At 60.2% G+C, this 55,094-nt stretch carries 50 protein-coding genes; 23 read left to right on the top strand and 27 right to left on the bottom strand.

Features of this window, described 5'->3' with window-relative positions:
• Window positions 1–158 precede the first annotated feature (158 nt).
• From rpoH to ftsY, 4 genes are all read right to left on the bottom strand, one after another.
• Window positions 159–1,013, bottom strand: coding sequence for an RNA polymerase sigma factor RpoH (gene rpoH, locus AC3WWR_RS22000; RefSeq protein ID WP_008065085.1), 855 nt, complete (start codon window positions 1,011–1,013; stop codon window positions 159–161).
• Between the two features lie 112 nt (window positions 1,014–1,125).
• A complete protein-coding gene (ftsX, locus tag AC3WWR_RS21995) occupies window positions 1,126–2,148 on the bottom strand; it encodes a permease-like cell division protein FtsX (RefSeq protein ID WP_020797361.1) in 1,023 nt (340 codons plus the stop codon).
• Window positions 2,145–2,816, bottom strand: a complete 672-nt coding sequence (gene ftsE / locus AC3WWR_RS21990; RefSeq protein ID WP_008065082.1) for a cell division ATP-binding protein FtsE — start codon at window positions 2,814–2,816, stop codon at window positions 2,145–2,147. Before ftsE ends, ftsX begins: the two co-directional genes overlap by 4 nt.
• Window positions 2,813–4,327 carry a signal recognition particle-docking protein FtsY gene (ftsY, locus tag AC3WWR_RS21985; protein ID WP_151143678.1) on the bottom strand — a complete coding sequence of 505 codons (1,515 nt, stop codon included), beginning with the start codon at window positions 4,325–4,327 and terminating at the stop codon, window positions 2,813–2,815. The genes ftsE and ftsY overlap by 4 nt, the downstream gene beginning before the upstream one ends.
• Before the next feature lie 343 nt (window positions 4,328–4,670).
• On the opposite strand from ftsY, the gene AC3WWR_RS21980 reads away from it, so the two are divergent.
• From AC3WWR_RS21980 to AC3WWR_RS21950, 7 genes are all read left to right on the top strand, one after another.
• Entirely contained in the window at window positions 4,671–6,026 is a 1,356-nt protein-coding gene (locus AC3WWR_RS21980; protein ID WP_020797359.1) for a M16 family metallopeptidase, read from the top strand.
• Window positions 6,019–7,509: a M16 family metallopeptidase gene (locus AC3WWR_RS21975; RefSeq protein ID WP_020797358.1), complete on the top strand. Its 1,491-nt coding sequence runs from the start codon at window positions 6,019–6,021 to the stop codon at window positions 7,507–7,509. The genes AC3WWR_RS21980 and AC3WWR_RS21975 overlap by 8 nt, the downstream gene beginning before the upstream one ends.
• Window positions 7,509–8,111: a 16S rRNA (guanine(966)-N(2))-methyltransferase RsmD gene (rsmD, locus tag AC3WWR_RS21970; RefSeq protein ID WP_020797357.1), complete on the top strand. Its 603-nt coding sequence runs from the start codon at window positions 7,509–7,511 to the stop codon at window positions 8,109–8,111. The genes AC3WWR_RS21975 and rsmD overlap by 1 nt, the downstream gene beginning before the upstream one ends.
• A gap of 125 nt (window positions 8,112–8,236) precedes the next feature.
• Window positions 8,237–9,583: a M16 family metallopeptidase gene (locus AC3WWR_RS21965; RefSeq protein ID WP_432668702.1), complete on the top strand. Its 1,347-nt coding sequence runs from the start codon at window positions 8,237–8,239 to the stop codon at window positions 9,581–9,583.
• Window positions 9,576–11,036: a M16 family metallopeptidase gene (locus tag AC3WWR_RS21960; RefSeq protein ID WP_151143684.1), complete on the top strand. Its 1,461-nt coding sequence runs from the start codon at window positions 9,576–9,578 to the stop codon at window positions 11,034–11,036. The genes AC3WWR_RS21965 and AC3WWR_RS21960 overlap by 8 nt, the downstream gene beginning before the upstream one ends.
• Window positions 11,037–11,134: 98 nt before the next feature.
• On the top strand, window positions 11,135–12,130 hold the full coding sequence (locus AC3WWR_RS21955) for a hydrolase (protein ID WP_083350197.1): 996 nt from the start codon (window positions 11,135–11,137) through the stop codon (window positions 12,128–12,130).
• A gap of 3 nt (window positions 12,131–12,133) precedes the next feature.
• Entirely contained in the window at window positions 12,134–12,961 is an 828-nt protein-coding gene (locus AC3WWR_RS21950; RefSeq protein ID WP_432668703.1) for an AraC family transcriptional regulator, read from the top strand.
• A gap of 75 nt (window positions 12,962–13,036) precedes the next feature.
• Here the strand turns inward: AC3WWR_RS21950 and AC3WWR_RS21945 are convergent, their stop codons facing one another.
• Together AC3WWR_RS21945 and AC3WWR_RS21940 are read right to left on the bottom strand one after the other, a co-directional pair.
• Window positions 13,037–13,891, bottom strand: a complete 855-nt coding sequence (locus AC3WWR_RS21945) for a sulfurtransferase (protein WP_020797352.1) — start codon at window positions 13,889–13,891, stop codon at window positions 13,037–13,039.
• A gap of 48 nt (window positions 13,892–13,939) precedes the next feature.
• Window positions 13,940–14,608, bottom strand: coding sequence for a TetR/AcrR family transcriptional regulator (locus AC3WWR_RS21940; RefSeq protein ID WP_020797351.1), 669 nt, complete (start codon window positions 14,606–14,608; stop codon window positions 13,940–13,942).
• A 146-nt stretch (window positions 14,609–14,754) separates the two neighbouring features.
• Between AC3WWR_RS21940 and AC3WWR_RS21935 the strand changes: the two genes are divergently transcribed.
• The 5 genes from AC3WWR_RS21935 (at window position 14,755) to AC3WWR_RS21915 (ending at window position 19,502) form a co-directional block, all read left to right on the top strand.
• Complete coding sequence (locus AC3WWR_RS21935; protein WP_151143688.1) at window positions 14,755–16,185, top strand: coniferyl aldehyde dehydrogenase; 1,431 nt, start codon at window positions 14,755–14,757, stop codon at window positions 16,183–16,185.
• A 28-nt stretch (window positions 16,186–16,213) separates the two neighbouring features.
• Window positions 16,214–16,759, top strand: a complete 546-nt coding sequence (locus AC3WWR_RS21930; protein ID WP_020797349.1) for a hypothetical protein — start codon at window positions 16,214–16,216, stop codon at window positions 16,757–16,759.
• 128 nt (window positions 16,760–16,887) lie between these two features.
• Window positions 16,888–18,483, top strand: coding sequence for a GMC family oxidoreductase (locus AC3WWR_RS21925; RefSeq protein WP_033043047.1), 1,596 nt, complete (start codon window positions 16,888–16,890; stop codon window positions 18,481–18,483).
• A gap of 115 nt (window positions 18,484–18,598) precedes the next feature.
• Window positions 18,599–19,078, top strand: coding sequence for a pantetheine-phosphate adenylyltransferase (gene coaD / locus AC3WWR_RS21920; RefSeq protein ID WP_008065062.1), 480 nt, complete (start codon window positions 18,599–18,601; stop codon window positions 19,076–19,078).
• A 172-nt stretch (window positions 19,079–19,250) separates the two neighbouring features.
• A complete protein-coding gene (locus AC3WWR_RS21915; RefSeq protein WP_003195146.1) occupies window positions 19,251–19,502 on the top strand; it encodes a YfhL family 4Fe-4S dicluster ferredoxin in 252 nt (83 codons plus the stop codon).
• Window positions 19,503–19,580: 78 nt separating this feature from the next.
• On the opposite strand, the gene mutM is transcribed toward AC3WWR_RS21915, so the two are convergent.
• Both mutM and AC3WWR_RS21905 read right to left on the bottom strand, forming a co-directional pair.
• Window positions 19,581–20,393: a bifunctional DNA-formamidopyrimidine glycosylase/DNA-(apurinic or apyrimidinic site) lyase gene (gene mutM, locus AC3WWR_RS21910; protein WP_020797347.1), complete on the bottom strand. Its 813-nt coding sequence runs from the start codon at window positions 20,391–20,393 to the stop codon at window positions 19,581–19,583.
• A 42-nt stretch (window positions 20,394–20,435) separates the two neighbouring features.
• Window positions 20,436–21,251, bottom strand: a complete 816-nt coding sequence (locus tag AC3WWR_RS21905) for an HDOD domain-containing protein (RefSeq protein WP_177326139.1) — start codon at window positions 21,249–21,251, stop codon at window positions 20,436–20,438.
• Between the two features lie 231 nt (window positions 21,252–21,482).
• Here AC3WWR_RS21905 and AC3WWR_RS21900 point away from each other — a divergent pair, with 231 nt between their 5' ends.
• The 3 genes from AC3WWR_RS21900 to ilvD all read left to right on the top strand — a co-directional run bounded on the left by AC3WWR_RS21900 (window position 21,483) and on the right by ilvD (window position 25,555).
• Window positions 21,483–22,679 carry a class I SAM-dependent rRNA methyltransferase gene (locus tag AC3WWR_RS21900; RefSeq protein WP_008065056.1) on the top strand — a complete coding sequence of 399 codons (1,197 nt, stop codon included), beginning with the start codon at window positions 21,483–21,485 and terminating at the stop codon, window positions 22,677–22,679.
• Between the two features lie 202 nt (window positions 22,680–22,881).
• The gene (locus AC3WWR_RS21895) at window positions 22,882–23,340 is read left to right on the top strand and encodes an REP-associated tyrosine transposase (protein ID WP_432668706.1); all 459 of its coding nucleotides are present in this window, start codon (window positions 22,882–22,884) and stop codon (window positions 23,338–23,340) included.
• Window positions 23,341–23,713: 373 nt separating this feature from the next.
• Complete coding sequence (gene ilvD, locus AC3WWR_RS21890) at window positions 23,714–25,555, top strand: dihydroxy-acid dehydratase (RefSeq protein WP_020797344.1); 1,842 nt, start codon at window positions 23,714–23,716, stop codon at window positions 25,553–25,555.
• A 588-nt stretch (window positions 25,556–26,143) separates the two neighbouring features.
• Here ilvD and AC3WWR_RS21885 read toward each other — a convergent pair.
• The 3 genes from AC3WWR_RS21885 to AC3WWR_RS21875 form a co-directional block, all read right to left on the bottom strand.
• Window positions 26,144–26,761, bottom strand: coding sequence for a hypothetical protein (locus AC3WWR_RS21885; protein ID WP_432668708.1), 618 nt, complete (start codon window positions 26,759–26,761; stop codon window positions 26,144–26,146).
• Window positions 26,758–28,197: a PAAR domain-containing protein gene (locus AC3WWR_RS21880; RefSeq protein WP_225441862.1), complete on the bottom strand. Its 1,440-nt coding sequence runs from the start codon at window positions 28,195–28,197 to the stop codon at window positions 26,758–26,760. Before AC3WWR_RS21880 ends, AC3WWR_RS21885 begins: the two co-directional genes overlap by 4 nt.
• Before the next feature lie 303 nt (window positions 28,198–28,500).
• The gene (locus tag AC3WWR_RS21875; RefSeq protein ID WP_020797343.1) at window positions 28,501–28,788 is read right to left on the bottom strand and encodes a DUF6124 family protein; all 288 of its coding nucleotides are present in this window, start codon (window positions 28,786–28,788) and stop codon (window positions 28,501–28,503) included.
• A 116-nt stretch (window positions 28,789–28,904) separates the two neighbouring features.
• Between AC3WWR_RS21875 and AC3WWR_RS21870 the strand changes: the two genes are divergently transcribed.
• Window positions 28,905–29,093: a hypothetical protein gene (locus AC3WWR_RS21870; protein ID WP_131658032.1), complete on the top strand. Its 189-nt coding sequence runs from the start codon at window positions 28,905–28,907 to the stop codon at window positions 29,091–29,093.
• Window positions 29,094–29,327: 234 nt separating this feature from the next.
• On the opposite strand, the gene AC3WWR_RS21865 is transcribed toward AC3WWR_RS21870, so the two are convergent.
• Window positions 29,328–30,383, bottom strand: coding sequence for an HAD family hydrolase (locus AC3WWR_RS21865; RefSeq protein ID WP_033043518.1), 1,056 nt, complete (start codon window positions 30,381–30,383; stop codon window positions 29,328–29,330).
• Window positions 30,384–30,623: 240 nt separating this feature from the next.
• Between AC3WWR_RS21865 and AC3WWR_RS21860 the strand changes: the two genes are divergently transcribed.
• A complete protein-coding gene (locus AC3WWR_RS21860; protein ID WP_033043519.1) occupies window positions 30,624–32,015 on the top strand; it encodes an L-cystine transporter in 1,392 nt (463 codons plus the stop codon).
• A 122-nt stretch (window positions 32,016–32,137) separates the two neighbouring features.
• Here the strand turns inward: AC3WWR_RS21860 and AC3WWR_RS21855 are convergent, their stop codons facing one another.
• A complete protein-coding gene (locus AC3WWR_RS21855; protein WP_151143696.1) occupies window positions 32,138–32,650 on the bottom strand; it encodes a dihydrofolate reductase in 513 nt (170 codons plus the stop codon).
• A gap of 85 nt (window positions 32,651–32,735) precedes the next feature.
• Between AC3WWR_RS21855 and AC3WWR_RS21850 the strand changes: the two genes are divergently transcribed.
• Window positions 32,736–34,106, top strand: coding sequence for a DUF2868 domain-containing protein (locus tag AC3WWR_RS21850; protein ID WP_033043522.1), 1,371 nt, complete (start codon window positions 32,736–32,738; stop codon window positions 34,104–34,106).
• The gene (locus AC3WWR_RS21845) at window positions 34,099–35,475 is read left to right on the top strand and encodes a GTPase/DUF3482 domain-containing protein (RefSeq protein WP_020797338.1); all 1,377 of its coding nucleotides are present in this window, start codon (window positions 34,099–34,101) and stop codon (window positions 35,473–35,475) included. The genes AC3WWR_RS21850 and AC3WWR_RS21845 overlap by 8 nt, the downstream gene beginning before the upstream one ends.
• Window positions 35,476–35,484: 9 nt before the next feature.
• On the opposite strand, the gene AC3WWR_RS21840 is transcribed toward AC3WWR_RS21845, so the two are convergent.
• The 7 genes from AC3WWR_RS21840 to AC3WWR_RS21810 form a co-directional block, all read right to left on the bottom strand.
• A complete protein-coding gene (locus tag AC3WWR_RS21840) occupies window positions 35,485–36,015 on the bottom strand; it encodes a hypothetical protein (protein WP_168759088.1) in 531 nt (176 codons plus the stop codon).
• A 107-nt stretch (window positions 36,016–36,122) separates the two neighbouring features.
• Window positions 36,123–36,686 carry a phosphonate degradation HD-domain oxygenase gene (locus AC3WWR_RS21835; protein ID WP_020797336.1) on the bottom strand — a complete coding sequence of 188 codons (564 nt, stop codon included), beginning with the start codon at window positions 36,684–36,686 and terminating at the stop codon, window positions 36,123–36,125.
• Between the two features lie 162 nt (window positions 36,687–36,848).
• Window positions 36,849–37,874, bottom strand: coding sequence for a putative 2-aminoethylphosphonate ABC transporter substrate-binding protein (locus AC3WWR_RS21830; RefSeq protein WP_020797335.1), 1,026 nt, complete (start codon window positions 37,872–37,874; stop codon window positions 36,849–36,851).
• A gap of 33 nt (window positions 37,875–37,907) precedes the next feature.
• Entirely contained in the window at window positions 37,908–39,632 is a 1,725-nt protein-coding gene (locus AC3WWR_RS21825) for a putative 2-aminoethylphosphonate ABC transporter permease subunit (protein WP_033043523.1), read from the bottom strand.
• Window positions 39,632–40,708: a putative 2-aminoethylphosphonate ABC transporter ATP-binding protein gene (locus AC3WWR_RS21820; protein ID WP_020797333.1), complete on the bottom strand. Its 1,077-nt coding sequence runs from the start codon at window positions 40,706–40,708 to the stop codon at window positions 39,632–39,634. The genes AC3WWR_RS21825 and AC3WWR_RS21820 overlap by 1 nt, the downstream gene beginning before the upstream one ends.
• Before the next feature lie 207 nt (window positions 40,709–40,915).
• Window positions 40,916–41,779, bottom strand: a complete 864-nt coding sequence (locus AC3WWR_RS21815) for a LysR family transcriptional regulator (RefSeq protein WP_020797332.1) — start codon at window positions 41,777–41,779, stop codon at window positions 40,916–40,918.
• Between the two features lie 16 nt (window positions 41,780–41,795).
• Window positions 41,796–44,057 carry a heavy metal translocating P-type ATPase gene (locus tag AC3WWR_RS21810; RefSeq protein WP_492599054.1) on the bottom strand — a complete coding sequence of 754 codons (2,262 nt, stop codon included), beginning with the start codon at window positions 44,055–44,057 and terminating at the stop codon, window positions 41,796–41,798.
• 85 nt (window positions 44,058–44,142) lie between these two features.
• Between AC3WWR_RS21810 and cadR the strand changes: the two genes are divergently transcribed.
• The gene (gene cadR / locus AC3WWR_RS21805) at window positions 44,143–44,592 is read left to right on the top strand and encodes a Cd(II)/Pb(II)-responsive transcriptional regulator (RefSeq protein ID WP_020797330.1); all 450 of its coding nucleotides are present in this window, start codon (window positions 44,143–44,145) and stop codon (window positions 44,590–44,592) included.
• A gap of 124 nt (window positions 44,593–44,716) precedes the next feature.
• Here cadR and AC3WWR_RS21800 read toward each other — a convergent pair whose 3' ends face one another.
• From AC3WWR_RS21800 to AC3WWR_RS21790, 3 genes are all read right to left on the bottom strand, one after another.
• Window positions 44,717–45,688 (bottom strand): thymidylate synthase, encoded by a 972-nt coding sequence (locus AC3WWR_RS21800; protein WP_020797329.1) that lies wholly within the window; start codon window positions 45,686–45,688, stop codon window positions 44,717–44,719.
• Between the two features lie 48 nt (window positions 45,689–45,736).
• Window positions 45,737–46,543, bottom strand: a complete 807-nt coding sequence (gene lgt / locus AC3WWR_RS21795) for a prolipoprotein diacylglyceryl transferase (protein WP_033041945.1) — start codon at window positions 46,541–46,543, stop codon at window positions 45,737–45,739.
• Between the two features lie 90 nt (window positions 46,544–46,633).
• Window positions 46,634–47,416 (bottom strand): sulfite exporter TauE/SafE family protein, encoded by a 783-nt coding sequence (locus AC3WWR_RS21790; RefSeq protein WP_020797327.1) that lies wholly within the window; start codon window positions 47,414–47,416, stop codon window positions 46,634–46,636.
• 131 nt (window positions 47,417–47,547) lie between these two features.
• On the opposite strand from AC3WWR_RS21790, the gene AC3WWR_RS21785 reads away from it, so the two are divergent.
• A complete protein-coding gene (locus AC3WWR_RS21785) occupies window positions 47,548–48,294 on the top strand; it encodes an NRDE family protein (protein ID WP_033041946.1) in 747 nt (248 codons plus the stop codon).
• A 104-nt stretch (window positions 48,295–48,398) separates the two neighbouring features.
• Here AC3WWR_RS21785 and ptsP read toward each other — a convergent pair whose 3' ends face one another.
• Both ptsP and AC3WWR_RS21775 read right to left on the bottom strand, forming a co-directional pair.
• The gene (gene ptsP / locus AC3WWR_RS21780; protein WP_020797325.1) at window positions 48,399–50,678 is read right to left on the bottom strand and encodes a phosphoenolpyruvate--protein phosphotransferase; all 2,280 of its coding nucleotides are present in this window, start codon (window positions 50,676–50,678) and stop codon (window positions 48,399–48,401) included.
• A 22-nt stretch (window positions 50,679–50,700) separates the two neighbouring features.
• Window positions 50,701–51,180 (bottom strand): RNA pyrophosphohydrolase, encoded by a 480-nt coding sequence (locus AC3WWR_RS21775; RefSeq protein WP_007897732.1) that lies wholly within the window; start codon window positions 51,178–51,180, stop codon window positions 50,701–50,703.
• Between the two features lie 143 nt (window positions 51,181–51,323).
• Between AC3WWR_RS21775 and AC3WWR_RS21770 the strand changes: the two genes are divergently transcribed.
• Window positions 51,324–51,980, top strand: a complete 657-nt coding sequence (locus tag AC3WWR_RS21770) for a histidinol-phosphatase (RefSeq protein WP_033041947.1) — start codon at window positions 51,324–51,326, stop codon at window positions 51,978–51,980.
• Between the two features lie 104 nt (window positions 51,981–52,084).
• Here the strand turns inward: AC3WWR_RS21770 and AC3WWR_RS21765 are convergent, their stop codons facing one another.
• Together AC3WWR_RS21765 and ilvA are read right to left on the bottom strand one after the other, a co-directional pair.
• A complete protein-coding gene (locus AC3WWR_RS21765) occupies window positions 52,085–52,510 on the bottom strand; it encodes a DUF2269 domain-containing protein (protein WP_020797323.1) in 426 nt (141 codons plus the stop codon).
• A gap of 40 nt (window positions 52,511–52,550) precedes the next feature.
• Window positions 52,551–54,065, bottom strand: coding sequence for a threonine ammonia-lyase, biosynthetic (gene ilvA, locus AC3WWR_RS21760; protein WP_020797322.1), 1,515 nt, complete (start codon window positions 54,063–54,065; stop codon window positions 52,551–52,553).
• Between the two features lie 269 nt (window positions 54,066–54,334).
• On the opposite strand from ilvA, the gene rpiA reads away from it, so the two are divergent.
• The gene (gene rpiA, locus AC3WWR_RS21755) at window positions 54,335–55,009 is read left to right on the top strand and encodes a ribose-5-phosphate isomerase RpiA (RefSeq protein ID WP_020797320.1); all 675 of its coding nucleotides are present in this window, start codon (window positions 54,335–54,337) and stop codon (window positions 55,007–55,009) included.
• The last annotated feature ends 85 nt before the right edge of the window (window positions 55,010–55,094 follow it).

Here is a 55,094-nt window from a genome sequence, read left to right as displayed (position 1 = left end):
CCCCCCCCCCCCCCCCCCCCCTCCCCCCCCCCCCCCCCCCCCCCCCCCCCCCCCCCCCCGCTCCCACATTGGTTTGGCAGTGCGGTAGATTCATTGGCAGCACCAACAAAAACGCCCCGATCAATGACCGGGGCGTTTTTTATTGCCTTTCGCGCGGGTTACGCGGCGATGGACAGTTTGAGCTTGTTCATCGCGCTCTTCTCGAGCTGGCGAATACGCTCGGCCGACACGTTGTACTTCTGTGCCAGGTCGTGCAGCGTGGACTTTTCTTCTGCCAGCCAGCGCTGGTAGAGGATGTCGCGGCTGCGGTCGTCCAGCACTTCCAGCGCTTCGTGCAGGTTGTGGTTGGAATTGTCGCTCCAGTCGGCATCTTCCAGCTGACGGGCCGGGTCGTACCGGTGGTCTTCCAGATAGTTGGCCGGTGACTGGAAGGCACTGTCGTCATCGGCTTCGGCCGCCGGGTCGAAGGCCATGTCGTGACCGGTCAGGCGACTTTCCATCTCGCGCACTTCCCGCGGCTCCACCCCGAGGCTTTCCGCCACACGGTGGACTTCCTCGTTGTTCAGCCACGCCAGGCGTTTTTTCTGGCTGCGCAGGTTGAAGAACAGCTTGCGCTGGGCCTTGGTGGTCGCGACTTTCACGATCCGCCAGTTACGCAGGATGAATTCGTGGATCTCCGCCTTGATCCAGTGCACGGCAAAGGACACCAGGCGCACGCCCATTTCCGGGTTGAAGCGCTTCACGGCCTTCATCAGGCCGACGTTACCTTCCTGGATCAGGTCAGCCTGGGCCAGGCCGTAGCCGGAATAGCTACGGGCGATATGTACGACAAAACGCAGGTGGGCGAGCACCATCTGCCGAGCCGCCTCAAGATCCTGCTCATAATAGAGACTCTCGGCCAGTTCACGCTCCTGCTCCGGCGTCAGCAATGGAATGCTGTTGACGGTGTGCACATAGGCCTCCAGGTTCGCACCCGGGACCAGAGCATATGCAGGCTGCAAAGAATTGGTCATACGAAAAAACCTCCCACTTACATACTCGTGCCATTGGCACTGCGAAAATTGACCGGAAACCGAAAGACAAGTTCCCTTAAAAACTGCAAGGTCAATACGCGCAAAAAAGATTCTACTTCGGCGCCAGCTCCCTGAGATGACGTGCGACTGCAATCCATGCACCGATATAACCCAACAGCACCGCGCCAAGCAAGAGAGACAGACCGTCGGCAACCGGTACGCCGGCCAGTGCGAAATCACTGCCGTACAACCCGGCCAAGCCGACCACCGCATCGTTCAGCCAGTTCAGGCCGAACGCCAATACGCCCCAGGAAAGAATCCCCGCACCGAAACCATACAGCGCCCCCATGTAGAGAAAGGGTCTGCGCACATAGCTGTCAGTGCCGCCTACGAGTTTAATCACTTCTATCTCTGTGCGGCGGTTTTCAATATGAAGACGAATGGTATTGCCTATCACCAAAAGTAATGCAGAAACCAGAAGCACGGTCAGACCGAAGACAAATCGGTCGCCCAGCTTGAGGATGGCTGCCAGACGCTCGACCCAGACTAGATCAAGCTGCGCCTGTTGTACCTTCGGCAGTTCGGAAAGTTTTTGTCTTAATGCTTCAAGAGCTGGCTTGTCGACTTCTGTCGGCGTTACCAATACCACGCCAGGCAGCGGGTTTTCTGGCAGTTCCTTGAGCGCCTCGCCCAGTCCCGACTGCTGCTGGAACTCTTCCAGCGCCTGGTCCCGACCAACGTATTCGGCATCGGCCACCCCAGGGATACCCTTGATCTGTTCGCGCAGCGCCTCGCCATCCGTCGCGCTGGCCTCGAGTTGCAGGTACAGGGAGATCTGCGCCGCGCGTTGCCAGGAACCACCAAGGCGCTCAACGTTACTTAGCAAAAGTGACAGGCCCATGGGCAAACTCAAGGCAACCGCCATCACCATGCAGGTGAAAAAGCTGCCGATGGGCTGCTTGCCCAGGCGACGCAAGCTGTCGAGCAGGCTGGCGCGATGACTTTCGATCCAGGCGCGCAACAGCGTGGCGAAATCCGGGCCATCATCGTCGTCGTGTTTTTTCTTCTGCGGTTGCGGGTCGGCGGCCTTGGGGGCCACGCGCTCGGAAACCTTTGGACTGCGAGTAGCGCTCATTCGCCGGCCTCCCCATCGCCGATCAATCGGCCGCGTTGCAGCGTCAGCATGCGATGGCGCATGCGCGCAATCAGGGCCAGGTCGTGGCTGGCGATCAGCACGCTGGTGCCCAGGCGGTTGATGTCTTCGAACACACCCATGATTTCCGCCGCCAGACGCGGGTCGAGGTTGCCGGTCGGTTCGTCCGCCAGCAGCAGGGCCGGGCGATGGACGATCGCACGGGCGATGCCGACGCGCTGTTGCTGACCGGTGGACAAGTCACCGGGATACAGGTCGGTCTTGTCCGACAGCGCCACGCGTTCCAGGGCCGAGTCCACGCGCTTGGCGATTTCGGCCTTGGACAAACCGAGGATCTGCAACGGCAGCGCGACGTTATTGAACACCGTGCGATCGAATAGCAGTTGGTGGTTCTGGAACACCACACCGATCTGCCGACGCAGGAATGGAATCTGTGCGTTGCTGATGGTGCTCAGGTCTTGCCCAGCCAGCAGCAGCTTGCCGCTGGTCGGACGCTCCATGGCCAGCAACAGTCGCAGCAAGGTGCTCTTGCCGGCACCGGAATGGCCCGTTACAAACAAAAATTCGCCCCGACGGACTCGAAAGCTCAGCTCATGCAAGCCGACGTGACCGTTCGGGTAGCGTTTACCGACCTGTTCGAAACGAATCATGAACGCTCCCGTTCGGCAAACAGTGCCTGGACAAAGGGTTCAGCTTCAAAAGTGCGCAAATCGTCGATGCCCTCACCGACGCCGATGTAGCGGATCGGCAGGCCAAACTGCTTGGCCAGGGCGAAAATCACCCCGCCCTTGGCGGTCCCGTCGAGCTTGGTCAGCGCCAGGCCGGTCAGTTCGACGGTCTGGTTGAATTGCTTGGCCTGGTTGATGGCGTTCTGCCCCGTGCCGGCATCGAGCACCAGCAACACCTCGTGCGGCGCGTCGGCATCGAGCTTGCCGATCACCCGGCGAACCTTTTTCAGCTCTTCCATCAGGTTGTCTTTGGTGTGCAGGCGACCGGCGGTGTCGGCGATCAGCACATCGATGCCACGGGCCTTGGCGGCCTGGACGGCGTCGAAGATCACCGAAGCCGAATCGGCCCCGGTGTGCTGGGCGATGACTGGAATCTTGTTGCGCTCGCCCCAGACCTGCAATTGCTCGACCGCGGCAGCGCGGAAGGTGTCGCCGGCGGCCAGCATGACTTTCTTGCCTTCCAGCTGCAGTTTTTTCGCCAGCTTGCCGATCGTGGTGGTCTTACCGGCGCCGTTGACGCCCACCACCAGGATCACGAAAGGCTTGTTCTGCGAGGTGATTTTCAGCGGTTGCTCGACGGGCTTGAGCATGGCCGCCAGCTCGGCTTGCAGGGATTTGTACAGCGCATCGGCATCGGCCAGTTCCTTGCGCGCGACCTTCTGGGTCAGGCGCTGGATGATCACTGACGTAGCCTCGACACCAACGTCGGCGGTCAGCAGGCGGGTTTCGAGGTCATCGAGCAGTTCGTCATCGATGGCTTTCCTGCCCAGGAACAGGCTGGCCATGCCTTCGCCGATGCTGGCACTGGTCTTGGACAGGCCTTGCTTGAGGCGGGCGAAGAAACCGGCTTTGGTTTCTTCGGTGCGTACCGGCTCGACTGGAACTTCGATAGGGGCAGCGACAACAGGAGCAATAACAGGTGCAGGTGCAGGTGCAGGTGCAGGTGCAGGTGCAGGCTCTGGCGCCTGGACAATCGGTGCAACCGGCGGGACAAATGCAGCGACCGCGGGTGGCGGTGCAGCCTCGACGACGGGCGCAACGACCGGCTCGACCACGGGTGCCTGAACCGGCTCAGGCGCAGAAACCGCCTGCGCCGGAATCGGTGGTGTCACGTGCGGCGCCAAGTCATCTTCGACCAGCGCCACCGGCTCTTCCGCCACTGGCAAGGTCAACCAGGGCTCGGTGACCGGGGTCAGCGGCAATTCGGCGACGACTTCAGTCGCTGTTTCGACAAGCGGTTGCAGCACCGGCTCGGCGATCGGCGACACAACCGGCGCAGGTTCGGCGTTTATTACCGGCGCGGGCGTTGGCTCAGGTAGTGGTTGTGGCTGTTCGACGACGGGTTCCTGCGGCTTTTTGCGCAGCCATCCGAACAGGCTTTTCTTTTCACCAGCCGCAGCTGGGGTCTTCTTGTCGTCGTTGGAACCAAACATGGAGGACGGCTATCTCACGGTAGCGACGCGCCAACGGGCGCCCCGGCAAATGAATATTCGATGCAGAACAGACTGCGATTGACCCAGCTTGTTCATGCGCAACATTTTGTCGAGGTGCAAAAGGCACCCTGCAAAAACGATTTCACTAAGGACTGATGGCGGAAAATCGGCGAAAAAGCAGAGTTTAGTTGATAAACCACAGCTTACTGCCGCAAACCCAAACAACCTGATCAAACGTAAAGGCCTGATAGGCGTGGCCGCCAGTAAAACGGATCAGTATCCTAGCACCCTCTCGCCCGCTGAAGCTAAGAACAAGCGGGCAGCCCCAAAGGTTTAAAAACGAATGAATGCCCTAGCCCGCCGCGCTGCAGGCCTGCTGCTCAGCACACTTTGCCTGCCCCTTTCGGCCCTTGCGGCCGACCCGCAACCGACCCACGAATTCACCCTCGACAACGGCTTGAAGGTCGTCGTGCGCGAAGACCATCGCGCCCCGGTGGTGGTTTCCCAAGTCTGGTACAAGGTTGGCTCCAGCTACGAGACGCCCGGCCAGACCGGCCTGTCCCATGCCCTGGAACACATGATGTTCAAGGGCAGCGAAAAAGTCGGCCCTGGCGAAGCGTCGCTGATCCTGCGCGACCTCGGCGCCGAAGAAAACGCCTTCACCAGCGACGATTTCACGGCCTATTACCAGGTCCTGGCCCGCGACCGCCTGGGCGTGGCCTTCGAACTGGAGGCCGATCGCATGGCCAGCCTGCGCCTGCCGCCCGACGAGTTCGCTCGCGAGATCGAAGTCATCAAGGAAGAGCGACGCCTGCGCACAGACGACAAACCCATGTCCAAGGCTTACGAGCGCTTCAAGGCCATGGCATACCCGGCCAGCGGCTATCACACGCCGACCATTGGCTGGATGGCAGACCTGGACCGCATGAAAGTCGAAGAGCTGCGTCACTGGTACCAATCCTGGTACGTGCCCAACAACGCCACGCTGGTGGTGGTCGGCGACGTGACGCCGGACGAGGTCAAGACCCTGGCCCAGCGCTACTTCGGTCCGATCGCCCGGCGTGAGGTGCCGTCGGCGAAGATTCCGCTGGAACTGGCCGAGCCCGGTGAACGCAAGATCACCCTGCATGTGAAGACCCAATTGCCCAGCCTGATGCTGGCCTTCAACGTGCCAAGCATCGCCACCACTGACGACAAGCGCCTGGTCAACGCCCTGCGGCTGATCTCGGCCCTGCTCGACGGCGGCTACAGCGGACGCATTCCGACTCAATTGGAGCGTGGCGAAGAATTGGTGTCCGGCGGCTCGTCGAGTTACGACGCCTACACCCGCGGCGACAGCCTGTTTACCCTGTCGGCAACGCCCAATAGCCAGAAGAACAAGACCATCGCCCAGGCCGAAGCCGGCTTGTGGAAGCTGCTTGAACAACTGAAAACCACCGCGCCGACCGCCGAAGAACTGGAACGCGTAAGGGCGCAGGTCATCGCCGGGTTGGTCTACGAGCGCGACTCGATCACCAGCCAGGCCACCGCCATCGGCCAGCTGGAAACCGTCGGCCTGTCGTGGAAACTGATGGACACCGAACTCGCCGAACTGGAAAGCGTGACACCGCAAGATATCCAGGACGCCGCCAAGCTGTATTTCACCCGCGAACGTCTCAGCGTCGCCCATGTTCTGCCGGAGGAGACGACTCATGAGTGAGCCTAAAAAACCGCGCCTCGCCCTGCTTGGCTTGATCGCTGTCGCCCTGATCGGGTCGGCCGCGTTCTATTTTTCCAAGACCGACCCGTCCAATGCCAGCGAAGCGCTGGACAAGGCCAAGGCCAGCCAGAAGCTGCAGTCGTTGACCGAACTCAACGGCAAGGCCCCGAGCCACCGTAAGCTCGATGTGCAGACCTGGAACACTGCAGAAGGCGCCAAGGTGTTATTCGTCGAAGCCCGTGAGCTGCCGATGTTCGACATGCGCCTGATCTTTGCCGCCGGCAGCAGCCAGGACGGTGACGCTCCGGGCCTGGCGCTACTGACCAACGCCATGCTTAATGAAGGCGTGGCTGGCAAGGATGTCAGCGCCATTGCCCAGGGCTTCGAAGGCCTGGGGGCCGATTTCGGCAACGGTGCCTACAAAGACATGGCGGTTGCCTCGCTGCGTAGTCTCAGCGCCGCGGACAAACGTGAACCGGCCTTGAAGCTGTTCGCCGAAGTGGTCGGCAAACCGACCTTCCCCGCCGACTCGTTTACCCGCATCAAGAACCAGATGCTCGCCGGTTTCGAATACCAGAAACAGAACCCCGGCAAACTCGCCAGCCTCGAGTTGATGAACCGTTTGTACGGTAATCACCCCTACGCGCACGCCAGCGATGGCACGGCGCATACCGTTCCGGCCGTCACCCTTGCGCAACTGCGCGCGTTCCACCAGAAAGCCTATGCCGCAGGCAACGTGGTGATCGCGCTGGTCGGCGACCTGTCCCGCGCCGAAGCCGAAGCCATTGCCGCGCAGGTATCGGCCGCCCTGCCCAAAGGTCCGGCCCTGCCGAAGATCGAGCAACCCGCCGAACCCAAGGCCAGCATCGGCCATATCGAGTTCCCGTCCAAGCAAACCAACCTGATGCTCGCGCAACTGGGCATCGACCGCGACGATCCGGATTACGCGGCACTGTCCATGGGCAACCAGATCCTCGGTGGTGGCGGTTTTGGTACTCGACTGATGAGCGAAGTGCGCGAAAAGCGTGGCCTGGCGTATGGTGTGTACTCAGGTTTCAGCCCGATGCAGGCACGTGGCCCGTTCATGATCAACCTGCAGACCCGCGCCGAAATGAGCGAAGGCACCCTGAAACTGGTGCAGGATGTACTCGCCGACTACCTCAAGACCGGCCCGACCGAAAAAGAGCTCGACGACGCCAAGCGCGAACTGGCTGGCAGCTTCCCGCTGTCCACCGCCAGCAACGCCGATATCGTCGGCCAGTTGGGCGCGATTGGCTTCTATGGCTTGCCACTCAGTCATCTGGAAGACTTCATGCAGCAGTCGCAGAACCTGACCGTCGAGCAGGTCAAGACAGCAATGAACAAACACCTGAGTACGGACAAGCTGGTCATCGTCAGCGCTGGCCCAACCGTGCCGCAAAAGCCGTTGCCGGCCCCTACTGATAAACCCGCCGAGCAACCGCTCGGGGTTCCGGAGCATTAATGGCCACTTCTCGCCCGAAAAAACCTGTCCACAACGTGCATAACGGTGTGAACCAGCTGCGCATCATCGGCGGCGAATGGCGCAGCCGCAAACTGAGCTTCCCCGACGCTCCAGGCCTGCGCCCGACGCCGGACCGGGTGCGTGAAACCCTGTTCAACTGGCTCGCACCCTACGTCCCGGGCGCCAAGGTGCTCGATCCGTTCACCGGCAGCGGCGCGCTGTTTCTCGAAGCATTGTCCCGTGGCGCAGCCATGGGCCAGGCACTGGATGCCAGCAGCCTTGCGGTGTCCAGCCTCAAGGAGCACCTGGGCACGCTGCGTTGCACCACCGGCCAGGTCCAGACCGCCGATGCCCTGCGTTATCTGGAAACCCAGCCAGCGATTGCCTACGACCTGGTGTTCCTTGACCCGCCGTTCAACCAGAACTTGCTGCCCGCCGTTTGCACGCTGCTAGAAGAGCGCCAGTGGCTGGCCGAAGATGCCTGGGTGTACACCGAAAGCGAAAGCGCACCCTCGACCCTCGGCCTGCCTGAGAACTGGCGCCTGCACCGGGAGCAGAAGTCCGGACGTGTCTACTACTCGTTGTGGCAACGCAGCGCCTGAATCCCTGTGACATGACCGCCCCGCAATTACCCTGAATACGCGCTACATAGTTACCGCCAGACGACCCTCCAGATAATCCACAGTGGTTTGTGCAAATACCTGCAAACCACTGAGGATGTACACGGATGAACATCTCCCGCAGCACATGTCTGTTGCTCTTTATCGGGTGGCTGCCGCTCTTGGCTGTCGCCGCATCACCCCCTTTGACTCAAGCTTTCACCCTGGACAATGGACTTAAGGTTGTCGTGCGTGAAGATCATCGATCTGCAGCCGTCACCGCCCAACTCTGGCTGAAAGTCGGTTCAAGCTACGAAACGCCTGGCCAGTCCGGCCTGTCCCACGCCCTCGAGCACATGGTCTACAAAGGCAGCAGCAAAGCCTGCGCCGGAGAGTTTCCCGCAATACTGGAGAAACTCGGGGCCAACGAAAACGCATTTACCGGTAAGGACTACACCGTCTATTACCAGACACTTGCCCCCGGCAGGCTGGCTGTTGCGTTCGAAATCATGGCCGACCTGATGAGTACGGCCAGGTTGCGTGAGCAAGATTTCACCACGGAGCTGGACGTTATAAAGCAGGAGCGTCGCAATAGTATCGACGACCATGTTTCAGCCCTGAGCCTCGAACGCCTGGAAAGCCTCGCCTACCTGAGCAGCGCCTATCGCACCCCGGTCATAGGCTGGATGCACGACCTGCAGCGGCTGGAGGCCCTTCAACTGCAGCAGTGGTACCAGGCCTGGTACGCACCCAACAATGCGACGCTGGTGGTCGTTGGCAATGTCACGCCTGACGGGGTCAAGGCGTTGGCACAGAAATACTTCGATCACCTGGATCGACGCACGACGCCGGTTGCCGTCGTACCTGTCGAATTGTCCACACCCGGCGAAAGGTCGTTGACCCTGTACGCCCCGATATCGGCTCCGCAGCTCATCATGAGTTTCAACATTCCTGGCCTGGCCACTGCGCAAGAGCGCGGGACCGCTCATGCCCTGCGCCTGCTCGAAATCCTGTTGGCAGGTTCCAACAGTGCACGAATCAAACAGCAACTGCAGTTTGGCGAAGCGATATTTTCCGAGGTCCAGTCAGGGTACGACGCCTTCACTCGCGGCGATTCGTTGCTGACCATCAGCACTCAACTCAACCTCGACAAGGTCACGAGTCCAGACCAGGCACTTGCGCGCCTGTGGCAAACGATTGATGAACTGAAAGGCAAGGCACCGGAAAAGGCCGAACTGGATCGGGCCAAAACCATCCTGATCGCCAACACGGTTTATGCACAAGATGATCTGGAAGGCCAAGCCAGTACACTCGGCCTGCTGGAAAGCATTGGCCTCGACTGGCAGTTGGCGGATCAGGACACGGATGAGCTGAACAAGATCACTCCCCTGGATATTCAAAACGCTGCAATCACTTACCTGACACGCGAACGGATGAGCATCGCCCGGATCCTGCCGGAGAAGAACAATGGATAAGTTCACACCCTTCATGAAAGGCATATGGCTAATACTGTCTGGCGTGCTGATGAGCGGGCAGGCGCTTACGGCTGTTGCCACCACAATGACCGCACCACAAAAAGTCATGTTGCAATCACTGAATGAGCCTCAGGCCCAATCGGTTGCGCGGTCGCTACCGATCAAGGGATACAAGACCCTTTCCGGAACCAAGGTCCTGTTCATTCGCACCCCCGGCCTGCCCATGTTCGACGTGCATGTCAGCTTTGCCGCCGGCAGCGCTCACACCCCCCATCAACCTGGCCTGGCAGCCCTGACCTACAGCCTTTTGAATGAAGGCGTGGATGGCAAGGACCTCAATGCCATTCTGGAAAGCTTCGACCAACTGGGAGCCAGACTGGGCATGGGTATCACTCAGGATCGGGCCAACTTTTCCTTGCGCAGCTTGAGCGATGAAGCCCAACGTGTTCCTGCCTTGGCGCTGTTTGCCCAGATGCTTGGCAAACCTTCATTGCCGGAACAGTCCCTGCCTGTGGCGAAGTCCCAGCTACTGCACTTCCTCGACACTGAGGACCAGTCCCATGCCTACCAGGCCAATAAAGCCCTACAGGGATTGCTGTCCCCCGGACACGGTTATGTACAGTCCGTGTATGGGACCAGGGACGGTCTTGCCGCCATCACCCACAATCAGGTCCAGGACTTCCACCGCCACGGGTACGCAGCAGGCAACGCGATGATAACGCTGGTCGGCGACCTTACGGAGGACGAAGCCCAGCGCATTGGCGCACAGATTTCCAGTGCATTACCCCTGGGACCCACCGTTGCCACGATAAAAGCCCCGGACAGTCCCGCCTCTCCAGGTTTTCTGCAGCTGCAAAGGCCAACGAACCAGGCTTACGTGCGCCTTGCCCAGCCAGGCGTCCTGCGCGCCAGTCCAGACTATGTTGCATTGCAGATGGCGAGCCAGATTTTCACAAATCGGCTGATGCATGAACTTCGTGAGCTTCGTGGTCTCACTTATGACGTTCAAGCCGGGCTTTCTACCCTTCAGGCGCAAGGCATCATGACAATCGAGCTGCAGACCAGACCGGAAGTCGCCGATGGGGTAATGACAAAAATCAAGGAGATGTCTCGTGACTTCCTGATCCACGGCCCCACCCAGGAAGAACTCGATGACACCAAAACGCGACTGGCCGGCAGCGCGCCATTGAACAGCACCACCAATACACAGATCGTGGGGCAGCTGCGCGACATCGCTGTCAACGACTTACCATTGAGCCTCGACTTTTCCACTGAAAAAGCCTTGGCATTGGACCTCGCATCGGTCAAGAACGCACTTATCCGACATCTCGACAGCGAGCAATGGAGCACAGTCATCCTGGGGCCCAAGGCCGACCAGCAACCGCTACCAGCCCCTATGGAAAGTGCGGCCAATGGCATCTGTCGCGAAACCGACGAGATTGTGGCAAGTTAGATTTCCCATGACGACGCGGTCGCGGCGCAAGCCGGCCGCGTCATTGTGCGGTTTCACGAAGACCTTTAACGAGAACGGATGTGCAACCCCGCCACACGATCACTGAACCGCCCGCCTTCAGACCAGCCTTCGGCCTCGGCAATCCGCACTTGCAGACCTTGTGGGGGCCGCTGTGGCGCAAAACCACCCACCTGCAACGCGAGCGTGAACGCCTGTGGCTCGAGGATGGCGACTTCCTCGACCTTGACTGGCATGGCCCGCACACTGTCGATGCGCCTCTGGTCCTGGTGTTGCACGGACTGACCGGTTCGTCGAATTCACCTTATGTTGCCGGCATACAGAAAGCGCTGGGCGACCAGGGCTGGGCCAGTGTCGCACTGAACTGGCGCGGCTGCTCCGGCGAACCCAATCTGTTGCCGCGCAGCTATCATTCCGGCGCCAGTGAAGACCTGGCCGAAACCATCAGGCACCTGCGGGCAAAGCGTCCACTCGCACCGTTGTACGCCGTCGGTTATTCCCTGGGCGGCAATGTGCTGCTCAAGCATCTGGGCGAAACCGGCAGTGCCAGCGGCGTGCTCGGCGCGGTGGCGGTGTCGGTGCCGTTTCGCCTGGACCAGTGCGCCGACCGCATCGGCCAGGGTTTCTCCAAGGTCTATCAGGCGCATTTCATGCGCGAGATGCTGGCCTACATCAAGAACAAGCAACGCCAGTTTCAGCATGACGGGCGCGAGGAGGGTCTCGCGGCACTCGCTGCGCTGGGCTCGCTGGAAAACATGCGCACGTTCTGGGATTTCGATGGCCGGGTGACCGCGCCCCTCAATGGTTTCGCGGATGCCCAGGACTACTATCGTCGCGCATCGAGCCGCTACTTCCTCGGCGAAATCTGTACACCCACCCTGATCATTCAGGCTGCCGATGACCCCTTCGTTTTTCCCCACAGCCTGCCGCAGGCTGACGAGTTGTCAGCCTGCACGCAATTCGAATTGCAGGCCCGGGGCGGGCATGTCGGATTTGTCGATGGCACGTTCCGCCAACCAGGGTACTACCTGGAGCGGCGCATTCCGCAGTGGCTGACTACCGTGGGACGCGGCTAGGCCATGGGCAACACCCAGGGCGAGTCCATCCACTTCTGGCAAACGGCGCCGTTGGCCGGGATCGAGCTGTTGTCGGCACGCTACATCGATCACCGTTTCGCCCCCCATGTGCATGATGGCTATGTGATCGGCATGATCATGGCCGGCGCCCAGCGTTACCGCTATCGCGGTGCCGAACACCTGGCAGGCAGTGGCACACTGGTGCTGATCAACCCTGATGAACTGCACACAGGCCACAAGGGTACGGAAGACGGCTGGTTGTACCGGGCGTTTTATCCCGACAGCGAGCAGATTCTTTCACTGTTGGCCGAGCTGGAACTGCCGACCCATCACCTGCCGGCATTCGGCGCCACGCTGTATCGCGACCAGGACCTGGTCAACGGCTTTTGTCAGTTACATCGCTTGCTGGAAAGCCCCGCCACAGCCCTGCAGCAGCAGACTGCCTGGCGGGAGCTGATGCTGTCACTGCTGCAACGTCACGCAGCGGTTCCCGTTGTCGGCAAACCGGGCAAGGAGCACCGGGCAGTGACTTTGGCCAAGGAGCTGCTGCAGGCACAACTGGCGGCGCCGCCTTCACTGGAAGAACTGGCGGCGACGGTGAACTTGTCGCCTTTCCACTTCGCACGGGTGTTCCGCCGCGCCACCGGCATGCCGCCACACACATGGCTGATGCAGCAACGCATCGCTCGGGCGCGGGCGTTGCTGCAGGGTGGTTGTTTGCCGCTGGACGTCGCGACACAGCTGGGGTTTGCCGACCAGAGTCATCTGAGCCGGCAGTTCAAGCAGGTGTATGGGGTTGGACCTGGAGCGTATCGCAGCGCGCGCCTCTAAAAGATCGCAGCCTGCGGCAGCTCCTACAGTGGCCTACTCAGGTAGGAGCTGCCGCAGGCTGTGATCTTTTGATCTTTACTCGCCGATGGCAACGCCCCGCGCAGGATCATTGATCCACTCACTCCACGACCCGGCATACAACGACCCCAACGGATAACCCGCCAGGCACAGGGCGAACAGGTTATGGCACGCCGTCACACCGGAACCGCAATACGCCACCAGATCGGCCGGCGAGCGCTCGCCGAGTTTTGCGGCAAACCGCTGCTTGAGCTGATCGGCTGGCAGGAAACGCCCGTCGCTGCCCAAGTTGTCGGTGAAGGCCGCACATTGCGCACCAGGAATGTGGCCGGCAATCGGGTCGATCGGTTCAACCTCGCCCTTGAAGCGCGGCAAGGCACGGGCATCGAGCAAGGTCAGCGCGGGTTGGGCCAGGCGCTCCTGCAACTGCTCGGCACTGAGGATCAGCGCGTTGTCCGGCACTCCGGTAAATGTGCCGCGGCTACTCGACGGTGGGTCCAGGCTCAGGGGCAAGCCCGCCGCGTGCCAGGCCTTAAGCCCGCCGTCGAGGATAAACACGCCGTCACGCTTGCCCAACCAGGCCAGCAACCACCAGGCCCGCGCTGCAAAGGCACCCGGACCGTCGTCGTACAAGACCACTTCGCTGTCGGCGTTGATGCCCCACGCCTGCAGGCGTTCGATCAAGTCCGCCGGCTCGGGCAATGGATGGCGCCCGGTCACGCCCTTGACCACTTTGCCACTCAGGTCGCGCTCAAGATCGGCAAAAGACGAGCCGGCGATGTGCCCTTGTGCGTAGCTGCGCTGGCCGTAATCCGGGTCTTCGAGAGCAAAACGACAATCAAGAATCACCAACCCCGGCTGGTCCTTTTTCAGGTCCAGTGCTTGCGGGCTGATCAGTTGCGCAATGGGCATAACGGGCTCCTGTGATGGGCTGTTTTCGATCCTGCAGCATTCGTTATTTCATACTTCTTCCAATGCCTGGGCCAACGGCACGTAAAACTCTTCAAACAGCGCATCGACCGCGTCGCGAGCCTGATCCGTGACGAAACCCGCCTCCAGCACCAATACCTGGTACACGCCGCGCTTGATGGCTTGTTCGCTGAGGTGGCTGGAGTTTTCCCGCGTGGTGCACAAAAAACGCACCCAGGAGGTGAGGATGATCCAGGCATTGATCGTCAGGGACTCGATCTGCACCCGATCCATCTTCAGGATGCCGGCGGCAACAAAACCTTCGTAGATGGCGGCGCCCTGAATCACGCAGCGCTGGGAAAAGCGCCGGTAGCGGGCCGCCAGTTCCGGGTCACTGTCGAGCAAGTGCTCCAGGTCCCGGTGCAGGAACCGGTAGCGCCACATGGCTGACAACAGCTCCTTGAGGTAGAAACGCTTGTCTTCCACCGTGGCGGCGCGCCCCTGTGGCGGACGCAGGAAGCTGTCTACCAGACTCTCATACTCACCGAACAGCACGGCGATGATCGCCTGCTTGTTAGGAAAGTGGTAGTACAGGTTGCCCGGAGAAATCTCCATGTGGGCGGCGATGTGGTTGGTGCTGATGCTGCGCTCGCCCTGCTGGTTGAACAGCTCCAGGCTGTTCTGCACGATGCGCTCGCTGGTTTTTATCCTTGGGGCCATGGCTTGAGCTTAAATTCAGAGTGCGATGAGGGGCATCTTACGGCCTATCCGCGAGCGATAAAACAAAGCGGTGCCGAGGATGGTATTTGACTTTTTAGAGTATAGACTCTAGAAATGCTCTCACTACAACAAATCCGGAGCCGACCATGACTGCTGACATTTCCTACCTGCAAAATCTCCAGCAGCCCCTGCAAGAGCTTCAGACCCTGTTCGACGCACAGCGCGCGGCCTATGCTGCCAACCCGATGCCGCCCGCGGCCCAGCGCCAGCAATGGCTCAAGGCGCTACGTGATTTGCTGGACAACGAACGCCAGGCCTTGATCGATGCGATCAGCCAGGATTTCAGCAACCGCAGTGCCGATGAAACCTTGCTCGCCGAACTGATGCCCAGCCTGCACGGCATTCACCACGCCCGCCGCCACCTCAAGGGCTGGATGCGCGCGTCGCGGCGCAAGGTCGGTGTCGCGTTTCAGCCGGCTTCTGCGAAGGTGGTCTACCAGCCACTGGGCGTGGTCGGGGTCATCGTGCCGTGGAACTATCCGTTGTACCTGGCCGTCGGGCCTTTGGTCGGCGCCTTATCGGCAGGTAACCGGGTGATGCTCAAACTCAGCGAATCGACCCCGGCCACCGGTTTGCTGATCAAGGCGTTGTTCGCGCGAATCTTCCCCGAAGACCTGGTTTGCGTGGTGCTGGGCGAAGCCGATATCGGCGTGGCGTTTTCACGCCTGCCCTTCGATCACCTGCTGTTCACCGGCGCCACCAGCATTGGCAAACACGTGATGCGCGCGGCGGCGGAAAACCTGACGCCGGTCACCCTGGAACTGGGCGGCAAGTCCCCGGCCATTGTTTCCCATGACGTACCGCTCAAGGATGCCGCTGAACGCATCGCTTTCGGCAAGACCCTCAATGCCGGCCAGACCTGCGTGGCCCCGGATTACGTGCTGGTGCCGGAAGATCGTGTCGGCGCGTTCGTGGAGGCCTATCGACAGGCGGTTCGCGGTTTTTATCCGACCCTCGCCGACAACCCGGACTACACCGCGATCATCAATGACCGACAACTGGCGCGACTCAAGGGCTATGTCAGCGATGCCACCAGCAAGGGTGCTCTGCTGATTCCAGTGTTCGAGCAAGGCCAGGGCCGTCGCATGGCGCATAGCCTGCTGCTCAACGTCAACGATGAGATGACGGTGATGCAGGACGAAATCTTCGGCCCACTGTTGCCGATCGTTCCGTACAAGCATCTGGACCAGGCCTTTGCTTATATCAACCAGCGGCCTCGCCCACTGGCGCTGTACTACTTTGGCTACGACAAGCGCGAGCAAAACCGTGTGCTAAACGAGACCCATTCCGGAGGCGTCTGCCTCAACGACACCCTGCTGCACGTGGCCCAGGATGACATGCCGTTCGGCGGTATCGGTCCTTCGGGCATGGGCCATTACCACGGGCACGAAGGCTTCCTGACCTTCAGCAAGGCCAAGGGTGTGCTGGTCAAGCAGCGCTTCAACGCGGCGAAGCTGATCTATCCGCCCTATGGCAAAGCCATTCAGAAACTGATCCAGAAGCTGTTTATTCGCTAACGATAGCTACCGCCGGGTAATAACAATAATGCACCCAAGCCTGTCCGAAACACCCGCGCTGTCACGGCGCGGCCTGCTCAAATTCAGCCTCGGCGCCAGCGCCTTTCTTGCCACTGCCGGGTTGGGGGCCAGCCTCAGCGGCTGCTCATCGAGCGCGCCTGCCAGTGGCTTCACGGCACTGCGCAGTAGCGACCTGCTGTTTTTGCGCGCCCTTGTCCCAGTGATGCTCGACGGTGCAGTCACGGCCGCGAACATGCCGGAGGCTGTCGAGGGCACCCTGAAAAGCCTCGATTACAACCTCGACCACCTGTCTCCGGAAATGCTCAAGCTCACTCGACAATTGTTCGATGTGCTGGGCATGGCCGTGACCCGCGGGCCGCTGACCGGGATCTGGGGTAGCTGGGAAAACGCCAGTGCCGAGGATATCCGGCGCTTCCTCGATCGCTGGGAAAACAGCTCGTTGAGCCTGCTGCGCATGGGTCACAGTTCATTGCTGCAACTGGTGATGATGGCCTGGTATGGGCGCAAGGAGTCATGGGCGCATTGCGGGTATCCGGGGCCACCAGCGGTTTGAGACCGCGTCGACGCTTTCGCGAGCAGGCTCGCTCCCACAGAGATCGCGTACCCATGTGGGAGCGAGCCTGCTCGCGAAGGCGCCAGCTGCTTCACCACTTCATCCAACAATAAAAAGAGAACCCGAAGATGCCCGTACCCGACCCGTTCCGCGAAGGCATGGCCCGTGGCTGGAAAACCCATGATGGCTCGCAACTGACCCAGGACCTGACCCTCGAAGCGGATGTGGCGATCATCGGCAGCGGTGCCGGTGGAGGGACCACGGCCGAAATCCTCAGTGCGGCCGGCTACAAAGTGCTGCTGATCGAGGAAGGCCCACTCAAGACCAGCAGCGACTTCAAGTTGCTCGAAGACCAGGCCTACGCCAGCCTCTACCAGGAAGGCATCGGTCGCATGAGCAAGGATGGCGCAATCACCATCCTCCAGGGCCGGGCGGTGGGCGGCACCACGCTGATCAACTGGACCTCCAGCTTCCGCACGCCAGAGCCAACCCTGGAACACTGGGCCAAGGAACACAACGTGAAGGGCCACTCCCCTGCTGAAATGGCGCCCTGGTTCGAAAAAATGGAACAGCGCCTGGGCGTCGCCCCGTGGATGGTCCCGCCCAACGCGAACAACGAAGTGATCCGCAAGGGCTGCGAAAAGCTCGGTTACAACTGGCATGTGATCCCGCGCAATGTGCGCGGCTGCTGGAACCTCGGCTACTGCGGCATGGGCTGCCCGACCAACGCCAAGCAATCGATGATGGTCACGACCATTCCGGCCACCCTGGAAAACGGCGGCGAGCTGCTTTATCTGGCCCGCGCGGAAAAACTCATCATCAGTGGCGAGACCGTCACCGGACTGCACTGCGTAGCGATGGACGAGCGCTGTGTCGAGCCCACCGGACGCAGTATCAGGGTCAAGGCCAAGCATTACGTATTGGCCGGCGGCGGAATCAACAGCCCGGCGCTGCTGCTGCGCTCCGACGCGCCCGACCCGCACAAGCGGCTGGGCACACGCACCTTTCTGCATCTGGTGAACATGTCCGCCGGCTTGTTCGACGAAGTCATCAACCCGTTCTATGGCGCGCCACAGTCGATCTATTCCGACCATTTCCAATGGCAGGATGGCACCACCGGCAAGATTGGCTACAAACTGGAGGTTCCGCCGCTGCACCCGGCGCTGGCCGCCACCCTGCTGGGTGGCTTCGGCCAGGAAAATGCCCGGCACATGGCTGACCTGCCGCACACTCACGCCATGCTGGCGTTGCTGCGCGACGGATTCCACCCGGACAGTCCCGGTGGCAGCGTACAACTGCGCGGTGACGCTACACCAGTGCTCGACTACCAGATTTCACCCTACGTCTGGGACGGCTTGCGCCGGGCCTTCCACAGCATGGCCGAGATCCAGTTCGCCGGGGGCGCCAAGGCCGTGATGCCCATGCACGCCGATGCTCGCTACGTTAAAACCTTGGGCGAAGCGCGCACGCTGATCGACGGGCTCAATCTGGCGTTGTATCGCACGCGCTTGGGCAGCGCCCATGTGATGGGCGGATGCAGCATGGGCGAAGACCCGAAAAATGCGGTCACCGATAGCCTTGGCCGGCATCATCAACTGGGTAATTTGTCGATCCATGATGGTTCGCTCTTCCCCACCAGCATTGGCGCAAACCCGCAGTTGTCGGTCTATGGGCTGACGGCGCAACTGGCGACTTCCTTGGCTGAACGTTTAAAAAACCCGTGAAAAAGACGATTATTTCCATCGTCTATAGTGCTTTCTTACCCAACAGGCGACTTGGCCGACCGGTTAGGCTGCGATACCATCCGAATCCCCAACGCACTCCCGCCAGGACGACGCGATGAACCGAGTGTTGTACCCAGGTACCTTCGACCCTATTACCAAGGGCCATGGCGATCTGGTCGAACGCGCCTCGCGCCTGTTCGATCACGTGATCATTGCTGTCGCCGCCAGCCCGAAGAAAAACCCGCTGTTTCCCCTGGAACAGCGTGTGGAGCTGGCCCGCGAAGTCACCAAACATCTGCCGAACGTTGAAGTGGTCGGTTTCTCGACGCTACTGGCGCATTTTGCCAAAGAGACGAACGCCAATGTGTTCCTGCGTGGCTTGCGCGCAGTGTCGGACTTCGAATACGAATTCCAGCTGGCCAACATGAACCGCCAGCTGGCCCCGGATGTGGAAAGCCTGTTCCTTACCCCATCCGAGCGTTATTCGTTCATTTCCTCGACGCTGGTTCGTGAAATCGCAGCCTTGGGCGGTGATATCACCAAGTTCGTACACCCGATAGTGGCGGACGCCCTCACACAGCGCTTCAAGAAATAATCCTGATCCGTAGGAGCCGGCTTGCTGACAACGCGGTGCACCTGATGCACCGCCTTCGCCAGCAAGCCGGCTCCTGCAGTACGTCGTAGTTGCGTGCACCGCAGACGCCAATGCGGCACAATTAGCGCATTGATTTATTGCGCCCGGGCCTGCCGCCCCGGCTGGAGTTAGCATGTCCCTGATCATCACCGACGATTGCATCAACTGCGACGTCTGCGAACCCGAGTGCCCCAACGCCGCCATTTCCCAAGGCGAAGAAATCTATGTGATCGACCCGAACCTGTGCACTCAGTGTGTCGGCCACTACGACGAACCGCAGTGCCAGCAGGTCTGCCCGGTGGATTGCATTCCTCTGGACGAAGCCCATCCAGAGACTGAAGAGCAGTTGATGGAGAAGTACCGCAAGATTACCGGGAAGGCTTGAAAGATCGCAGCCTTCGGCAGCTCCTACAGAGATCGCATTCCCCTGTAGGAGCTGCCGAAGGCTGCGATCTTTTGCTTTTCAGGTCTGACACCGCGGGCAGAACACACTGGCGCGCTGCCCGAGTTTCACTTCCCGCAGGCCCGTGCCACAGACTTTGCAGTGCTCACCGCCGCGACCGTACACGAACAACTCCTGCTGGAAGTAGCCCGGCTGCCCGTCCCCGCCGATAAAGTCGCGCAATGTGGTGCCCCCGCGCTCGATGGCAGCCGCCAGGATGCGCTTGATCTCGATCGCCAGTTTCAAGTACCGCGCCCGGGAAATACTCTTGGCTTCGCGACGCGGGTCGATACCGGCGGCGAACAGCGCTTCGGTCGCATAGATATTGCCAACGCCGACCACCACCGCGTTGTCCATGATGAACGGCTTGACTGCCATCGATCGCCCGCGGGACTGCTGGAACAGCCGCTCGCCATCGAACAGGTCGGTCAATGGCTCCGGCCCCAGGCGAATCAGCAGCTCATGGTTGAGCGGATCGAGGCTCCACAGCATCGCACCGAACCGTCGCGGGTCGGTGTAGCGCAAGGCCAGGCCCGATTCCAGCTCGATATCCACATGCTCATGCTTGGCCGCCGGCAGGCCGGCTTCGACCAGGCGCAAATTCCCCGACATCCCCAAATGGCTGATCAAGGTACCGACCTCGGCATTGATCAAAAGGTATTTGGCGCGCCGCTCCACCAGTACGATGCGCTGGCCGGACAAGCGCACATCGAGGTCTTCGGGGATTGGCCAGCGCAGACGGCGATCGCGCACGATCACCCGACTGACACGCTGGCCTTCCAGGTGCGGCGCAATCCCGCGGCGGGTGGTTTCGACTTCTGGGAGTTCAGGCATGGTGCTCTCGGATCAGGCGCTCGGTGAGAAGAGGTTCGCCGTTCAGCGGTGAGTGCCGAGGTCGCGAATCGTTTGCTTGAGGGTTTCGAAATCGTAATCCGATAGGCCCACGTAATCGAGCACCAAATGCCCGATGCTGTTCCACTCGTGGTCTTCGGGCTGGCTGCCCAGCACCCGGTAGGACGCACAAATGTGCTCGGCCATTTTCAGGATCGCCAACAGGTTTTTCAGGGCGCTGTTGCGCGACGACTCGTCGCTGAATATCGCCAGGGCATTGTGATGATTGGCGATCGCGGCAGACACGTGATCAGGCAGGCGCCAGGATTTGGCCGTGTAGTACCCGACCACTGCATGGTTGGTGTTGAACGCCTGGTTCTCGGTGTCCACCACCCGGCATTCGGGGCCGGCGTTGGCATAGGCCTGTTCCAGCACGCTCATATAGTTTGGGAACCGCTGCAGCATCAACGGCACGCCGCAGTCGTGGAACAGTCCCAGGGCATAGGCTTCATCGCCGGCCTGGGCGCCAATGCGCTTGGCCAGGGTCAGGCAGGTCATCGCCACGTCCTGGGCAGTATCCCAGAACCGGTTCAAGGTAACGATGGTGTCATCGTTCATCTCGCCCTTGATCGACTGAGCATTGATCAAGTTGATGATCGAACGGCTGCCCAGCAGATTCACCGCGCGCTGGATCGAGGCAATCTTGTTGCTCAGGCCGTAATACGGCGAGTTGACGATTTTCAGCAGGGAGCCAGAGAGGCCCGGGTCCTGGGAAATCAGCTTCGCGATCACATCCAGATCCGGGTCGGGCATGTACTGCTCCATCTGCAGATCCACCATGATCTGCGGTTGGGCCGGCACACTGATGCCTTGCAAGGATTGCTGGATTTGTTCGGCGGTAAGCTCTTGGGACATAGGTACACACTCTGGGTCAGGCGCGGATTCTAACTTTTCTGGATTGGATCCGACACCTGGGCCAGTGCGCCGATTGCAGTTTCATCTGGTCCAGGCCTGACTCACCGCATGTCCACCCACCGCGCCGTGGGCTTGCGCAACACGGTATACTCCCGCTCTTTTTTCCGGAGCGACGTCATGTCCCTGCCTAGCCTGCGCCTCAAAGCCAACGCCGACCGTCGCCTGCGCAACGGCCACTTGTGGGTCTACAGCAACGAAATCGATGTAGCCGCTACACCTTTGCACGGTTTCAAGGCCGGCGACCAGGCGATCCTCGAAGCCGCTGGCGGCAAGCCACTGGGCATCGTCGCCATGAGCCCGAACAACCTGATCTGTGCGCGCCTGCTGTCGCGCGACATCAAGTTGCCACTCGACAAGTCACTGCTGGTGCATCGCCTGAATGTGGCCCTGTCGCTGCGCGATCGCCTGTTCGACAAGCCGTTCTATCGCCTGGTCTACGGTGATTCCGACCTGCTGCCAGGCCTGGTGGTCGACCGTTTCGGCGACATCCTGGTGGTGCAGATCGCCTCGGCGACCATGGAAGCCCATAAAGACGACGTGATCGCAGCGCTGACCCAAGTGCTCAAGCCAAGCGGCATCCTGTTCAAGAACGACTCCGCCGCCCGTGATGCCGAAGGCCTCAACCGCTATGTCGAAACCGTGTTCGGCCTGGTGCCGGAATGGGTTGCGCTGGAAGAGAACGGGGTGAAATTCGAAGCGCCGGTTATCCAGGGCCAGAAAACCGGTTGGTTCTACGACCACCGCATGAACCGCGCACGCCTGGCGCCATACGCCAAGGGCAAGCGCGTGCTCGACCTGTACAGCTACATTGGCGGCTGGGGCGTTCAAGCGGCTGCATTCGGCGCCAGTGAAGTGTTCTGCGTCGACGCCTCGGCCTTCGCCCTCGACGGTGTCGAGCGCAACGCCGCGCTGAATGGCTTCGCCGAGAAAATGACCTGCATCGAAGGCGACGTGTTCGAAGCCCTGAAAGAGCTCAAGGCCAGCGAAGAGCGCTTCGATGTGATCGTGGCCGACCCGCCTGCCTTCATCAAACGCAAGAAAGACATGAAGAACGGCGAAGGCGCCTACCGCCGCCTGAACGAACAAGCCATGCGCCTGCTCACCAAGGACGGCATCCTGTTCAGCGCCTCCTGCTCGATGCACCTGCCGGAAGACGACCTGCAGAACATCCTGCTGACCAGCGCCCGCCACCTGGATCGTAATATCCAGATGCTCGAGCGTGGCGGCCAAGGCCCGGATCATCCGGTGCACCCGGCCATCCCGGAAACCCGCTACATCAAGAGCATCACCTGCCGGTTGCTGCCAAACAGCTAACGCCATCTCCTGTAGGAGCGAGCACGCTCGCGATGGTCGTCAACGATAACGCGGGAAGCCTGGCGCCCCGCGGCGTTCTCGAGCTCATCGCGAGCAGGCTCGCTCCTACAGGTGCAGGACACATCCTGATCCACTGTCGAAACGACAACCGCTCACCCCTCGCCTACCGCTTTCTCTTCACATCATCGAAGAGGACAACGGAATGTCCGATACGACCAAAGCCCATCGATTACGCAAAGGCCGTCACCCACAATCCGGCCGCATCTATCACCTGAGCGCCGTCACCCATGAACGACAGCCTGTGTTCCAGGATTGGCGCACTGGCCGCTTGTTGGTGCACGAATTTAGAAGTGCCCAGGAAGCCGGCTATATCACGTTTATCGCCTGGGTAGTCATGCCGGATCACTTCCACTGGCTGGTTGAATTGCATAACGGTGATTTACCTAAACTGATGCAAACCACCAAATCCCGCTGCACACGACTCCTTAGTCAAAAGCGAGGCCATTGTGCCCCTGTATGGCAGAAGGGCTATTTCGGCCGAGCCCTGCGTCGCGAGGAAGATCTGAAAGCAGCAGCCCGATACATCATCGCCAACCCTTTGCGAGTTGGTTATGTAACTCATATAGGCGACTACCCGCTATGGGACGCCATCTGGCTATGAAACACGCCTCCCTGTAGGAGCAGCCGGTCGACGCTCGATTGCTCGCGATGATCGTCAACGATAACGCTGGAAACCTGACACCCGGCTGCGCTCTCAGGTTTTTCGCGAGCATGCTCGCTCCTACAAGGGGCTGTCCGTGCGTCTTGTGGATGCTGACTGCATACGTGCAGGCATTCCCTCCAGCCGCCAGCCGTGTAGAATCGCGACATTCATCGCCAGTCATCCCCGGCGGGTTTATGAGCTCAAGCTGAAGCGCGCGGCGATCCCGCAAAGTTATCGGCAACTTCCGGACACCCGGCCATTTCTGAGTGTTCCAGACGTCAATAGAAGCTCACTTCCCTTTTGATACCTGATTAGCCGCCCGGAGTGCTTCATGCCTGATTACCGCTCGAAAACATCCACCCACGGCCGCAACATGGCCGGCGCCCGCGCACTGTGGCGCGCAACGGGGATGAAAGATGACGACTTCAAAAAACCGATCATCGCCATTGCCAACTCATTTACCCAGTTCGTGCCGGGCCACGTGCACCTGAAAGATCTGGGGCAACTGGTCGCCCGCGAAATCGAACGCGCTGGCGGCGTGGCAAAAGAATTCAACACCATCGCCGTCGACGACGGCATCGCCATGGGCCACGACGGCATGCTGTATTCGCTGCCGAGCCGCGAGATCATCGCCGACTCCGTCGAGTACATGGTCAATGCCCACTGCGCTGACGCCATCGTCTGCATCTCGAACTGCGACAAGATCACCCCTGGCATGTTGATGGCCTCCCTGCGCCTGAACATCCCGGTGATCTTCGTGTCCGGCGGCCCGATGGAAGCCGGCAAGACCAAACTGGCCAGCCACGGTCTCGACCTGGTCGACGCCATGGTGATCGCCGCCGACTCCAGCGCTTCTGACGAGAAGGTTGCCGAGTACGAGCGTAGCGCCTGCCCTACCTGCGGTTCGTGCTCCGGCATGTTCACCGCCAACTCGATGAACTGCCTGGTCGAAGCCCTGGGCCTGGCACTGCCGGGCAACGGTTCGACCCTGGCCACCCACAGCGACCGCGAGCAGTTGTTCCTGCAGGCCGGCCGCACCATCGTCGAGCTGTGCAAGCGTTACTACGGCGAGAACGATGAGTCGGTGTTGCCGCGCAACATCGCCAACTTCCAGGCGTTCGAAAACGCCATGACGCTGGACATCGCCATGGGCGGTTCCACCAACACCATCCTGCACTTGCTGGCCGCTGCCCAGGAAGCCGAGATCGATTTCGACCTGCGCGACATCGACCGCCTGTCCCGTCACGTGCCGCAACTGTGCAAGGTCGCGCCGAACATCCAGAAGTACCACATGGAAGACGTGCACCGTGCGGGCGGGATCTTCAGCATCCTCGGCTCGCTGGCCCGTGGCGGCCTGCTGCACACCCAGCTGCCGACCGTGCACAGCCGCAGCATGGAAGAAGCCATCGCCAAGTGGGACATCACCCAGACCAACGACGAAGCCGTGCATCACTTCTTCAAGGCGGGTCCTGCTGGCATCCCGACGCAAACCGCGTTCAGCCAATCGACCCGTTGGGACACCCTGGACGACGACCGTGAAAACGGCTGCATCCGCAGCGTCGAGCACGCCTACTCGCAAGAAGGCGGCCTGGCCGTGCTGTACGGCAACATCGCCCTGGACGGCTGCGTGGTGAAAACCGCTGGCGTCGACGAGTCGATCCACGTGTTCGAAGGCAACGCGAAGATCTTCGAAAGCCAGGACAGTGCCGTACGCGGCATCCTCGCTGACGAAGTGAAGGAAGGCGACATCGTCATCATTCGCTACGAAGGCCCGAAAGGCGGCCCGGGCATGCAGGAAATGCTCTACCCGACGTCGTACCTGAAATCCAAAGGCCTGGGCAAAGCCTGCGCCCTGCTCACCGACGGCCGTTTCTCCGGCGGCACCTCGGGCCTGTCCATCGGCCACGCATCGCCTGAAGCGGCTGCCGGCGGCGCGATCGGCCTGGTGCAGGACGGCGACAAAGTGCTGATCGACATTCCAAACCGCTCGATCAACCTGTTGGTCAGCGATGAAGAACTGGCCGCGCGCCGCGTCGAGCAGGACAAGAAAGGCTGGAAACCGGTTGAAGTGCGTCCACGTAAAGTGACCACGGCGTTGAAGGCTTATGCCCTGCTGGCGACCAGTGCCGACAAGGGTGCTGTGCGTAACAAGGCGATGCTTGATGGGCTGTAAGGCTTAAGCGTTGAACGAAAAATACCCCGCCATGTGCGGGGTATTTTTTTGCGGCGTCTATTTAGTGCTTAATTTACTAGTGTATTCCCGAAGGCATATTCAGAACCGGGTCAAAAGCCAGGGTCGTCAATCGCAAGAGTTAGAAGTCCGCAACATCTCTCCCAGATAGAGGAGCGCCAGTAATGTCGGGCTAATCAATGCCACGTTAAACCAGATACTACTACCGGGATGGGTCAGTGAACCTATTAGCGGGATGGAGATAGCTATCAGCCCCATTATTAGCATTAACGATATAATGCGTCTGCGGTAATACACCGTAGTACTAGGTCTATTCAGCGCAGCTAGAGCAAGCCCCGTAGTTCCCGACCAGGCAAGTATGCTTATTATTATACCGAAGGCTTCACCAAACATCATTAAGTACGAACTTAGCAGGGCCAATCCAAAAGCAGGCAAGACACCTCCGATTAGATACATAACTGGCCAAAGGATACGTAACACCACGTATATTTACTCCATTAAATAATCATCGAGCTGAATAAAGTCTCGACCTGATAGGTTTCCGCCTTCCTGAGTTCCTCGATGCGCGAGTCAAGGATTTACCCACGGCCTGGCAACTTGTAGCTTGATGAGATAACGCTCCTCTGTGGGACGCTTGTCGTCTCTAAAGCGATTGACCCCCAACATCACCTGATACTGATTACCCGCTTGCCAGGTAGACGTGCCGCCTTTGTTCACGTCTCGTAATCGGGCCCGCCATTCGGGAGTGTCAGCAAAGGGTGGGTCGTCACCGACCCGAATGGGTATCCAGCCACCGTGGCGCCATTGCGCCTGCAAATCCAGCACGACTTTGAGGGTATCGTCGAGTAACAGCGGCTCGATTTGCGGGGACATGCGCAGACTTCTGACTAACCCATCACGATCGAAACTAACCGTGAAAAAGCGAGCCAGCGGGGTCAAAAATCCGAATTGATCGTCGATAAAACGCAGGCGTGCGTCGGACTTGGGAGTGTTGAACCAGGAGTACCCTGGAAAAGCCGGATCAATGGCCGCGCTGGAGCGCAGGCGCATGGCTTCCCAAGGTTCGCCGATCACTAGCGCAATTTCCGGGTCATCCGATAGCGCTCGCATAACCGCCATTGTCAATAGAGCCGCGACTGCAATGGCCAAAACCTTCCGTCGCCATTTCATGCGTCGCAGTAGATTCATCGCACGCCCCGGCCTGCGGCTATATCGAGAATCGCCTGTTCGATCAGTTGGCGATCAGAGCGCCGTAGAAGCTCATCAAATTGCTCCGCGGCCTTGAGTACGAAGGGCATGCGCTGATGGATATCGGCCAGGTTGGCAAAGTAATCATTGCTGAAGCCCACGGTGCGCCCGTCTTCGCTGGGACGGCACTGGCTGGCCAGTGTCAGCTCGACCGCTGCCGCAGCACCAGAGGGGAGGTTCGTGACGTAGGAGAAATGGTTGCCACGTAGCAAATGTACCAATTGCACATCGCTGTACATCGATGGTTGCAGGATGTTCTTCTGTTCATGTTCGGCTAGAAAAACAACACTTTCGGCAATGTTGCCAGCCTCAATGGCCGCGAAGGCTTGCAGTATTTCCTCATGGTAAGTGCCAAACTCCAGCTTTTCCTGCTCGATCGGCCACAACACAGGTTGTTGAACATGCCCAAATATGTTCTTCCGTGAAGCGAGGCATGTCTTGAGCGCCAACAACCCTCGCTCTTTGTAAAAAACATGCAACGGAAAAACATCCAGAAACAGCGTGGTATTGCCCAGCGCCAGCATGTCATGCACGTACTCGAGTTGCCCCTGTACTAGCGACAATGATTCTCTGTCGGTGCGCCAGTCAACGCTCGGTATCGGGTTATTGCTGCGGGATAGCTCGTAGTCACGTTGCAACTGTTTGTCAGTCTTGCCGAACAATTCAATTCCAAAGATTTTCCAACGACGCTGGGCGCTGCCAACCATGCGCTTTCCCGCTTCGTATTGATTCTGAATCCTCTCGACTGATTGAGCCGCATGCAACAACCCACAACCCACCTGCTTGGAGGCGAACGCAGCAAGTCCAGCCCATTGGAAACGCTGATCCTCCAGCCACAATCGGGCGTAGGCCGCATTGATCGCGCGATTGCGCGCTTTTGGATCGGCGATAAGGATCCCGCCCGGTGCCACGATCGCTTCGGCTCTTTGCTGGTAGCTGCGCCAAAGGTTCTGGCAGACCTGTCCCGTCTGTTCGCCGTAGCTCGTTGCAGGACGGATGCTGGAGGGGCTCGGTTCTGCTGTCGGCTGGCGGGCTTCGACCGGCTTCGCGGGTTGAGCCGCGGCTCGGGCAGGCGACGCAATGCCGCTGCTTTCGATCGTTTGGCATCTGATGGTCTGATTGGCAATCAGCTTGGGCGATGGATCGCACTTGCACTTGCACAGGTCGCCGTCCAGTGCGGGCTTGCGTCCTTCCCACTCCTCCGACAGGCGTGGGCCGACGCAGATGATTGTCCCGGTACTGTCGCATTCCGGGCATTTGACTTGATCGCCTTCGCGGGCCAAGTTCTGGCCCAAGATGCTGCCTCGATGCCAACCGCTTACGACTGTGCCGCCGACGGTGGTTTTGGCCCCGACTGTGATGTGGTAGCGCTTCATGCGAAATGTGTCCTTGTCAGATCGAAAGGACGAAAGCTAGAAGAGTCGAAGTGGAGGAAGAATCAGACGCTTCTTTGATTGATGTAGGGCATTTCTGAAATGGGGCAGGATGTGGTCGTCGGTATGCTGGAGATAATGCGAGGGAATGCCCCGCCAGGTGCGGGGCTGATCGTTCCCACGCTCTGCGTGGTAATGCCTCAAGGGACGCTCTGCGTCCAGTGACGCGGAGCGTCACGGGCTTCATTCCCACGCAGAGCGTGGGAACGATCAACTCGGCCAGATGCGGGGCATCTTTTTCCCGCGTTATTGCTGTGGGTCGAGGTTATCCAGCGCCTGGTTTACTGCCAGTTCGCCCAACATGATGAGCTGGGTAATTCCCAGCATCGTGCTGCGTTGAGAGCCTTCCAGCAGGCCGGCGAAATCGCTGGCCATGACGTTGGCCGAGGCGAGGGATTCGCAGGCGTGGGCCAACAGGGTTTCGGTGTCGAGGCCGGGGGCGATCATGAATGTTCGGCTGGGTTTACGTGGGGTGGCGTTGATGCGGGCCGACAGGTTGTCGGTGTCCGGTGGATCGGGGGTAATTTTGAGCATTGATGAATCTCCTGGAAACAAGGAGCCATCACCTTCGCTACCAAACGAAAGGTGGCAGCCATACGCAGGTTGGTAGACCGGTCCAGGGAGCCGGCGCGCTCGAAAGCGCCCTACGCATGACCACCATAAAAGCAGAGACGAAAAAACCTGCCAAAGGTGTAGTCATGCGCCTGGAAAATCCGGGCTACCAAACCCGATCGCTGAAGAGCAGCGACACGGAGAAGATAGAACCCGCCAAACAGGCGCACAAGTCGGCGGATTCTGAAGTAGTCGTAGTCCCTTACGCAAGAATGCGCAGGTTGTGACTGTAGGAAGAAGTTGATCGAGCAGAGGCTTTCATTGCCCCGACTGACCTCATCGCGAGCAGGCTCGCTCCCACAATGGATCAGCTTTGCACTCTGGATTGGGAATAACACCGATCAAATTGTAGGAGCGAGCCTGCTCGCGATGGACGACAGAGCGCCGCGGGGTATCAGGCAGCCAGCTTCATCGTTAACGACCATCGCGAGCATGCTCGCTCCTACAGTGAATCAAAGTCCTTACTGAATCTCTTGCGGTGTGACGACCACCCAATTTTTGTCCGCCGTCACCGGCAGCCCTTCCTTGGCCTGGGCCGCGGCGTTCTTGGCCATCATGCCCTGGATCTGGGTCATGTACTTGTCCTTGCGGTTGACCCATAGGTGGATGCCGCCCTTGGCCACGTCAACGCCGTGGAACAGCATGTAGCCGTCGCTGGTCGGGGTATCGCCACCGACCAGTACCGGTTTTTTCCACTCATCGATGTAGGTCAGGATCGCTGCGTGCTTGCCGGCCATCCAGGTCGCCGGGGTCCACAGGTATGGCGTCAGTTCCAGGCCGAGGTTGGCCTTCTCGTCATATTTGCCAGCGGTGATCTGCTTGCGCGCAGTGGTCAGTTCGCCGGTCTTCTGGTCCTTGAGCAGCATCGACACGCCGATCACGTTCTGCGGTTTGACGTTGTAGCCGTACTTCGGATCGGCCGCGACCATGCGCACCAGCTCTTCCGAGGCGGCGGTCATCACATAGACCTCGATACCGTTCTCCATCAGCTTGTTGTAGAGCTCTTGCTGGCCGGTGAAGATTTTCGGTGGGTTGACGTCGAGTTTCTTGACCACGTCGCCTTCGTAATAGGTGGCGGGCACCGGTTTGCCAGAGGCCATCAACTCATCGACGTAGCCCTTGAGTTCCTGGAGCGTGAAGCCTGAAAACACTTGGGCGACCCATGGATAGCAGACCATGTCGTCGAGTTCACAGAGGCGGTAGTAGTAACTGAACAGGCTTTCCTTGTGGTCGGCGGTGTCCTTGAACGGCATCAGTTTCAGGGAGGGGTCGAGTTTGTCGCGGGTGATCAGGCCTTTGTTTTCCATGAACGGCAGCAACGACTCTTCGAGGTCGTAGCGGTAACTGGTGTTGTCCATGTCGAACACCGCGTAGTTACCTTTGTTGGCATTGGCCGCGATCATCGCATCCAGTGCCTTGGCCTGATCGGCGGGCCAGTGTTTCAGATCCGTGGCGAACACCTGGCCGACGAGGCCAAGGCAAAGAGCTGCAGCCAGTAATTTCGGTGCGAACTTCATCCTCATATCTCCCTGATTGAAAGACATCGACGCTAACAAATACCTGTGACAGTCCTCATCCGTCAGCGACCGTCAACGTACCTTTCGCGCCAGTCACATTCTCAAAAGCGACATGCGCTTATTCCAAAAACGACACTTTCAAGACGTTTTTGATATTAAATCATTAGATTTCAAGCTGTTAGGCTTGCCGGTTCGCAACTGCCCCGGAAGGCAGTTCGCACCTGTCTAATGGGAGTTCCAATGAATCTGCCGCTGATTCTCAATCTGCTGGTGTTCCTCGCCCTGCTGCTGGGCTTGGCACAAACCCGCCACACAACATTTAGCCTGGCGAAAAAAGTCCTGCTTGCACTGGTGCTTGGCGTGCTGTTCGGTGTGGCGTTGCACACTGTCTACGGTGCCGGCAACCCGGTGTTGAAAGCCTCGATCGGCTGGTTCGATCTGGTGGGCAACGGTTACGTGCAACTGCTGCAAATGATCGTGATCCCGCTGGTGTTCGCTTCGATCCTCAGCGCCGTGGCCCGTCTGCACAATGCCTCGTCGTTGGGAAAAATCAGCTTCCTGACCATTGGCACGCTGCTGTTCACCACCGCCATCGCGGCGTTGATCGGTATCGGCCTGACCAACCTGTTCGGCCTGACCGCCGAGGGCCTGGTGGCCGGCACCCAGGAAATGGCGCGCCTGCAGACCATCCAGAGCGACTATGCCGGCAAGGTCGCCGACCTCAATGTGCCGCAGTTGCTGCTGTCGTTCATTCCGCAAAACCCGTTCGCCGACCTGGCGCGGGCCAAGCCGACGTCGATCATCAGCGTGGTGATCTTTGCCGCATTCCTCGGGGTTGCAGCGCTGCAACTGTTGAAGGATGACGTGGAAAAAGGTCGGAAAGTGATCAACGCCATCGACACCCTGCAAGCCTGGGTGATGCGTCTGGTGCGCCTGGTGATGAAGCTGACCCCATACGGTGTGTTGGCGCTGATGACCAAAGTGGTCGCTGGCTCCAACCTGCAAGACATCATCAAGCTCGGCAGTTTCGTGGTGGTGTCCTATATCGGCCTGGGCTTGATGTTTGTGGTGCATGGCGTGCTGGTGTCGGCCGCCGGGATCAACCCGTTGAGATTCTTCCGCAAGATCTGGCCGGTGCTGACGTTTGCTTTCACCAGCCGTTCGAGCGCTGCAACGATCCCGTTGAGCATCGAAGCGCAAACCAGCCGCCTGGGCATCCCGCAATCCATCGCCAGCTTCGCCGCCTCGTTCGGCGCGACCATTGGCCAGAACGGCTGCGCCGGCCTGTATCCGGCGATGTTGGCGGTGATGGTAGCGCCGACCGTTGGCATCAACCCGCTAGACCCGCTGTGGATCGCGACGCTGGTGGCGATTGTTACGTTGAGTTCGGCGGGTGTGGCTGGGGTTGGCGGGGGCGCGACGTTTGCCGCGTTGATCGTGCTGCCGGCGATGGGCTTGCCGGTGTCACTGGTGGCGCTGCTGATTTCGGTCGAGCCGTTGATTGATATGGGGCGCACGGCGTTGAACGTCAGCGGTTCGATCACGGCCGGGGCGATTACCAGCCAGGTGATGCAGCAGACGGATAAAGAATTGTTGGATGCGGATGAGCATTCTGAGTTGGCTCACGCTTAAGTCTTTCAGCGGCTGAGTGGGCCTCTTCGCGAGCAAGCCCGCTCCCACATTATTCCTGCGGTGTGCACAGCATTTGTGAACACCCGAGATCAAATGTGGGAGCGGGCTTGCTCGCGAAGCTCTTAGGCTTTTTCCCAAACTTCGAAGTTGTATGCCGGCTTGTCATCCACAGCCGGGTTTTCGATGTTGGACACCAGCTTCCACTGCCCCGAATCAAACTCCGGAAACCACGCATCCCCTTCCGGGCTCAGTGCCACACGGGTCAAGTACAACCGATCTGCCTGCGCCAACCCCTGCGCATACAGCTGCGCCCCGCCGATCAGCATCAGCTCATCGACGCCCTGCTCTTTGGCCCACTCTTCAGCGCGAACCACGGCCGCCTCCAGTGAGGGGTAGACCTCCGCGCCTTCGAGTACCAGACCCGCCTGACGACTGACCACGATGTTCAAGCGACCTGGCAATGGGCGACCGAGGGAGTCCCAGGTCTTGCGCCCCATGATGATCGGCTTGCCCAGGGTGGTGGCCTTGAAGTATTTGAAGTCCCCCGGCAGGTGCCAGGGCATGCTGTTGTCGATGCCGATCACGCGGTTTTCACCGAGGGCTGCGATCAGGCTGAGGGGGAGTGATTTAGTCATGCCGGCGAGGATACCAGAGCCGCGCTTACCCGGATAAGCGCCACAGCGGTTATGCTCACAGTTCAATTAAGCGACGGGATGCCGCGTGACTGAACTGAATAATCTCTGGCTGACAGAAACCATCCGCCTGCGCGAAGAACACGCCGGCCCCCTGGAAGATCTGGAAGCCAATCGGCTGGCCCGCAGCGCCGGCGGCGATCTGCCGGCACGCATACAACGCCGCGCCCTGTGGCTGGCGGAACGCGATGGCTTGAGCGAGGCACTCAAACACTGGCTGCAGGGCGCTCGACTGGCGCTGATCGTATTGGCGGTGCTGGCCGTGGTCAGCGGCACCGGCTTGGCCTTTGCCGCGATGGGCGACGGCCTGCACCCGGTGAATGTGTTCTGGGCGCTGGGCAGTCTGCTCGGGATTAACCTGATCCTGCTGTTGAGCTGGGCCTTGGGCCTGGTGTTTGCTGGCGAACACGGCGCCAGCCTCGGCCGCTTGTGGTTGTGGCTAAGCGAAAAACTCGCCCGGGACGCCAAGGCCGCACAACTGGCGCCGGCCCTGCTGCTGTTGCTGCAACGCCAGAAACTCAATCGCTGGGCCATCGGTGTTGTGGCCAATGGCCTGTGGTTGTTGGCGATGCTCAGTGCTTTGGTGATTCTGCTGACGTTGATGGCAACCCGGCGCTACGGCTTCGTTTGGGAAACCACCATCCTCAGTGCCGACACATTCATTGCCATGACCCAGGCCCTGGGTGCGCTCCCAGCCTTGCTTGGTTTCAGTGTGCCGACTGAACAGATGATCCGCGCCAGTGGCGACGCCGCACTGAATATCGAAAGCGCCCGTCAGGCCTGGGCGGCTTGGCTGGTGGGCGTGCTGCTGGTCTACGGCGTCGTGCCGCGCCTGCTGCTTGCAGTGTTTTGCCTGTGGCGCTGGAAAACCGGCAAGTCTGCCTTACGCCTGGATTTGAACCTGCCCGGTTATGCGCAACTGCGCGAACGCCTGATGCCTACCAGTGAACGCCTGGGTGTCAGCGATGCCGCACCGGCTCAACTTCATCGAGTGGAAAGCGGCGTCAGTGAACAACAAAGCGATGGCGCGCTATTGGTCGCGATCGAACTGGACGACGACCGCCCGTGGCCGCCACAACTGCCCAAGAGCGTCAGCAATGCCGGCATCCTCGACAGCCGCGAATCGCGGCACAAACTCCTCGAACAACTGAGCCGCTTTCCGCCTGCTCGCCTGGCGATCGCTTGCGATCCACGGCGCTCGCCGGATCGCGGCAGCCTGGCACTGATTGCCGAACTGGCCCGCAGCGCCAGCGCGACCCGCATCTGGTTGCTGCAAGCGCCGCCGGGTAAAGCGCTGGATGCCGAACGCCTCGGCGATTGGCACGTGGCGCTGCAACAGCTTGAGCTGCCGTTCGCCGATTGCGCACCGATGAACTGGCTGGAGACGGGCCATGACTGACACCAGGAAGCAGCCTCTGAAACTCGCGGTCGTCGGCCACACCAACGTCGGTAAAACCTCATTGTTGCGCACCCTGACTCGCGATGTCGGTTTCGGCGAAGTGTCCCACCGTCCCAGCACCACGCGGCATGTCGAAGGTGCGAGGTTGTCGGTAGATGGCGAACCTTTGCTTGATCTCTATGACACGCCCGGACTGGAAGACGCCATCGCCCTGCTCGATTACCTCGAACGCCTGGAGCGCCCCGGCGAGCGGCTGGACGGCCCGGCACGGCTGGCACGTTTTCTTGAGGGCAGCGAAGCCCGGCAGCGCTTCGAACAGGAAGCCAAGGTGTTGCGCCAGTTGCTGGCGTCGGACGCCGGGCTCTATGTGATCGACGCCCGGGAACCGGTCCTTGCCAAATATCGCGATGAGCTGGAAGTGCTGGCCAGTTGTGGCAAACCGCTGCTGCCGGTGCTGAATTTTGTCAGCAGCACCAACCACCGCGAGCCGGCGTGGCGTGAAGCGCTGGCGCGTTTGGGTTTGCATGCGCTGGTGCGCTTCGACAGCGTCGCACCGCCGGAGGATGGCGAACGCCGGCTCTATGAAAGCCTCGCGCTGCTGTTGGAACATGCACGTCCACAGCTTGAGCGGTTGATTGCCGATCAACAGGCACAACGCCTGGCGCGCCAGCAAAGTGCGGCGCGCTTGATTGCCGAATTGTTGATCGATTGCGCCGCCTGCCGGCGCAGCGTGGTCAGCGAGGCCGAACAGGAACAGCAAGCCATCAATGAATTGCGCAAAGCCGTTCGCCAGCGCGAACAACGCTGCGTCGAAGCCCTGCTCAAGCTCTATGCCTTCCGCCCACAGGACGCGGCGGCCAGCGACTTGCCGCTGCTTGATGGGCGCTGGGGCGACGACTTGTTCAACCCGGAAACCCTCAAGCAACTGGGCGTGCGGGTCGGCGGCGGGATCGCGGCCGGTGCAGCAGCCGGCGCCGGAGTCGACTTGCTGGTCGGCGGTATTACCCTCGGCGCGGCGGCTCTGGCCGGTGCGATTGCCGGCGGCGCCCTGCAAACCGTGCGCAGTTATGGCAGTCGGTTGCTGGGCAAGATCAAGGGCCAGCGTGAGCTGACGGTCGATGACAACGTGCTGCGGCTGTTGGCGCTGCGCCAACGGCAACTGCTGCAAGCGCTGGATGCCCGTGGGCATGCGGCGATGGACAGCATCCAGGTCGCCACGCCCCAGGACAAGACCTGGCGCGAGGGCACACTGCCGGAAGCGCTGAACAAGGCACGGGCGCACCCGCAGTGGTCGTCGCTCAATGCGCATCCAAAGTTGAATCAGGCGGAGCGTCAGGAGCAGATTGAGGAGTTGGCGCAGCAGCTTTGATGCGGTTGATCAGCGCCAGTTGAACTTCACATAGGTGGTGCTCAACACCATGACAAGCTGTTGGTCCACCGCATCCTGATTGCCGTCGTTATTCATGTCGTAATTGACCAGCCAGTCCAGCTTGCCGTCGTTATTGGTGTCGTAGGCCGAGGCGGTGTAAGCGATGCTTTGATCTGAAGGTTTGCCGACACCCTCATGAAAGTGCAGGCGTACGGTGTCTGGCGAGCCGTCCCTGGCAAAGTCCTCTGTAAATATCTTGAGATAACGCTCCCAGGTAGTTCCACGATTGAACCAATTGAGCCGCAGGAACGCGTCTGAAAACGATTTGAGTAACCGTTCGTCCTTAGTGTTTTCCTTACCGTCGTTATTCACATCGCCAACCTGAAAATCAACTTTGCCATCGGCAGTGATATCCAGTGCATATGCCTTGTGAACGAGCCGATCTTCGGCACCGTTAGTCTCTTCGAAGAAATGCAGGAGCACGGTGTCAGCCCTGCCGTTTGCGCTGCGGTCCTGGGCAGTGATTTTCAAATAACGCATGGGGATAGCTCAGATCAAAATAGGGTGATCAAGCTATCCCGTACCGCTGAAACCCTCTGCGCGAATAATCTCTACCTCGTGTAGGTTTTTTCAGCAGTACTTGTCGTTCAAGCCACCTTGGGCAAAAGGCCCAGAGCCTTGCGCTTCAAAATATCGAGATCCAGAAGCGGTACGTTCATCTCCTTGGCCATCTCATCCCACTGCCGCATGCGCAAACTCACCGTGCACAGCGGGTCTTGTTCGAACGCCTCTGCCTCGGCAGCCGACATCACCCCACCCTGATACTCCAAGGTCCGGCGACTGGCTTCGCTCAAGCGCTCGTAGTACCCCGGCTCTTTCAGCGTCAGATACCGCTTGGCTTGCACGTGGTACTCCACCAGCCGCGCCATGCGCTCGCTGAAGCCGACGCTGCGCAAGTAATTGGCGCCCAGCCGTTCATGGCTGACCACGCCAAAGCCGCCCATATTCTCGGCGCCTTCGGCGCAGATGTGCCCGATGTCATGGAAAAAAGCGGCAAGCACCACTTCGTCATCGAAGCCCTCGGCCATCGCGCACTGCGCGGCCTGGGACATGTGCTCGATCTGCGACACCGGCTCGCCGATGTAGTCGGCATCGCCGAAGCGTTCGTAGAGGGCGAAAACCTTGGCGACTGCTTGTTCGTTGGGGCTCATCAGAAGTCTCGCGATGAAGTGGGATGAGTGCTGAATTGTAGACCGCCTTCGCGGGCAAGCCCGCTCCCACAGTGGACAAGGTGATGGACAAATTGTGTGCACACCAACGATCCCTGTGGGAGCGAGCCTGCTCGCGAAGATGCCCTTTCAGGCGGCGGAGATTTACTTGGCCGCCACCTTCTCGGACTTGCCGTCATAACGCTTGCGCCATTCGGTCAAAATCTCGTCGCGATTCTTCGAAGCCCAGGCAAAGTCGTTCTTGATCAAGCGCTGTTCATAGTCAGCTGGCAACTCGGTCTGCGGCTTGGCGATTCCCGGCTGTGCGAGTACGGCGAAGTTTTCTTTATAAAGCTCCATCGCCTCGGGGCTGGCCGAGAAGTCCGCGAGTTTCTTCGCGGCGTCTTCATGTTGGGTACCCTTGATCACGGCCGTGGCTTCGATCTCCCAGCCCAGGCCTTCCTTCGGCAGGATGATGTCCAGCGGCGCGCCCTGGCGCTTGAGCTGGACAGCCGGGTATTCAAAGGAAATACCGATCGGGAACTCCCCCGCCGCCGCCAGTTTGCAAGGCTTGGAACCGGAGTGAACGTACTGGCCGATGTTCTGGTGCAGGCCGTCCATGTAGGCCCAGCCCTGCTTCTCGCCGAAGGTTTGCAGCCAGGCGCTGACGTCAAGGAAACCGGTGCCGGAAGACGCCGGGTTGGGCATGACGATCTTGCCTTTGTACTCTGGCTTGGTCAGGTCTTGCCAGCTCACGGGCTTGCTCAGGCCCTGCTTTTCGGCTTCGACGGTGTTGAAGCAAATGGTCGCGGCCCACACGTCCATGCCGACCCAGGCTGGCGGGTTGGCGGCGTCGCGGTAGTTGCCGCCAATCTTGCCAAGGTCTTTGGGCGCGTAGCTTTGCAGCATGCCTTGCTGGTCGAGGATTGCCAGGCTCGATGCGGCCAAGCCCCATACGGCGTCAGCTTGTGGGCGGTCTTTTTCGGCGAGCAATTTGGCGGTGATGATGCCGGTGGAGTCGCGCACCCATTTGATCTCGACGTCCGGGTTGGCTTTTTCGAACGCCTGCTTGTAGGTCTTGAGTTGCTCGGCTTCGAGGGCGGTGTACACCGTCAACTCGGTTTTCGCCGCAAAGGCGTTCAGGCTGAAAGCGGTGAGGACAGCAGCGGCCAGGGCCATAGGCTTGAACATGATCTTTTCCTGTAGTTGAGTTGAGAGGGTGAATCAGTGACCAGGCGCGGTCTGCCGCCAGGCTTGCGAGCGACGCAGCAAACCGCGCGAAGCCCAGGCCAGCAGCAAGGACACACCCGCCGAGGTGAACAGAATCAGGGTCGACATCGCCGCCGCACCACCGACATTGCCGGCGTCGTCCATGTTCAGCACCGCGACCGCCGCGAGAATGGTGTCGGGGCTATAGAGGAAGATCGCTGCCGAGACGGTGGTCATGGCCGAGACGAACAGGTAGCGCACAATATCCAGCAGCGCTGGCAGGCAAATCGGCACGGTGACCCGCAAGTAATGCCGATAAAGCGGCGCCTTGAGTGACAGCGCGGCGGCTTCGAACTCGGCATCGAGTTGGCGCAGCGCGGTGGTGGCGGTCATTTGCGCAGTGGTCAAATAATGCGCAATGGTGCAGACAACCAGCAGGGTCATGGTCCCGTAGAGCACATGCAGCGGGTTGCCGGTGAGGTTGAAGAAGAAGACGTAACCCAAGCCCAGCACCAGGCCCGGCACCGCCATCGGTACGAAACTGAGCATGCGCAGGGTCAGGTTCAGCCCGCGCTGGCCCTTGGTTTTCTCCATCAAGTAGGCGCCGGTGAAGATCAACAGGCTGCCGATCAGCGCCGTGCATAACGCCATCTTCACGCTGTTGCCATAGGCCAGCCAGCCGCCACCCGCGGTGTCGTTGAACTGGTAGTGGTTGAGTGACAGCGACAGGTTGTACGGCCAGAATTTCACCAGCGATGAGAACACCGCCATGCCGAACACCATTAGCAACGCGGCGCAGATCAGCAGAACCACGACCAGGTAGCAGCCGTCGCGCAGCTTCGACGGTGCCGGTTTAAAGACTTGCGCCCGACCGCTCATGGAATCGCCATGACGCCGGCGCAACCAGGCATCGACCCCGAAACTGAACAGCGCCGGCAGCAACAGCACCATGCCGATCAACGCGCCGCGACCGAACTGTTGCTGGCCGACCACCGCCTTGTAGGCTTCCAGTGCCAGCACTTGATAGTCGCCTCCGACCACCACGGGTACACCGAAGTCAGTAATGGTCAGAGTGAACACCAGACAGAACGCAGCAAATACCGCCTGACGGGTCGCCGGCCAGGTGATGCTGCGAAAGGCTTTTGCCGGACTGGCGCCCATACTCGAGGCGGCATCGAACAGGCGCGCATCCGCCAGGGAAAGCGCTGACAGCAAAATCATCAAGGCGTGTGGGAAGGTGTAGATGACCTCACCCAGAACGATGCCCCAGAAGCCGTAGATGTTATCCGAGAGCAAGCCGCGTAATAGGCCCTGGTTGCCGAACAGATAAACCAGGGCAATCCCCGGCAGCATCGAAGGCGCCATCAGCGGCAATAATGAAATCCCCCGCCAGATGCCCTTGCCGGGAATCAGGGTGCGTTGCAGGGCGTAGGCAAACAGGTAGGCCAGTGGTACGACAATGGCGGCGACGCTGAGAGATACCTTCAGGCTATTACCCAGCAACCAATGGAAATTGGCACTGCTGATCAATTCTTGAGCAGCCAACCAGCCTCCGCCCTGCCCGGCTTCGGCACTGAAGCCGCGCCAGAAGATGGCCAGCAACGGCATCAGTACCGCGACGCCAAGCAGCACCAGCAAGAGGACTTTGCCGCCGACCACGAACAGCCGGTCGCCAAGTTCGGCACGGGAATACTTCCGCACCTGCTTGTGCGTCAGCGGCAGCGCGATGTTCGAATTCATCAGGCAAACACCTGCAGGCTCTGTGGCGGCAAAGCCACCATGATCTGCTGCGCGCCAAGACGCGGCATGGCTTCGGGTGCCAGCTCGGCCAACAGTGCGTGGCCAGGCAAATGGTCGAGCTCGAAGCTCATCCGACAGCGATTACCCAGGAAGGTGATTTCGCGAACCCTGGCCGGAAACAGGTTTTCTTCATGCACCGGCGGATTGACGTTGATCGCTTCCGGGCGACAGAACAAACGACCCGAGGCATTTTTTGCGCTGCCGTCGGCCAGGCGCAGGTTCATCCCGCCGACTTGGGCGTGGCTGTCGCTGTTGCGGCTGAAAGGCAGCCAGTTGCCCTGGCCGACGAACTCCGCCACGAACGGCGTGGCCGGACGGTTGTAGATTTCCTGCGGCGTGGCGTACTGCTCGACTTGGCCGTTGTTCATCACGGCAATGCGGTCGGCCATCAGCATGGCCTCGTCCTGGTTGTGGGTAACCATCAGGGTGGTGATGCCGAGGCTGCGCTGCAACTGACGCAGTTCGGTGCACAGGTGCTCACGGACGCGGGCATCGAGTGCCGACATCGGTTCGTCCAGCAGCAACAACGAAGGTGCCGGGGCCAAGGCGCGAGCCAGCGCTACGCGTTGCTGCTGTCCACCGGACAACTGGCCCGGGTACTTTTTCTCACTGCCGCTCAGGCCGACCAGTTCCAGCATCTGACCGACACGCTGACGCACCTGTTCGCGGCCACTGCCGGCCAGACCGTAGGCAATGTTCGCTTCGACGGTGAGATTGGGAAACAGTGCGTAGGACTGAAACAGAATGCCGTAGTCCCGCGCTTGGGGCGCCAGGTGGGAAACGTCGCGATCGCCCAGGTACAGCTCGCCGCTGTCCTGCTTTTCCAGCCCGGCGATGCAACGCAGCAAGGTGGTCTTGCCGCAGCCCGATGGGCCCAACAAACACACCAGCTCACCGGCCGCCACGTCGAGGGAAACGTTATCCAGCGCAGTAAACGCGCCAAAGCGCTTCTGTACACCGCGCACCTTCATCGGTGCGCCAGGGTTGGTCAGGGCAGTTGCGATCGAGTTGTTCATGGACGGACCTCATCTGGCAGATGGGGCCATCCTAGGGTTGTAATGCGTCCGTCATGTGGCAGTGAGGCAAAAACCGCCGATAGTGGTATTCAAGGATTTTGGTTGCCTGGACTGACCTCTTCGCGAGTAGGCTCGCTCCCACAGTTGACCGCACGCCCCTGTGGGAGCGAGCCTGCTCGCGAAGAGGTCGGCATAGACACCAGAGATTCAGGCAGGAGACATTTCCTGCGCCAATCCCAGAAACGCCGCTGGCAACCGCGCGTTTTTTCGCTCCTTGAGGCAGTACAGGTACTCCGGAATCTGCGGCGCATTCTCGATGGTCAGCACGCGCAGTTGCGGATCATGCGGCACTTCCTGGCGGGCAATAATGCTGATGCCGATATTGCGCAACACCGCCTCACGGATCGATTCGCGGCTGCCAATCTCCAGCAGCGGCCCGAAACCGACACCGGCGCTGGCGAGCAACTCTTCGGTCAAACGCCGGGTGGTCGAACCCGGTTCTCGCATCAACAATGTGTGCCCTGCCAATGCGCCCAGCGGCACGTGATCGTGGACCGCCAGTGGATGATTGCGATGCACCGCCAGCACCAGCGGATCGCTGCCCAGCACCCGTCGAATCAGCCGCGCATCCTCCAGCAACTGCGAAGATGCCGCAACATCCACCCGGTACTCCTCCAAAGCTTCGAGCACCTGCTGGGAGTTGCCGATTTCAACCGACACCTCCACCTGCGGCAGGCGTTCGCGGAAGGTTTTCACCAAGTCGAGGATGTAGTACGGCGCCGTAGCGGCGATGCGCAACATGCCCTGGACCTGCCCGCTGTTACGCAGGAAGAACTCGATGTCGGCTTCCTGTTGCAGCAGTCCCTTGACCATCGGCAACAGCCGCGCGCCCTCATCGCTGACGCTCAGGCGACGGCCGCCCCGGTAGAACAACTCAACTGAGTACTGGCTTTCCAGGTTGCGAATCTGGGTGGTCACCGTGGGTTGGCTCAAACCGAGCTTTTTCGCTGCCAGGGTGATGCTGCCCAGGCGGGCGACCATGTAAAACGCCTTCAGCTCGGCACTCAGCACAACTGTCCCTCATCGTTTATTTGCGCAGCAGGCGCAAGCCATTGAACACCACCAACAGGCTCACACCCATGTCAGCGAACACCGCCATCCACATGGTGGCGAGCCCGGCGAAGGTTACCCCAAGAAAGATCGCCTTGATGACCAATGCCAGGGCAATGTTCTGCTTGAGGATGCTCGAGGTTTGTCGCGACAGACGAATGAAAGTCGGAATTTTGCGCAGATCGTCGTCCATCAGGGCGACATCGGCGGTTTCGATTGCCGTGTCTGTGCCAGCGGCAGCCATGGCGAAACCAATTTCGGCGCGCGCCAGTGCGGGCGCATCGTTGATGCCGTCACCGACCATGCCAACGTTATAGCCCTGAGCATACAGTGCTTCGATGGCTTGCAATTTATCAGAGGGCAGCAGATCCCCTTGTGCCTGGTCGATGCCAACCTGCGCGGCAATCGCCTCGGCGGTGTAGAAATTGTCGCCGGTCAGCATCAGGGTCTTGATGCCCAGGTCATGTAGTTGCTGGATCGCTTCGCGACTGGACTCCTTCACTGTGTCGGCCACGGCAAACAGCGCCAATGGGCCGGATGAATCGAGTAGTAGCACTACGGATTTACCCTGTTTTTCCAGCGCGAACAGCGTCTCTTCCAGCTCCGGTGAGCACAGGTTCAGGTCTTCGACCAGCCGATGGTTGCCCAAGTGATAGGTTTGGCCGTTGATGTCACCGCGCACTCCACGCCCGGCCAGCGCCTCGAAGTTATCCACAATCAACAGCGGGTGTTGTTTATCCACAGCGGCATTGGCGATGGCCAACGACACCGGGTGATCCGATCGACCGGCCAGTGCTGCGGCAATTGCCGGCACCGAGGCATCGGCCTTGGGATCAAGCTCCAGATAATCAGTCTGCACCGGCTTGCCGTGGGTAATCGTGCCGGTCTTGTCCAGCGCCAGATAGTCGAGCTTGTAGCCACCCTCCAGATAGACACCGCCCTTCACCAGAATACCTTTGCGCGCCGCCGCCGCGAGGCCGCTGACGATGGTCACCGGCGTGGAAATCACCAAGGCACAAGGACAGGCGACAACCAGCAGGACCAGCGCGCGGTAGATCCAGTCAAACCAAAGCGCATTGATGAACAGCGGTGGAATCACCGCCACCGCCAGGGCCAGGACAAACACCGCCGGGGTGTATATTTTCGAGAAGCGGTCAACGAAGCGCTGGGTCGGCGCCCGCGCGCCTTGAGCCTGTTCGACGGCGTGAATGATCCGCGCCAGCGTCGAATGGTTCGCTTCAGCAGTCACGGCATATTCCAGGGAACCGGCCTGATTGATGGTGCCTGCGAATACCTTGTCGCCAACGGTTTTCTCCACCGGCAGGCTTTCACCCGTGATCGGTGCCTGGTTGATGGTCGAACTGCCCGACACCACTTCACCGTCCAGGCCAATCCGCTCACCGGGGCGTACCCGCACCCGCGCGCCGAGTTCGATGGACTTGACGTTTTGCGCAATCCAGCGGCCATCGGCTTGCAACACCGTGGCCTGCTCCGGCGCCATCTGCATCAGGCCGCTGATTGCATTGCGCGCCCGGTCCAGCGACTTGGCTTCGATCAGCTCGGCCACTGTAAACAGGAACATCACCATCGCCGCTTCCGGCCATTGCCCGATCAGGATTGCACCGGTCACCGCAATGCTCATCAAGGCGTTGATGTTCAGGTTGAGGTTCTTCAGGGCAATCCAGCCCTTCTTGTAGGTTGCGAGGCCGCCACTGAGGATCGAGACCAGAGCGATGACCGCCACCACCCAATTCGGTGCAGCACTGGTGAAGTGAATCACTTCGGCCACCAGCGCACCCAGACCCGACAACGCCAATGGCCACCAAGGCTTTTTCACCGGCGCCGGGGCGGGCGCTTCAACACCCTGCTCCAGCGGCTCGGCCTGCATGCCGAGGGACTTGATGGCGTCGATGATCGGTGCAGTGCCTGTCAAGTCGTGGGTTACGCCGAGCACACGGTTGATCAGGTTGAATTCCAACTGCTGCACACCCGCCAGCTTGCCGAGTTTGTTCTGGATCAGCGTTTGCTCGGTCGGGCAATCCATGGCCTCGATGCGGAAAGTGCTCAACCGCGCGTTGGCGGTCGGCGTTTCGTTCAACTTGATCAGCGACGGCGCCGCCACTTTGGCGGAGCAGCAGGAATCCCCGGGGCCGCCATGCACATGTTTGTGCACAGGCTTGAGTTTATGGCTGTGATCGTGATCAGCCTCGGGTTTGTGGGTGTGAAGGGAATCGCTCATCGGGTCGCGTCCTTGAAGGTGCCTGTTGCCAAGTAAAGACCCTGTAGCCACTATAGGGTCAAGCACCTATTTGGAGATTGCCGTCATGAAGATTGGAGAGCTGGCCAAACTCACTGACTGCGCCGTGGAAACCATTCGCTACTACGAACGCGAGAACCTGCTGCCGGAGCCGGCCCGCAGCGACGGCAACTACCGGGTCTATACCCAGGCCCACGCTGAACGCCTGACCTTCATCCGCAACTGCCGCACCCTCGACATGACCCTTGAAGAAATTCGCAGCCTGCTGGCCTTTCGCGACAGTCCGCAGGATCAATGTGAAAGCGTGAATGCGCTGATCGACGAGCATATCCATCACGTCAAGGCGCGGATCGATGGTTTGCTGGCGTTGCAGACACAACTGCTCGACCTGCGCCAACGCTGTGGCGAAGGGCCGGATGTTGATCAATGCGGGATTTTGCAGAGGCTGGAAGTGAGTGGCGGGGTTGTGGCGACCGAGGTTGAGCATTCACATGTCGGCCGTAGCCACGGCCATTAGTAGTAGAGGATCGTTCCCATGCTCCGCGTGGGAATGCATCCCGTGACGCTCCGCGTCACAGTGGACGCGGAGCGTCCATGGCGGCATTCCCACGCAGAGCGTGGGAACGATCTGACGGCAGGCTTCAGACCGCCATTGGCGCGGTCATCGGCGCATGGTGTTCATAGCCTTCCAGCGAGAAATCACTCGGTTCCACCAGTTCCAGCCACTCCGGCTGGTAAACACCCGTCTTGGCAAACTCCGGTACGCGGTCGGAAATCACCAGTTTGGGCATCGGGAACGGCTCGCGCTTGAGCTGTTCGTTGAGCATGTCCAGGTGATTTTCGTAAACGTGGGCGTCGCCGATGAAATAGGTAAACCAGCGCGGCGTGTAGCCGGTCAGGCGACCGATCAGGCTTAGCAGCGCGGCGCCCTCGGTGAGGTTGAACGGCGTGCCCAGGCCCAAGTCGTTCGAACGGATGTAGAGGGTCAGGGAAATCTCCCTGGTCTCGACATTCGGGTGGAACTGGTACAGCAGATGGCACGGCGGCAGGGCCATTTCATCGAGTTGTGCGACGTTCCAGCCGTGAAACAGGATACGGCGGCTGCCCGGATCCTTGATGATGGTGTCGACGCACTGGCGAACCTGATCGATGGCCTTGTACAACACCACGTAGGCCTGGCCATCCTCTTCACCTTCGGCAATCTGGCGATAACCCTGCTTCAGGGTTTGCTCGATGGCGGCCGGATTGCTGACCGGGATCTGCTTGTACGCCGGCCATTTACGCCATTGCACGCCGTAGATCTCGCCGAGGTCGTCTTCACCCTGGCGGAACGGGTTGGCGAGCCACTGGGCGTTTTCATTGGCGTTCTGGTCCCAGACCTTGCAGCCCAACGCACGGAATTGCGCGGCATTGTTCACGCCACGCAGAAAACCGCACATCTCGCCAATGGCCGATTTGAAGGCCATCTTGCGTGTGGTGATCGCCGGGAAACCTTCCTGCAGGTCGTAACGCAGCATGGCACCCGGGAAGCTGATGGTGTTCACGCCGGTGCGATTGGCCTGTTTGGTGCCGTTCTTGATGACGTGGGCGACCAGTTCGAGATATTGCTTCATGAATTACCTGTGTCCTTGAACCCGCAGCATCGCTGCGGGATTCGAATTTTATACAGCTGCCGCTGGAGTCGCCGGGGCGCGGTGATACGCCAGCCAGATCAGGAACAACCCGCCGACGATCATCGGCACGCAGAGCACCTGGCCCATGGTTAGCCAGTTCCAGGCCAGATAGCCCAGTTGCGCATCCGGTACGCGGACGAACTCGACGATGAAACGGAAGATGCCATAGAACAGCGCGAACATCCCCGATACCGCCATGGTCGGCCGCGGTTTGCGCGAAAACAGCCACAGGATCAGGAACAGCGCGACGCCTTCGAGCGCAAACTGATACAGCTGCGACGGGTGACGTGCCAATTGTGCCGGATCAGTCGGGAAGACCATCGCCCACGGCACATCGGTAGCCTTGCCCCACAGCTCGGCATTGATGAAGTTGCCGATCCGCCCGGCGCCCAGGCCGATCGGCACCATCGGCGCGACGAAGTCCATCAGCTGGAAAAACGACTTGTTGTTCTTTTTACCGAACCACAAGGCTGCCAACATCACGCCGATGAACCCGCCGTGGAACGACATCCCGCCCTTCCACACTTCAAAGATCAACAGCGGGTTGGCGATATAAGCACTCAAATCGTAGAACAGCACATAACCCAGGCGACCACCGACAATCACCCCCATCGACATCCAGAACACCATGTCGGAGAGCTTCTCCTTGTTCCAGGTCGGGTCGAAACGGTTCAGCCGGCGCGACGCCAGCAGCCAGGCGCCGCCGATGCCGATCAGGTACATCAACCCGTACCAGTGGATTTTCAGCGGACCGATGGCCAAGGCCACCGGGTCGATCTGCGGGTAAGGCAGCATTGCGACTCCTCATGAGTTCAAATCAATTCCCGGGCGACGCTGTCACCTCAGGATTAAGCCAGGATTGTGTCGTGCGTCAGAGCAGATGCTTCAGACTAGAAACTTCAGGCCGACGCCAAACAGCAAAGCGGCAAACAGTCTTTTGAGCAACCTTGGCGACAGATTGTGCGCCAGTCGCGCGCCGAAGCGGGCGAAGACCATACTGGTCAGGGCAATGCCCAACAGCGCCGGCAAATAAATGAAACCGAGACTATGGGCCGGAAGCAACGGATCGTGCCAGCCCAGAATCATGAAAAATAATGCACTGGACAGCGCAATCGGCAGGCCGCAGGCAGAGGACGTAGCGACCGCTTGCTGCATCGGCACGCTGCGCCAGGTCAGGAACGGCACGGTCAGTGACCCGCCGCCAATCCCGAAAATCGCAGAAGCCCAGCCAATTACGCTGCCGGCTACGGTCAGACCGAGTTTACCCGGCACCGTTCGACTGGCCTTGGGCTTGAGTTCCAACGCCAGCTGCGCAGCAATGACCAAGGCAAACACGCCGATGATCTTTTGCAGGTTGGGCCCGGAGATCGCTTCGGCAGTCAGCGCGCCAAAACCCGCACCGATCAGAATGCCCAGGGTCATCCACGCAAAAATTGGCCAGCGTACCGCTCCACGGCGATGGTGCTCCCGAATGGCGTTGACCGAGGTAAAGATAATCGTCGCCAGCGAGGTGCCTACGGCCAGGTGCGTGAGGATCGACGGATCAAACCCCTGCGCCTTGAAGCTGAATACCAGCACCGGGACAATGATGATTCCGCCCCCCACGCCGAACAGCCCGGCCAGCACTCCGGCACAGGCGCCGAGCGCCAGATAGAGCAGAAATTCCATGCTTTTCCCCTCCCAACCCCAAAATCGGAGCGGCATGGTAACGGATGCATGGCCTCGGGCTCCACTGGATGGCGATGGATACCCGCACGATGACTGCGTAGAGTGGGAAAAAAACACACAAGGATCACCTTATGTGCCTGATTGTTTTTGCTTGGCGACCGGGCCACGCCCAACCGCTGATCGTGGCGGCTAACCGCGACGAATTTTATGCCCGCCCCAGCCTGCCACTGGCGCAATGGCCCGAGGCCCCCCAGGTGCACGCCGGGCGAGACCTGGAGGCGGGAGGAACCTGGCTCGGTGTCGGCGTCAACGGGCGCTTTGCGGCGCTGACCAACATCCGCGATCCGCATCGACCGCCAGGGCGCCGGTCTCGCGGTGAGTTAGTGGCGGGATTCCTCACCAAAGATGTGCCAATTGATGACTATTTAGCCGACGTTGTCGCCCGTTCGCCTGAATATGGCGGATTTAACTTACTGATCGGCAACGCCAATGAGTTGTGGCATTTCAATGCGCGGGAATCGGAAGCGGTGATGCTACCGGCGGGGATCTACGGCCTGTCGAACGCCGGGCTGGATACGCCGTGGCCGAAACTGCTCAGGGCCAAGGCAGCACTGGGCGAGGTACTGGATGATCCGCAACCGCAGTCTTTGCTGGCCTTGCTCAGCGATTCACAGCAAGCGCCGTTTGCAGACCTGCCAGACACCGGAGTGGGGTTGGCCACCGAGACGCTGCTGTCGAGTGTGTTTATTGCCAGCCAGAGTTATGGGACGCGGGCGAGTACGGCGTTGATTGTGCGGGCGGATGGCTCGCGGCATTTGGTCGAACGGAGTTTTGGGCCGTTTGGCGGGCATCTTGGGGAAGTGGATATTCGGCTTTAGTGTTGCGTTATTCGTGCGACCCTCTTCGCGAGCAAGCCCGCTCCCACATTTGAAATACGGTTAAATGTGGGAGCGGGCTTGCTCGCGAAGGGGGTGTAGCAAATTCAGAGAGGCTTGATCGCCGCCGGATTGATCATCCGCGCCAACCCCAGGTTCTTCAGCGCCAATTGCAGCGAGCTGTGGATAACTTGCGGGTTGTCGATGGTCATCAGTTCGGCGAGCAGCTGCTTGGCCTTGCTCAAATTGATCTGGCGCAGCATCCACTTCACCTTCGGCAAGTTGGTGGCGTTCATCGACAAGCTGTCGAAACCCATCGCCATCAATAGCACCGCCGCCGCCGGGTCACCGGCCATCTCGCCGCAGATACTCACTGGCTTGCCTTCGGCATGGGCGTCACGCACTACGGTTTGCAGGGCTTGCAGCACCGCCGGGTGCAGGTAGTCGTACAGGTCGGCTACTCGCGGGTTGTTACGGTCCACGGCCAACAGATATTGGGTCAGGTCGTTGGAACCCACCGACAGGAAGTCCACCTGCCGCGCCAGCTCCTTGGTCTGGTACACCGCTGCCGGAATCTCGATCATCACGCCAATCGGTGGCATCGGCACGTCGCAACCTTCGTCGCGAACCTCGCCCCAGGCCCGGTGGATCAGGTGCAGGGCTTCTTCCAGCTCATGGGTACCGGAGATCATCGGCAGCAGAATCCGCAGGTTGTTCAAGCCTTCACTGGCCTTGAGCATGGCGCGGGTCTGCACCAGGAAGATTTCCGGGTGGTCGAGGGTGACACGAATGCCGCGCCAGCCGAGGAACGGGTTGTCTTCCTTGATCGGGAAGTACGACAGCGACTTGTCGCCGCCGATGTCCAAGGTACGCATGGTCACTGGCTGTGGGTGAAAAGCGGCCAGCTGTTCGCGGTAGATCGCCAGCTGTTCCTTTTCACTCGGGAAGCGCTGGTTGATCATGAACGGTACTTCGGTGCGGTACAGACCTACGCCTTCGGCCCCGCGCTTTTGCGCGCGCGCCACATCCGCCAACAGGCCGGTGTTGACCCAGAGCGGCATGCGGTGGCCATCGACCGTGATGCACGGCAGATCGCGCAGCGCATCCAGCCCGAGGGCCAGTTGCTTTTCTTCTTCGACCACCTCGGCGAACTGCTTGCGCAGCACGTCGCTGGGGTTGGTGTAGACCTCGCCGCGGTGACCGTCGACGATCATGCCTATGCCGTCGACCTTGGAATACGGCAGGTCCACCAGGCCCATCACCGTTGGAATGCCCATGGCCCGGGCAAGGATCGCAACGTGGGAGTTACCGGAGCCAAGCACCGAAACCAGGCCCACCAGCTTGTTTTCCGGAACCTCGCCGAGCATGGCCGGCGTCAGTTCCTCGCTGACCAGGATGGTGTTGTCGGGATAGACCAGGGTTTGCTGGCGCTCTTCCTGCAAATAAGCGAGCAGGCGACGACCGAGGTCCTTGACGTCCGACGCACGCTCACGCAAGTAAGCGTCGTCCATCAATTCGAAGCGGTTGACGTGATCGGTGACCACTTGGCGCAACGCGCCCTGGGCCCACTGCCCGGTCTTGATCACGGTGGTCACTTCGCTGCCAAGCGCCGCATCGTCGAGCATCATCAGGTAGACGTCGAACAACGCGCGCTCTTCCGGGCGCAATTGCGTGGCGAGCTTGGCGGACAACGCACGCATGTCAGCGCGCACACCTTCGATGGCGGTCTTGAACAGACCCAGTTCCGCTTCGATGTCGGTGATGGTCTTGTCGGGCACCACGTCCAGGTCGGCCGGCGGCAGCATGACCACCGCCGTACCGACCGCCGCGCCGGGCGAGCCCGGCACGCCGATGAACTTGGCTTCCTGGATACCCTTGCCCTGCCGGCCCAGGCCACGGATCGAACCGGTGGCCTCGGCGTGGGCGATAACCCCGGCGAGTTGCGCGCTCATGGTCACGAGGAAGGCTTCTTCGCCTTCATCGAACTGGCGGCGCTCTTTTTGCTGGATAACCAACACACCGACGACACGGCGGTGGTGGATGATTGGCGCCCCGAGGAACGAAGCGTAGCGCTCTTCACCAGTTTCGGCGAAGTAGCGGTAGCGCGGGTGATCCGCGGCGTTTTCGAGGTTCAGGGGTTCTTCACGCGTGCCGACCAAACCCACCAGACCTTCATTGGGCGCCATGCTGACCTTGCCAATCGAGCGCTTGTTCAAGCCCTCGGTAGCCATCAACACAAAGCGGTTGGTCTCGGGATCAAGCAGGTAGACCGAGCAGACCTGGCTGCCCATGGCCTCTTTGACGCGCAACACAATAATCCCCAACGCCGCCTTGAGATCCTTGGCGGAGTTAACTTCCTGGACGATCTTGCGCAGCGTATTGAGCATGGCTCGGGGTCGAACTCCGTCGTCAGTCGCGCGCTAAAAGGCGCGGGGCAAGCTCTTTGAGGGCGCGTCGATACACCTCGCGCTTGAATGTCACCACCTGGCCCAACGGATACCAATAACTGACCCAGCGCCAGCCATCGAATTCCGGTTTACCGGTCAAATCCATCCGCACCCGCTGCTCATTGGAGATCAGGCGCAGGAGAAACCATTTCTGCTTCTGGCCGATGCACAGCGGTTGGCTGTGCGTCCTGACCAGACGTTGCGGCAAACGATAGCGCAACCAGCCCCGAGTGCAGGCGAGTATTTCAACATCTTCGCGCTCCAGGCCCACTTCTTCGTTCAGCTCGCGGTACAAGGCGTCTTCCGGCGTCTCCTGGGGGTTGATCCCGCCTTGAGGAAACTGCCAGGCATCTTGATTGATACGGCGAGCCCATAGCACCTGGCCGGCATCATTCGTGAGAATGATCCCGACATTAGGACGGAAACCATCGGGGTCGATCACGGCAACAACCTCGCAAACGCATGTCATCGCATTGTTCCACAAAGGTTGTTAAGGCAGCAACGCGCCGGCCTACGTTATGTGCACTCTTGTGAAAAGTCCGTATTCTGGACGCCTTTCTACAGACTTTTCAGCGAGTAACTGCAATGCGGCTGGCTTTATTCGACTTGGACAACACGCTTCTGGGCGGCGACAGTGACCATGCCTGGGGCGATTACCTTTGTGAACGCGGCTTCCTCGACGCCGTCGCCTACAAGGCCCGTAACGATGAGTTCTACCAGGACTACCTGGCTGGCAAGCTCGATAACGACGCCTACCTGAACTTCTGCCTGGAAGTGCTCGGCCGTACCGAGATGGCCACCCTGGATCTATGGCACAGCGACTACATGCGCGACTGCATCGAACCGATCCTGCTGCCCAAGGCGATCGAGTTGCTGGCCCAACACCGCGATGCCGGCGACAAACTGGTGATCATCACCGCCACCAACCGCTTCGTGACCGGCCCGATTGCCGCGCGCCTGGGCGTCGAGACCCTGATCGCCACCGAATGCGAAATACAGGACGGCCGGTACACCGGGCGCAGTACCGATGTACCGTGCTTCCGTGAAGGCAAGGTGACAAGGCTCAATCGCTGGCTGGAAGAAACCGGGCACAACCTCGAGGACAGCTACTTTTATAGCGACTCGATGAATGACCTGGCGTTGCTGGAGCAGGTGGCGAACCCGGTGGCGGTCGATCCGGATCCGAACTTGCGCGCCGAGGCCGAGAAGCGGGGCTGGCCAGTAATCAGTCTGCGCGGCTGATATTGCCTTCGCGAGCAGGCTCGCTCCCACAGTGGATGTGTGAACGACACAATTCCCTTGTGGGAGCGAGCCTGCTCGCGAATGGGGCAACACGGTTTAAAGGGTTAAACCGGTTTGGCGCCCATTAACCCGGCAATCGCCACAAAGCAGACAAAACTGAACAACGCCAGGGCAAAGGTAAATCTGCCCACCCCACCCGGCGTCTTGCGCACCTTGTTCAGCCTTACCAACAACCAGAACCACGCCAGCGCCGCCACGGTGTAAAGCACACTGGAAGCCAGCAACCAGGTCTGCCCCAACGGCCAGCCCACCAGGTGCACCATCCACCAACCGGTAAACGGCATGCTCAGCAATGCCAGCCCCATCAACAGCCAGACGAACACCCGTGGCCGTTGCAGCGTACGGCTGCCCGCTGTCGCGTCGCCGTTACGCCGGGTTCGCCAGACCCAAATCCCCAGGCCCAGCGCACAGACCAGCAACACCACCGTCGCCACCGTGTGCGCCGCTTTCAGGGCCGTCAACGTTTCCATGGTTCGATTTCCTTAAGGGCCTGCCCATCAGCGTAGCCGCTCAGCCAAGAAACAACTGATAGGCCGGGTTGTCGGTTTCGTCCCAGAACGGGTAGCCAATTTCTTCCAGTGCTGCCGGCACCAGGTGACGCTCCTCATGGGGCACCTGCAGGCCCGCGACCACACGACCATCGGCCGCACCGTGGTTACGATAGTGGAACATGGAAATGTTCCAGCGCCCGCCGAGCTTGTTGAGGAAGTTGAACAGCGCGCCCGGACGCTCCGGGAATTCGAAGCGCAGGATCACTTCATCGACCACATGTGCCGCGCGACCGCCGACCATGTGGCGGATGTGCAACTTGGCCAGTTCGTTGTCGGTCAGGTCGACGACCGGAAAGCCCTGCTCGCCCAGGCTGGCGATCAGCGCGCGACGCGGGTCGGTTTCCGGATGAGTCTGCACCCCGACAAAGATGTGCGCTTCGCTGCCAGTGTTGTAGCGGTAGTTGAATTCGGTGATCTGGCGTTTGCCGATGGCTTCGCAGAACGCCTTGAAACTCCCCGGCTGCTCAGGGATGGTCACGGCGATGATGGCTTCACGGCCTTCGCCCAGTTCAGCGCGCTCGGCGACATGGCGCAGGCGGTCAAAATTGACGTTGGCCCCGGAGTCAATGGCCACGAAGGTCTGTCCGGTGACGCCGCGGGACTCGACGTACTTCTTGATCCCGGCCACGCCCAAGGCGCCGGCAGGTTCGGTGATCGAACGGGTATCGTCGTAGATGTCCTTGATCGCCGCACAGATTTCGTCGGTACTGACGGTGATGACTTCGTCGACGTAGTCTTTGCAGATATCAAAAGTGTGCTGGCCGATCTGGGCCACCGCGACGCCATCGGCGAAGATGCCCACGGTCGGCAATACCACACGCTCACCCGCCGCCATGGCGGCTTGCAGGCAATTGGAGTCGTCCGGCTCGACACCGATGACCTTGATGTCCGGCCGCAGGTACTTCACGTACGCCGCGATACCGGCGATCAGGCCGCCGCCACCGACTGGAACGAAGATCGCATCCAGGGGCGCCGGGTGTTGGCGCAAGATTTCCATCGCCACTGTGCCCTGCCCGGCAATGGTGTGGGGATCGTCGTAGGGGTGAATGTAGACGTAGCCTTTTTCGTCGACCAGTTTCAACGAGTAGGCCAGGGCCTCCGGAAACGAATCGCCGTGCAGCACCACTTTGCCACCGCGCGAACGCACGCCTTCGACCTTGATCTCGGGCGTGGTCTTGGGCATGACGATGGTGGCTTTCACGCCCAGGACCTTGGCCGCCAGGGCCAGGCCTTGCGCGTGATTACCCGCCGAAGCGGTAACCACGCCGCGAGCGCGCTCTTCATCGCTCAGCTGCGTCAGCTTGTTGTAGGCGCCGCGAATCTTGAACGAGAACACGGGCTGCAAGTCTTCACGCTTGAGCAAAATCTCGTTGCCCAGCCGCTCGGAGAGCTGGCGAGCAGTCTGCAATGGGGTTTCTACGGCAACGTCATAAACGCGCGAGGTGAGGATCTTTTTGACGTACTGTTCAAGCATCGGAAAGCATCACTGAGCGGGTTGGGCAGGATCAAGGAGTCTAACCCGGCTTTTAGCCGCACGACCACCTGTTGTAGGAGCGAGCATGCTCGCGAGAAACCCAAAGGCGCTGCGGGGTGCCTGGTTTCACGCGTTATCGTTCACGGCTATCGCGAGCATGCTCGCTCCTACAGGGAACAGTCACGGACCGCCAATCGGACAATGACCTTCCCTGCCCCGAGGCCTATAATGCCAGCCTTTCGTTCTCTCTTCGGCACTTCGGAGCCCGCATGACCCAGGATCAACTCAAACAGGCAGTAGCCCAGGCCGCCGTCGACTTCATCCTCCCGAAACTCGACGACAAGAGCATCGTTGGGGTCGGCACCGGCTCCACCGCCAACTGCTTCATCGATGCCCTGGCCAAGCACAAGGGCGCGTTCGATGGCGCGGTCGCCAGTTCCGAAGCCACCGCCGCACGCCTCAAGGGCCACGGGATCCCGGTCTATGAGCTCAATACGGTCAGCGACCTGGAGTTCTACGTCGACGGCGCCGACGAGAGCGACGAGCACCTGAACCTGATCAAGGGCGGCGGCGCAGCCCTGACCCGTGAGAAGATCGTCGCGGCCGTGGCCAAGACCTTCATCTGCATCGCCGACGCCAGCAAACTGGTGCCCGTCCTCGGCGCCTTCCCGCTGCCCGTGGAAGTGATCCCGATGGCCCGCAGCCACGTGGCCCGCCAGCTGGTGAAACTCGGCGGTGATCCGGTCTACCGTGAAGGTGTAGTCACCGACAACGGCAACATCATCCTCGATGTGTTCAATCTGGAGATCACCAATCCGGTGGAACTGGAGTCGCAGATCAATGCGATCGTCGGCGTGGTCACCAACGGCTTGTTCGCGGCGCGCCCGGCGGATCTGTTGTTGCTGGGCACGAGCGAAGGTGTGAAAACCCTGCGCGCCGAGTAAAACATACGCCCCCTTGTGGGAGCGGGCTTGCTCGCGAATGCGGTGTGCCAGTCAACAGAGATGTCACTGACACACCGCATTCGCG

The organism is Pseudomonas sp. EB271-G4-1 (assembly GCF_058791355.1).
This window is presented reverse-complemented; position numbering and strand designations above follow the sequence as displayed.

What these genes read in the sequence shown, in the direction of transcription:
- rpoH (WP_008065085.1), bottom strand. Translation starts at nt 1,013, where the DNA reads ATGACCAATTCTTTGCAGCCTGCATATGCTCTGGTCCCGGGTGCGAAC.
- ftsX (WP_020797361.1), bottom strand. Translation starts at nt 2,148, where the DNA reads ATGAGCGCTACTCGCAGTCCAAAGGTTTCCGAGCGCGTGGCCCCCAAG.
- ftsE (WP_008065082.1), bottom strand. Translation starts at nt 2,816, where the DNA reads ATGATTCGTTTCGAACAGGTCGGTAAACGCTACCCGAACGGTCACGTC.
- ftsY (WP_151143678.1), bottom strand. Translation starts at nt 4,327, where the DNA reads ATGTTTGGTTCCAACGACGACAAGAAGACCCCAGCTGCGGCTGGTGAA.
- AC3WWR_RS21980 (WP_020797359.1), top strand. Translation starts at nt 4,671, where the DNA reads ATGAATGCCCTAGCCCGCCGCGCTGCAGGCCTGCTGCTCAGCACACTT.
- AC3WWR_RS21975 (WP_020797358.1), top strand. Translation starts at nt 6,019, where the DNA reads ATGAGTGAGCCTAAAAAACCGCGCCTCGCCCTGCTTGGCTTGATCGCT.
- rsmD (WP_020797357.1), top strand. Translation starts at nt 7,509, where the DNA reads ATGGCCACTTCTCGCCCGAAAAAACCTGTCCACAACGTGCATAACGGT.
- AC3WWR_RS21965 (WP_432668702.1), top strand. Translation starts at nt 8,237, where the DNA reads ATGAACATCTCCCGCAGCACATGTCTGTTGCTCTTTATCGGGTGGCTG.
- AC3WWR_RS21960 (WP_151143684.1), top strand. Translation starts at nt 9,576, where the DNA reads ATGGATAAGTTCACACCCTTCATGAAAGGCATATGGCTAATACTGTCT.
- AC3WWR_RS21950 (WP_432668703.1), top strand. Translation starts at nt 12,134, where the DNA reads ATGGGCAACACCCAGGGCGAGTCCATCCACTTCTGGCAAACGGCGCCG.
- AC3WWR_RS21945 (WP_020797352.1), bottom strand. Translation starts at nt 13,891, where the DNA reads ATGCCCATTGCGCAACTGATCAGCCCGCAAGCACTGGACCTGAAAAAG.
- AC3WWR_RS21940 (WP_020797351.1), bottom strand. Translation starts at nt 14,608, where the DNA reads ATGGCCCCAAGGATAAAAACCAGCGAGCGCATCGTGCAGAACAGCCTG.
- AC3WWR_RS21935 (WP_151143688.1), top strand. Translation starts at nt 14,755, where the DNA reads ATGACTGCTGACATTTCCTACCTGCAAAATCTCCAGCAGCCCCTGCAA.
- AC3WWR_RS21930 (WP_020797349.1), top strand. Translation starts at nt 16,214, where the DNA reads ATGCACCCAAGCCTGTCCGAAACACCCGCGCTGTCACGGCGCGGCCTG.
- AC3WWR_RS21925 (WP_033043047.1), top strand. Translation starts at nt 16,888, where the DNA reads ATGCCCGTACCCGACCCGTTCCGCGAAGGCATGGCCCGTGGCTGGAAA.
- coaD (WP_008065062.1), top strand. Translation starts at nt 18,599, where the DNA reads ATGAACCGAGTGTTGTACCCAGGTACCTTCGACCCTATTACCAAGGGC.
- AC3WWR_RS21915 (WP_003195146.1), top strand. Translation starts at nt 19,251, where the DNA reads ATGTCCCTGATCATCACCGACGATTGCATCAACTGCGACGTCTGCGAA.
- mutM (WP_020797347.1), bottom strand. Translation starts at nt 20,393, where the DNA reads ATGCCTGAACTCCCAGAAGTCGAAACCACCCGCCGCGGGATTGCGCCG.
- AC3WWR_RS21900 (WP_008065056.1), top strand. Translation starts at nt 21,483, where the DNA reads ATGTCCCTGCCTAGCCTGCGCCTCAAAGCCAACGCCGACCGTCGCCTG.
- AC3WWR_RS21895 (WP_432668706.1), top strand. Translation starts at nt 22,882, where the DNA reads ATGTCCGATACGACCAAAGCCCATCGATTACGCAAAGGCCGTCACCCA.
- ilvD (WP_020797344.1), top strand. Translation starts at nt 23,714, where the DNA reads ATGCCTGATTACCGCTCGAAAACATCCACCCACGGCCGCAACATGGCC.
- AC3WWR_RS21885 (WP_432668708.1), bottom strand. Translation starts at nt 26,761, where the DNA reads ATGAATCTACTGCGACGCATGAAATGGCGACGGAAGGTTTTGGCCATT.
- AC3WWR_RS21880 (WP_225441862.1), bottom strand. Translation starts at nt 28,197, where the DNA reads ATGAAGCGCTACCACATCACAGTCGGGGCCAAAACCACCGTCGGCGGC.
- AC3WWR_RS21875 (WP_020797343.1), bottom strand. Translation starts at nt 28,788, where the DNA reads ATGCTCAAAATTACCCCCGATCCACCGGACACCGACAACCTGTCGGCC.
- AC3WWR_RS21870 (WP_131658032.1), top strand. Translation starts at nt 28,905, where the DNA reads ATGACCACCATAAAAGCAGAGACGAAAAAACCTGCCAAAGGTGTAGTC.
- AC3WWR_RS21865 (WP_033043518.1), bottom strand. Translation starts at nt 30,383, where the DNA reads ATGAAGTTCGCACCGAAATTACTGGCTGCAGCTCTTTGCCTTGGCCTC.
- AC3WWR_RS21860 (WP_033043519.1), top strand. Translation starts at nt 30,624, where the DNA reads ATGAATCTGCCGCTGATTCTCAATCTGCTGGTGTTCCTCGCCCTGCTG.
- AC3WWR_RS21855 (WP_151143696.1), bottom strand. Translation starts at nt 32,650, where the DNA reads ATGACTAAATCACTCCCCCTCAGCCTGATCGCAGCCCTCGGTGAAAAC.
- AC3WWR_RS21845 (WP_020797338.1), top strand. Translation starts at nt 34,099, where the DNA reads ATGACTGACACCAGGAAGCAGCCTCTGAAACTCGCGGTCGTCGGCCAC.
- AC3WWR_RS21840 (WP_168759088.1), bottom strand. Translation starts at nt 36,015, where the DNA reads ATGCGTTATTTGAAAATCACTGCCCAGGACCGCAGCGCAAACGGCAGG.
- AC3WWR_RS21835 (WP_020797336.1), bottom strand. Translation starts at nt 36,686, where the DNA reads ATGAGCCCCAACGAACAAGCAGTCGCCAAGGTTTTCGCCCTCTACGAA.
- AC3WWR_RS21830 (WP_020797335.1), bottom strand. Translation starts at nt 37,874, where the DNA reads ATGTTCAAGCCTATGGCCCTGGCCGCTGCTGTCCTCACCGCTTTCAGC.
- AC3WWR_RS21825 (WP_033043523.1), bottom strand. Translation starts at nt 39,632, where the DNA reads ATGAATTCGAACATCGCGCTGCCGCTGACGCACAAGCAGGTGCGGAAG.
- AC3WWR_RS21820 (WP_020797333.1), bottom strand. Translation starts at nt 40,708, where the DNA reads ATGAACAACTCGATCGCAACTGCCCTGACCAACCCTGGCGCACCGATG.
- AC3WWR_RS21810 (WP_492599054.1), bottom strand. Translation starts at nt 44,057, where the DNA reads ATGAGCGATTCCCTTCACACCCACAAACCCGAGGCTGATCACGATCAC.
- cadR (WP_020797330.1), top strand. Translation starts at nt 44,143, where the DNA reads ATGAAGATTGGAGAGCTGGCCAAACTCACTGACTGCGCCGTGGAAACC.
- AC3WWR_RS21800 (WP_020797329.1), bottom strand. Translation starts at nt 45,688, where the DNA reads ATGAAGCAATATCTCGAACTGGTCGCCCACGTCATCAAGAACGGCACC.
- lgt (WP_033041945.1), bottom strand. Translation starts at nt 46,543, where the DNA reads ATGCTGCCTTACCCGCAGATCGACCCGGTGGCCTTGGCCATCGGTCCG.
- AC3WWR_RS21790 (WP_020797327.1), bottom strand. Translation starts at nt 47,416, where the DNA reads ATGGAATTTCTGCTCTATCTGGCGCTCGGCGCCTGTGCCGGAGTGCTG.
- AC3WWR_RS21785 (WP_033041946.1), top strand. Translation starts at nt 47,548, where the DNA reads ATGTGCCTGATTGTTTTTGCTTGGCGACCGGGCCACGCCCAACCGCTG.
- ptsP (WP_020797325.1), bottom strand. Translation starts at nt 50,678, where the DNA reads ATGCTCAATACGCTGCGCAAGATCGTCCAGGAAGTTAACTCCGCCAAG.
- AC3WWR_RS21770 (WP_033041947.1), top strand. Translation starts at nt 51,324, where the DNA reads ATGCGGCTGGCTTTATTCGACTTGGACAACACGCTTCTGGGCGGCGAC.
- AC3WWR_RS21765 (WP_020797323.1), bottom strand. Translation starts at nt 52,510, where the DNA reads ATGGAAACGTTGACGGCCCTGAAAGCGGCGCACACGGTGGCGACGGTG.
- ilvA (WP_020797322.1), bottom strand. Translation starts at nt 54,065, where the DNA reads ATGCTTGAACAGTACGTCAAAAAGATCCTCACCTCGCGCGTTTATGAC.
- rpiA (WP_020797320.1), top strand. Translation starts at nt 54,335, where the DNA reads ATGACCCAGGATCAACTCAAACAGGCAGTAGCCCAGGCCGCCGTCGAC.